This is a genomic window from Chitinilyticum aquatile DSM 21506, assembly GCF_000430805.1.
Taxonomy (GTDB): Bacteria; Pseudomonadota; Gammaproteobacteria; order Burkholderiales; family Chitinibacteraceae; genus Chitinilyticum; species Chitinilyticum aquatile.
On record NZ_AUMS01000008.1, the window covers coordinates 227,460 to 282,046 of the forward strand.

54 protein-coding genes are annotated in these 54,587 nt (G+C 58.0%); 27 read left to right on the forward strand and 27 right to left on the reverse strand.

Translation table 11 applies throughout. The annotated features are described in order from the left end of the window. Positions 1-25: 25 nt before the first annotated feature. The 14 genes from H559_RS0107765 to H559_RS0107830 form a co-directional block, all read right to left on the reverse strand. Positions 26-358 carry a YkvA family protein gene (locus tag H559_RS0107765; RefSeq protein ID WP_034640174.1) on the reverse strand — a complete coding sequence of 111 codons (333 nt, stop codon included), beginning with the start codon at positions 356-358 and terminating at the stop codon, positions 26-28. Between the two features lie 71 nt (positions 359-429). After that, positions 430-1,032, reverse strand: coding sequence for a UbiX family flavin prenyltransferase (locus tag H559_RS0107770; RefSeq protein ID WP_028452239.1), 603 nt, complete (start codon positions 1,030-1,032; stop codon positions 430-432). Then, positions 1,029-1,586 carry a Gx transporter family protein gene (locus tag H559_RS0107775; protein ID WP_051279090.1) on the reverse strand — a complete coding sequence of 186 codons (558 nt, stop codon included), beginning with the start codon at positions 1,584-1,586 and terminating at the stop codon, positions 1,029-1,031. Before H559_RS0107775 ends, H559_RS0107770 begins: the two co-directional genes overlap by 4 nt. Then, a complete protein-coding gene (locus H559_RS0107780; protein ID WP_051279093.1) occupies positions 1,567-1,968 on the reverse strand; it encodes a NusG domain II-containing protein in 402 nt (133 codons plus the stop codon). Before H559_RS0107780 ends, H559_RS0107775 begins: the two co-directional genes overlap by 20 nt. Then, the gene (gene rapZ / locus H559_RS0107785; RefSeq protein ID WP_028452242.1) at positions 1,949-2,803 is read right to left on the reverse strand and encodes an RNase adapter RapZ; all 855 of its coding nucleotides are present in this window, start codon (positions 2,801-2,803) and stop codon (positions 1,949-1,951) included. The genes H559_RS0107780 and rapZ overlap by 20 nt, the downstream gene beginning before the upstream one ends. Then, positions 2,800-3,744, reverse strand: coding sequence for an HPr(Ser) kinase/phosphatase (hprK, locus tag H559_RS0107790; RefSeq protein WP_028452243.1), 945 nt, complete (start codon positions 3,742-3,744; stop codon positions 2,800-2,802). The genes rapZ and hprK overlap by 4 nt, the downstream gene beginning before the upstream one ends. Before the next feature lie 32 nt (positions 3,745-3,776). Next, positions 3,777-4,250, reverse strand: coding sequence for a PTS IIA-like nitrogen regulatory protein PtsN (gene ptsN, locus H559_RS0107795; protein WP_028452244.1), 474 nt, complete (start codon positions 4,248-4,250; stop codon positions 3,777-3,779). Between the two features lie 104 nt (positions 4,251-4,354). After that, complete coding sequence (gene hpf, locus H559_RS0107800; RefSeq protein ID WP_028452245.1) at positions 4,355-4,678, reverse strand: ribosome hibernation-promoting factor, HPF/YfiA family; 324 nt, start codon at positions 4,676-4,678, stop codon at positions 4,355-4,357. A 28-nt stretch (positions 4,679-4,706) separates the two neighbouring features. Next, positions 4,707-6,119, reverse strand: coding sequence for an RNA polymerase factor sigma-54 (locus H559_RS0107805; RefSeq protein WP_028452246.1), 1,413 nt, complete (start codon positions 6,117-6,119; stop codon positions 4,707-4,709). A 9-nt stretch (positions 6,120-6,128) separates the two neighbouring features. After that, on the reverse strand, positions 6,129-6,854 hold the full coding sequence (gene lptB, locus H559_RS0107810) for an LPS export ABC transporter ATP-binding protein (protein WP_028452247.1): 726 nt from the start codon (positions 6,852-6,854) through the stop codon (positions 6,129-6,131). Next, a complete protein-coding gene (gene lptA, locus H559_RS19450; RefSeq protein ID WP_051279095.1) occupies positions 6,851-7,354 on the reverse strand; it encodes a lipopolysaccharide transport periplasmic protein LptA in 504 nt (167 codons plus the stop codon). Before lptA ends, lptB begins: the two co-directional genes overlap by 4 nt. Continuing rightward, the gene (gene lptC, locus H559_RS0107820) at positions 7,308-7,910 is read right to left on the reverse strand and encodes an LPS export ABC transporter periplasmic protein LptC (RefSeq protein ID WP_028452248.1); all 603 of its coding nucleotides are present in this window, start codon (positions 7,908-7,910) and stop codon (positions 7,308-7,310) included. The genes lptA and lptC overlap by 47 nt, the downstream gene beginning before the upstream one ends. 9 nt (positions 7,911-7,919) lie before the next feature. After that, a complete protein-coding gene (locus tag H559_RS0107825; protein ID WP_245579347.1) occupies positions 7,920-8,450 on the reverse strand; it encodes a KdsC family phosphatase in 531 nt (176 codons plus the stop codon). A gap of 34 nt (positions 8,451-8,484) precedes the next feature. Further along, the gene (locus tag H559_RS0107830) at positions 8,485-9,459 is read right to left on the reverse strand and encodes a KpsF/GutQ family sugar-phosphate isomerase (RefSeq protein WP_028452250.1); all 975 of its coding nucleotides are present in this window, start codon (positions 9,457-9,459) and stop codon (positions 8,485-8,487) included. A gap of 116 nt (positions 9,460-9,575) precedes the next feature. Here H559_RS0107830 and H559_RS0107835 point away from each other — a divergent pair, with 116 nt between their 5' ends. Further along, positions 9,576-11,558, forward strand: coding sequence for a monovalent cation:proton antiporter family protein (locus H559_RS0107835; RefSeq protein ID WP_028452251.1), 1,983 nt, complete (start codon positions 9,576-9,578; stop codon positions 11,556-11,558). 53 nt (positions 11,559-11,611) lie between these two features. Here H559_RS0107835 and H559_RS0107840 read toward each other — a convergent pair whose 3' ends face one another. Beyond that, positions 11,612-12,748: a Do family serine endopeptidase gene (locus H559_RS0107840; protein ID WP_028452252.1), complete on the reverse strand. Its 1,137-nt coding sequence runs from the start codon at positions 12,746-12,748 to the stop codon at positions 11,612-11,614. An 11-nt stretch (positions 12,749-12,759) separates the two neighbouring features. Between H559_RS0107840 and H559_RS0107845 the strand changes: the two genes are divergently transcribed. The 7 genes from H559_RS0107845 (at position 12,760) to H559_RS0107875 (ending at position 18,136) form a co-directional block, all read left to right on the forward strand. After that, positions 12,760-13,509, forward strand: a complete 750-nt coding sequence (locus H559_RS0107845; RefSeq protein ID WP_281171356.1) for a Nif3-like dinuclear metal center hexameric protein — start codon at positions 12,760-12,762, stop codon at positions 13,507-13,509. After that, on the forward strand, positions 13,487-13,987 hold the full coding sequence (locus H559_RS0107850; RefSeq protein WP_028452254.1) for a hypothetical protein: 501 nt from the start codon (positions 13,487-13,489) through the stop codon (positions 13,985-13,987). The genes H559_RS0107845 and H559_RS0107850 overlap by 23 nt, the downstream gene beginning before the upstream one ends. A gap of 141 nt (positions 13,988-14,128) precedes the next feature. Beyond that, entirely contained in the window at positions 14,129-14,713 is a 585-nt protein-coding gene (gene petA / locus H559_RS0107855; RefSeq protein WP_028452255.1) for a ubiquinol-cytochrome c reductase iron-sulfur subunit, read from the forward strand. A 16-nt stretch (positions 14,714-14,729) separates the two neighbouring features. Further along, complete coding sequence (locus H559_RS0107860) at positions 14,730-16,097, forward strand: cytochrome b (RefSeq protein WP_028452256.1); 1,368 nt, start codon at positions 14,730-14,732, stop codon at positions 16,095-16,097. A gap of 13 nt (positions 16,098-16,110) precedes the next feature. Beyond that, positions 16,111-16,890 carry a cytochrome c1 gene (locus H559_RS0107865; RefSeq protein ID WP_028452257.1) on the forward strand — a complete coding sequence of 260 codons (780 nt, stop codon included), beginning with the start codon at positions 16,111-16,113 and terminating at the stop codon, positions 16,888-16,890. Positions 16,891-17,042: 152 nt separating this feature from the next. Beyond that, the gene (locus tag H559_RS0107870; protein WP_028452258.1) at positions 17,043-17,648 is read left to right on the forward strand and encodes a glutathione S-transferase N-terminal domain-containing protein; all 606 of its coding nucleotides are present in this window, start codon (positions 17,043-17,045) and stop codon (positions 17,646-17,648) included. 65 nt (positions 17,649-17,713) lie between these two features. After that, the gene (locus tag H559_RS0107875) at positions 17,714-18,136 is read left to right on the forward strand and encodes a ClpXP protease specificity-enhancing factor (protein ID WP_034640178.1); all 423 of its coding nucleotides are present in this window, start codon (positions 17,714-17,716) and stop codon (positions 18,134-18,136) included. Between the two features lie 145 nt (positions 18,137-18,281). On the opposite strand, the gene H559_RS0107880 is transcribed toward H559_RS0107875, so the two are convergent. The 5 genes from H559_RS0107880 to purM form a co-directional block, all read right to left on the reverse strand. After that, a complete protein-coding gene (locus tag H559_RS0107880; RefSeq protein WP_034640180.1) occupies positions 18,282-19,541 on the reverse strand; it encodes an RsmB/NOP family class I SAM-dependent RNA methyltransferase in 1,260 nt (419 codons plus the stop codon). Between the two features lie 61 nt (positions 19,542-19,602). Continuing rightward, on the reverse strand, positions 19,603-20,322 hold the full coding sequence (locus tag H559_RS0107885; protein WP_028452261.1) for a DUF3108 domain-containing protein: 720 nt from the start codon (positions 20,320-20,322) through the stop codon (positions 19,603-19,605). Beyond that, a complete protein-coding gene (locus H559_RS0107890) occupies positions 20,322-21,488 on the reverse strand; it encodes a DUF3108 domain-containing protein (RefSeq protein WP_034640183.1) in 1,167 nt (388 codons plus the stop codon). Before H559_RS0107890 ends, H559_RS0107885 begins: the two co-directional genes overlap by 1 nt. Position 21,489: 1 nt before the next feature. After that, a complete protein-coding gene (gene purN, locus H559_RS19455; RefSeq protein WP_051279097.1) occupies positions 21,490-22,122 on the reverse strand; it encodes a phosphoribosylglycinamide formyltransferase in 633 nt (210 codons plus the stop codon). Between the two features lie 63 nt (positions 22,123-22,185). After that, the gene (purM, locus tag H559_RS0107900; protein ID WP_028452263.1) at positions 22,186-23,226 is read right to left on the reverse strand and encodes a phosphoribosylformylglycinamidine cyclo-ligase; all 1,041 of its coding nucleotides are present in this window, start codon (positions 23,224-23,226) and stop codon (positions 22,186-22,188) included. Positions 23,227-23,392: 166 nt separating this feature from the next. On the opposite strand from purM, the gene H559_RS0107905 reads away from it, so the two are divergent. Continuing rightward, complete coding sequence (locus tag H559_RS0107905) at positions 23,393-24,073, forward strand: HdaA/DnaA family protein (RefSeq protein WP_034640185.1); 681 nt, start codon at positions 23,393-23,395, stop codon at positions 24,071-24,073. 60 nt (positions 24,074-24,133) lie between these two features. On the opposite strand, the gene H559_RS21600 is transcribed toward H559_RS0107905, so the two are convergent. Then, the gene (locus tag H559_RS21600) at positions 24,134-24,751 is read right to left on the reverse strand and encodes a type II secretion system protein (RefSeq protein ID WP_051279099.1); all 618 of its coding nucleotides are present in this window, start codon (positions 24,749-24,751) and stop codon (positions 24,134-24,136) included. A 79-nt stretch (positions 24,752-24,830) separates the two neighbouring features. After that, positions 24,831-25,451, reverse strand: coding sequence for a type II secretion system protein (locus H559_RS21605; RefSeq protein ID WP_162143308.1), 621 nt, complete (start codon positions 25,449-25,451; stop codon positions 24,831-24,833). Between the two features lie 203 nt (positions 25,452-25,654). Here H559_RS21605 and leuS point away from each other — a divergent pair, with 203 nt between their 5' ends. From leuS to H559_RS21610, 5 genes are all read left to right on the forward strand, one after another. Beyond that, a complete protein-coding gene (gene leuS / locus H559_RS0107925) occupies positions 25,655-28,288 on the forward strand; it encodes a leucine--tRNA ligase (protein ID WP_028452265.1) in 2,634 nt (877 codons plus the stop codon). Positions 28,289-28,356: 68 nt separating this feature from the next. Then, positions 28,357-28,917 (forward strand): LPS-assembly lipoprotein LptE, encoded by a 561-nt coding sequence (locus H559_RS0107930; RefSeq protein ID WP_028452266.1) that lies wholly within the window; start codon positions 28,357-28,359, stop codon positions 28,915-28,917. Then, positions 28,907-29,917: a DNA polymerase III subunit delta gene (gene holA, locus H559_RS19470; protein ID WP_034640189.1), complete on the forward strand. Its 1,011-nt coding sequence runs from the start codon at positions 28,907-28,909 to the stop codon at positions 29,915-29,917. Before H559_RS0107930 ends, holA begins: the two co-directional genes overlap by 11 nt. Positions 29,918-30,074: 157 nt before the next feature. Beyond that, entirely contained in the window at positions 30,075-31,526 is a 1,452-nt protein-coding gene (gene rng, locus H559_RS0107940) for a ribonuclease G (RefSeq protein WP_028452267.1), read from the forward strand. Between the two features lie 194 nt (positions 31,527-31,720). Continuing rightward, positions 31,721-33,658: a reprolysin-like metallopeptidase gene (locus tag H559_RS21610; RefSeq protein WP_081412935.1), complete on the forward strand. Its 1,938-nt coding sequence runs from the start codon at positions 31,721-31,723 to the stop codon at positions 33,656-33,658. A gap of 72 nt (positions 33,659-33,730) precedes the next feature. Here the strand turns inward: H559_RS21610 and H559_RS19480 are convergent, their stop codons facing one another. Genes H559_RS19480 through H559_RS22165 form a run of 5 tightly spaced genes read right to left on the reverse strand, consistent with a single transcriptional unit; the run spans position 33,731 to position 40,762 of the window. Continuing rightward, a complete protein-coding gene (locus H559_RS19480) occupies positions 33,731-34,678 on the reverse strand; it encodes a glycosyltransferase family 2 protein (protein ID WP_081412936.1) in 948 nt (315 codons plus the stop codon). 3 nt (positions 34,679-34,681) lie between these two features. Next, on the reverse strand, positions 34,682-37,849 hold the full coding sequence (locus tag H559_RS19485; RefSeq protein WP_081412937.1) for a glycoside hydrolase family 99-like domain-containing protein: 3,168 nt from the start codon (positions 37,847-37,849) through the stop codon (positions 34,682-34,684). A gap of 48 nt (positions 37,850-37,897) precedes the next feature. Then, complete coding sequence (locus H559_RS0107965; RefSeq protein WP_081412938.1) at positions 37,898-39,253, reverse strand: ABC transporter ATP-binding protein; 1,356 nt, start codon at positions 39,251-39,253, stop codon at positions 37,898-37,900. Beyond that, a complete protein-coding gene (locus H559_RS0107970) occupies positions 39,243-40,043 on the reverse strand; it encodes an ABC transporter permease (protein WP_051279108.1) in 801 nt (266 codons plus the stop codon). Before H559_RS0107970 ends, H559_RS0107965 begins: the two co-directional genes overlap by 11 nt. Next, positions 40,037-40,762 (reverse strand): methyltransferase domain-containing protein, encoded by a 726-nt coding sequence (locus tag H559_RS22165; protein WP_211230908.1) that lies wholly within the window; start codon positions 40,760-40,762, stop codon positions 40,037-40,039. The genes H559_RS0107970 and H559_RS22165 overlap by 7 nt, the downstream gene beginning before the upstream one ends. Positions 40,763-40,775: 13 nt before the next feature. Between H559_RS22165 and H559_RS0107985 the strand changes: the two genes are divergently transcribed. From H559_RS0107985 to H559_RS0108040, 13 genes are all read left to right on the forward strand, one after another. Further along, a complete protein-coding gene (locus H559_RS0107985) occupies positions 40,776-41,972 on the forward strand; it encodes a PilN family protein (RefSeq protein WP_155845334.1) in 1,197 nt (398 codons plus the stop codon). Positions 41,973-42,078: 106 nt separating this feature from the next. After that, complete coding sequence (locus tag H559_RS0107990) at positions 42,079-42,798, forward strand: hypothetical protein (protein WP_155845335.1); 720 nt, start codon at positions 42,079-42,081, stop codon at positions 42,796-42,798. Then, on the forward strand, positions 42,792-43,235 hold the full coding sequence (locus H559_RS21615) for a hypothetical protein (RefSeq protein ID WP_028452274.1): 444 nt from the start codon (positions 42,792-42,794) through the stop codon (positions 43,233-43,235). Before H559_RS0107990 ends, H559_RS21615 begins: the two co-directional genes overlap by 7 nt. Positions 43,236-43,305: 70 nt before the next feature. Further along, positions 43,306-45,717, forward strand: a complete 2,412-nt coding sequence (locus H559_RS0108000; RefSeq protein ID WP_028452275.1) for a secretin GspD/PilQ domain-containing protein — start codon at positions 43,306-43,308, stop codon at positions 45,715-45,717. A 639-nt stretch (positions 45,718-46,356) separates the two neighbouring features. Continuing rightward, positions 46,357-48,141, forward strand: coding sequence for a hypothetical protein (locus H559_RS0108005; protein WP_028452276.1), 1,785 nt, complete (start codon positions 46,357-46,359; stop codon positions 48,139-48,141). A gap of 163 nt (positions 48,142-48,304) precedes the next feature. Next, complete coding sequence (locus tag H559_RS19495; RefSeq protein ID WP_211230909.1) at positions 48,305-50,008, forward strand: GspE/PulE family protein; 1,704 nt, start codon at positions 48,305-48,307, stop codon at positions 50,006-50,008. Between the two features lie 2 nt (positions 50,009-50,010). After that, positions 50,011-51,219, forward strand: coding sequence for a type II secretion system F family protein (locus H559_RS0108015; protein ID WP_028452277.1), 1,209 nt, complete (start codon positions 50,011-50,013; stop codon positions 51,217-51,219). Next, positions 51,219-51,686, forward strand: coding sequence for a type II secretion system major pseudopilin GspG (gspG, locus tag H559_RS0108020; protein ID WP_028452278.1), 468 nt, complete (start codon positions 51,219-51,221; stop codon positions 51,684-51,686). Before H559_RS0108015 ends, gspG begins: the two co-directional genes overlap by 1 nt. A gap of 6 nt (positions 51,687-51,692) precedes the next feature. Then, positions 51,693-52,121 carry a prepilin-type N-terminal cleavage/methylation domain-containing protein gene (locus H559_RS19500; RefSeq protein ID WP_081412939.1) on the forward strand — a complete coding sequence of 143 codons (429 nt, stop codon included), beginning with the start codon at positions 51,693-51,695 and terminating at the stop codon, positions 52,119-52,121. Then, positions 52,118-52,558 (forward strand): hypothetical protein, encoded by a 441-nt coding sequence (locus tag H559_RS22625; RefSeq protein WP_155845336.1) that lies wholly within the window; start codon positions 52,118-52,120, stop codon positions 52,556-52,558. The genes H559_RS19500 and H559_RS22625 overlap by 4 nt, the downstream gene beginning before the upstream one ends. Beyond that, positions 52,558-53,184: a PulJ/GspJ family protein gene (locus tag H559_RS0108030; RefSeq protein ID WP_081412940.1), complete on the forward strand. Its 627-nt coding sequence runs from the start codon at positions 52,558-52,560 to the stop codon at positions 53,182-53,184. Before H559_RS22625 ends, H559_RS0108030 begins: the two co-directional genes overlap by 1 nt. Further along, complete coding sequence (locus H559_RS0108035; protein ID WP_081412941.1) at positions 53,133-54,254, forward strand: type II secretion system protein GspK; 1,122 nt, start codon at positions 53,133-53,135, stop codon at positions 54,252-54,254. The genes H559_RS0108030 and H559_RS0108035 overlap by 52 nt, the downstream gene beginning before the upstream one ends. A gap of 137 nt (positions 54,255-54,391) precedes the next feature. Then, a complete protein-coding gene (locus H559_RS0108040) occupies positions 54,392-54,586 on the forward strand; it encodes a hypothetical protein (RefSeq protein ID WP_028452281.1) in 195 nt (64 codons plus the stop codon). Position 54,587 lies beyond the last annotated feature (1 nt).

The following is a 54,587-nucleotide window of genomic DNA, read 5'->3' on the forward strand; positions in this document are numbered from 1 at the left end:
AGAACACTGATTACCGTATGCCGGGTCAATGGGAACGACCGAACCAGCTTTCCAGCTTGCTGGCGGCCTGCGCTTTCACATCGTCGTTCACATAGATCGCGACCAGCCCCAGCGCCGCTGCCAGCGAAGTCAGGTCATCCGAGAAACCGGCCGCCGGTATGAAATCAGGGATCGCGTCAAACGGCAGGATGAAATAGGCCAGCGCACCATAGATCACCGTCTTCGCCCAGCGCGGGGTGTCGGGGCGTTGCGCGGCGTAGAACAGCCACAGCGCCTTTTCAACCAGCTCACGCCCTGCCCTGCCGGCAAAACGGGTGAGCTTCTGCCAGAAACTGCGTTCATTGAAAGTCTGTTCCATCGCGTGCCTCCAGGCCAAAACGTGACAACTGTTTATGACCATAGCACGCGGTGAAAGTGCGGGATGAGTGATTATTCACCCCAGCGCTGCATCAGCTGGTGCGGAATGCGCAACTGGTCCAGGATGCGGGCGACGACAAAATCGACCATATCATCAATCGTTTTCGGGTGATGATAGAACGCCGGGTTGGGCGGCAGGATCACCGCGCCCATGCGCGAGAGCTTGAGCATGTTTTCCAGATGCAGCGTCGAAAATGGCGCTTCGCGCGGCACCAGAATCAGATCGCGACGTTCTTTCAGCATCACGTCGGCAGCACGTTCGAGCAGGTTTTCGCTCATGCCGTTGGCAATCGCCGCCAGCGCCCCCATCGTGCACGGCACCACTACCATGCCATCTCCGGGGTTGGAGCCGGAAGCCATCGGCGCAAACCATTCCTGCATACCCCACACAGTAAGCTGCTCAGGCCTTTCTAACTTGAAACGCTCACGAAAATACCCACCTAATGCCTCAGCACGCGACGGCCAGGTTTCGCCCAGCTCCTGCGAGGCGACGATCTGCGCGGCCTGGGTGACCACGACATTGACGGTGCAACCTGCCGCAAGCAGGCATTCCAGTGTGCGCAGGCCATACGGCAAGCCGGAAGCACCGGTAAAGGCTACGGTGAGGGTTTTCATTGTTCCTGCTCCATGCGCTGCGACTGCTCCATATACTTCAATAGCCAGGCCACCAGCAGGCCGTTGACCAGACCGAACAGCAAGGCTGCACCGGCAAAGACCGGCACCAGATAGATGATACCGTTATGCGGGATCAGCCACAGCCGAGCCAGCAGCAATTGTCCAGCCATGTGCGCCAGCGCAGCCAGAATCGACAGGCTGACCGGCCCGAACAGCCGGCGCGGCAGATATTGCACGACAGCCAGCATGCCGAGGCTGCAGACTGCGCCCGCCACGCTCATGGCAAAGCCCGGCGAGAAAAAACCGCCGAGCACGAGACTGGCGGCAAGCACCCGCAAGACCGACACCCAGGCGGCGGCCTGCCAGCCGGCACGGTAAAGCACCAGCAGGGTAACGATATTGGCAAGGCCGGGCTTGATTCCGGGAATCGGTGACGGCAAGCCGGCCTCTGCGACAGCCAGCGCAATGGCAACCGCGGCCCAGCGGGAGATCAGAATATCCTCGCCCGTCACCGCAAAACGCCGGCCTTGCCGCTCAGTAGTTGAGGCTGTCAAAAACCGGCCCTCCCTGACCGACCAGCTCGATGCTGGTGCGATTTGGCAGACAGATGGCGCTCTGCCCCGCCTGATCCAGCCAGCCTGCCCGCACGCAATACTGGCGCGGGCTCGGATCGGACGCTATGCGCGCCTGCCCGCCACGGACTTCCACAATCGTCATGCCCAGCGGGCCGGGTATTTCGATCCGGCGCTGCGCCAGCAGATCCAGCTCGGCAAAGAGCTTGCCATCCTGATAGATGCGCACGCGCGCGGCCTGCTGCTGCGACCAGCTCCACTGGGCAAGAAGGGGAAGCATGGCCAGTCCCGCCAGCAGCAACAGCCAGTCCCCAGGTCGAAACAGGCTGCGCCAGACGGTCCAGTCAGGTATGCGGCTGCTCACGGTGCCGGATCAGAACCGGATAAGTGCTGGCAAAGCTGGCGGCAAGCTGTTCGATGCAATATACCGAGCGGTGCTGCCCCCCGGTGCAGCCGACCGCAATGGTCAGGCTGCCGCGCTGATCACGGGCAAATTCCGGCAACCACTGCATGAGCATGCCGCGCGCCTGGGCGATGAACAGCGCCACATTCGGGTCGGCCTCAAGAAAATCGGCGACTGGCTTGTCCTTGCCCGTCAGCGGTCGCAAGGCCGGATCGTAGAAGGGGTTGGGCAGGCAGCGGGCATCAAACACGAAATCCGAATCGCTAGGCAAGCCGCGCTTGAAGCCGAAGGACTGAAAGATCAGCGTCATCTGCCTGCCTGCGACCGCAACCAGATCGCGCAGCCAGGCACGCAGATGATTGGCCGACAGGCCGGTGGTATCGATCACATGCGCCTGTTCGCGCACCGCACTGAGCATTTCGCGCTCAAGCGTGATGCACTCCGAAATTGTCAACTGACCATTGCTGAGCGGATGCGAGCGACGTGATTCGGAATAGCGCCGGATCAGCACCATGTCCTGCGCTTCCAAGAACAGCACCTGGACTTCCATTCCCAGCTCGACCAGCGCGGCGAGGTGCTCGGAAAAGCTGGCAAAGCTGTGCGCACTGCGCGCATCGACGCTGATGGCGAGACGCGGATAACCGTCCTCTTCCAGCAAGGCCACCGCCTGCGGCAGCAGCGGCGCCGGAAGGTTGTCGATGCAGTAAAAGCCGAGATCTTCCAGTGCACGCAGCGCAATCGACTTGCCCGCGCCGGACAGGCCGGAAAGCAGGATCACGCGAGTAGGCGTGTTCATTCGCCGACTTCCATGAATTTCTGATGCCGCTCGATGAATTCGCGCGTCGAATCAATGCCGCGCAATTGCAGAATGTAGTTGCGCACGGCGGCCTCGACCAGTACCGAGAGGTTGCGACCTGCCGCCACCGGAATCACCAGCTTGCGGATCGCAACGCCGAGAATTTCCTGCGTGGCGGCCTGCATCTGCAGGCGATCAACGGGTGACAGTGTCTCGCCGCTGGCCTTGGCCAGATGGATGATGAGCTTGAGATTTTTCTTCGGCCGGACCGCGGTTTCACCGAAAATCGAGCGGATGTTCAGCACGCCGATCCCGCGCACTTCCAGAAAATCCCGCAGCATCGGCGGGCAGCGCCCTTCCAGTGTTTCCGGGTTGGTCCTGTAGACCTCGACCACATCATCGGCCACAAGGCCATGGCCGCGCGAGACAAGCTCCAGCGCCAGCTCGCTCTTGCCCATCGACGATTCGCCGGTCAGCAGTACGCCAACTTCGAGTACATCCAGGAATACCCCATGGAGGTGTGTCGATACAGCCAGCGATTTGGAAAGGTAATAGCGCAATACCTCCATGAGGTACGGCGATTGTTCGGGGCTGGTCAGGAGCGGTACATGATGGCGCTCCGCACCTTCGCGCAGCGCATCGGGAACCGGCTGATCGTTGGCGACGATCATCGCCGCCATTTCCTTGCTGAACAGCTGAGCGAGCAAGGGCGGCAGCATTTCGGCCGAAAGATCGTTGATGTAAGCGACTTCTGCCGTACCCAGCACCTGGATGCGGTTGGGGTGGACGAAGTTCAGGTGGCCAACCAGCGAAAGCGAGGGCTTTTGCTCGGAAGCATCGTTGGACAGCAGATTGTTTGCACCCGACTGCCCGGCCAGCCAGGTCAGGCGCAATTTCTCCGCATTGTCGATGAACAGTTGCCGGACCGTGATCTGGGGCATGCGCTATACCTTTTCCGGAAATGGAAACACGGTCAGACCGCCTCGCCGCTGTAGGGCTCCCACAGGGAAATCAGCTTCCAGGCTTCTGCTGGCTCGCTGGCTGCAGCCAGCTCTTCACGCAGGCGCTTGTCGGAAAAGAGCTGCGCCAACTCGGAGAGAATCTGCAGATGCAGATCGGTGGCATTGGCCGGCACCAGCAGCACGAAGATGAGATTGACCGGCTTGCCATCCGGCGCATCATAAGGAATGGGCTCTCGGAGACGGACAAACGCGCCGGTCGCATCCTTCAGCCCCTTGATGCGGCCATGCGGAATCGCCACGCCCTGACCAAGACCGGTCGAGCCCAGCTTTTCGCGCGCGAACAGGCTGTCGAAAATCACGCTACGCGCGATGCCGTGGCTATTTTCGAACACGATACCGATCTGTTCGAAAACACGTTTTTTGCTGCCGACATCCATATCGAGAAAGATATTGGCCGGCGGAAGAATCTGGGTAAGCAAGCTCATGGAACTCACATCGAGCAGGAAGTGGCAGCCATTTTAGCCTTGGCCGCACGGAAAAGAAAAACGGGAACGACTCGCGGCGTTCCCGTTGCAACAGCTTCTGTCGTTTATTCGGCGACAGCCTGGTGCTTGATCGCTTCATTGCGGTGATCGGACAACTTTTCCTTGTGTTTCACCACCTGACGATCCAGCTTGTCAGCCAGTGCATCGATCGCTGCATACATGTCTGCTTCGATCGATTCCACATGAATATCCTTGCCGCGTACGTGTACCGTTGCCTCAACTTTGTGTTGCAGCTTGTCCACAGACATGATTACTGCGACATCAATCACGTTATCGAAATGACGCGTGATGCGTTCGATCTTGCTGGTGACATAGTCACGGATTGCCGGTGTTACTTCGAGATGATGGCCGCTGATGTTGAGGTTCATGGTCTTTCTCCTTACGGTCTTTACCTGTTTACAGGCACTTGCGCTGATTCACGGGCGGAATTTGCAAAACCTCCCGGTATTTGGCAACGGTTCGTCGCGCAACCACGACCCCCTGCCTTGCGAGTTCGTCAACCAGAGCGCTATCGGACAGCGGCTTCTGCTTGTTTTCATTCTGGATCATCTGCCGGATCAAAGCCTTGATCGCCGTCGCAGAACACTCCCCTCCGGCATCCGTATCCACATGACTGCCAAAGAAATACTTGAATTCCAGCACACCCTTAGGCGTCAGCATGAATTTCTGGGTGGTAACCCTCGACACCGTCGATTCATGCAGATCCAGCTCGGTTGCAATATCCCGCAACACCAGCGGGCGCATGGCCACTTCACCCAGCTCAAAAAACGCTTTCTGCCTTGCCACGATGGCTTCGGCCACCCGCAGGATCGTAATCCCGCGCTGCTCGATGCTTTTGATCAGCCAGCGCGCTTCCTGCAGCTGCGTGGCCATCGACTGGCCATCGCCCCCCTGCAAAACCCGGGCGTAGTATTCGTTCACCCGCAACCTGGGCTGCGCCGCGCCATTAAGGCGCACCACCCACTGACCCCGTTGCTTGCTGACAACGACATCCGGGATGATGTAATTCGAATCGGTATTCCCCCATTGACTACCCGGCCGCGGATTCAGTGTCCCGATCAGGGCGATGGCGTCGCGAAGCTCGGCCTCATTACAATGTAACTGTCTTTTAAGCTTAGTGTAGTCGCGTGCAGCCAATAAATCGAGTGAATCCTGCACTAGCCGGTCTGCCAATACCCGTGCCGCAGTATCTGGCTGCAATTGCAGCTGCAAATGCAGGCTTTCTGCCAGATTGCGGGCGCCGACCCCAGCCGGATCGAATTGCTGCACATAACGCAGCGCCACCTGCCAGTCATCCAGCTCGATTTCAAACTCGGCCAGCTCGTCGCCGGCAAACTGCGCATGCAGCTCCTCCAGCGATGCAGTCAGAAACCCGTCATCATCCAGCGCATCGATCAGCAGAAGCAGCAACCCGCGATCCCGGGCGGACAGATTCAGCATTCGCGCCTGCTCCTGCAGGTGTTCATGCAGCGTCAGACGCTTCGGCACATTCAGGGCTGGATCATAATCCTCGTCGTCATCACCCTGTCCGCGATTGCCGCGCACCTCATCCCAGCGCAGCTCTCCGCTGTCTGCTGGCGGCTCCTCACGCTCACGTTCGCGCTCATTTGCTTCAGCCTGACCAGGTTCATCACCAGCATCTCCGGACTCCTGGCCATCCATGCGCTCCAGCAAGGGATTGTCTGCCAGAAACGTTTCCAGCTCTTGCTGGAATTCAAGTGTGGAAAGCTGAAGCAGGCGGATGGACTGGGCCAGCTGGGGAGTCAGATTCAGCTGCTGCGACATGCGCAGCTGCAGGCTTGCCTTCATGAGTTGGCCTTACATCCGGAAATGCTCACCCAGATAAACACGACGTACGTGTTCGTCCTGGATGATGGCGTCCGGCTTGCCTGCTGCCAGAACCCGCCCTTCAGAAATGATATAGGCGCGATCACAGATACCGAGTGTCTCGCGCACATTGTGATCGGTAATCAGCACTCCGATCTGGCGCTCTTTCAGGAACCCGATGATGCGCTGAATATCCATCACCGCGATCGGATCGACCCCCGCAAATGGTTCATCAAGCAGGATGAAGCGCGGGTTACTTGCCAGGGCACGGGCAATTTCAGCGCGGCGGCGCTCCCCACCCGAAAGGCTCAGAGCCGTCGAATTGCGCAGATGCGCGATATGCAGATCGTGCAGAAGGCCGTCGAGACGGTAGGCGATTTCCTCTTCATCGCGGCAATGCAACTCCAGTACGGCGCGCACATTCTCGGCAACGGTCATCTTGCGGAAAATCGACGCCTCCTGCGGCAGATAACCCACACCCAGCCGGGCACGCTTGTGAATGGGCATGCTGCTGATGTCATGCCCATCCAGCTCGATACGTCCACCGTTCGCGCCAACCAGGCCAACAATCATGTAGAAGCTGGTAGTTTTGCCCGCGCCATTAGGCCCCAGCAGGCCGACCACTTCGCCGCTGGCGATTTCCAGCGAGACATCATGCACGACGGTACGCTTGCCATAGATTTTCTGCAGATTATCTGCCTTGAGCATGCTCGTCATTGTGCCGCGCTCGCCGTTTTCTTCTTTGGAGTAATCGTGATGTTGACACGCCCCCCTTGCGCACTTTCTGCCTGGTATTGCTCGGTATTCATGTCATAAGTGATCACATCACCGATAACTACGTCCTGCCCGCGCCGTACCCAAGCCTTATCCATCAGCTTGATTACTCCCGTGGCACCGTTGTAGTCAAATCGCAAACCTTCGGCCTCCAGCCAGTCGGGGCTGTTATCCAGCTTGGTCTTGAACTTGGCTGGCTTGCCCCAACCCTGGCCAAACTGGTTACCCTTGGGGTCTTCGCTGGTCACCAGCTTGTCGCCGGTCACGGTCATGGTTCCCTGCACTACGACGACATTGCCAGTACATGTACTAACCTGGGTCTTCTGCTCCATCACGCAACGATCCGCCGTGATGTGCATCGGTTTTTCACGGTCAGCCTTCTCGGCAAACGCGGTATTAACGAGGAACAGAGCCGCCAAGGGCAGTGCGAGCAGTCGGTACATAAGTCATTTTCACTTTAGAAAGAAGTTCCAGCGTCTGCTGGCGATGGTCAGCGATGAAGCCTACGGCCTCAACATGATGCGGCCCCTGATCTGCAGTAATGAACTGGGCAGAGCCAGCTGTTTCCTTCTGGCGATCCAGCCAGATTTCCGAACCGCGCACTAGCAGCTCGGCTCCGCCATCGGCAGTTGCATCCCGGGTCAGTACAACCGCCCCATAAAACCAAGCCTGATCTCCGCGATGGATCGTTCTGGCCCGCTCACCCACCACGGTGATGCGCGGCTTGCCCGGCTCGGTCTGCAGCAAGACCGGGGACTCGAACAGCATGACATCATCCTGCGGAACGTGCTGCACGCTACTGGCCGTCAGGCGCGAAACCGCCTGCCCTTTTTCATTAAGGCGTACCAGCATTGCCGACGAGGCAACAAGATCAGCTTCCTGAGCAGCAGCATGCCGCTGGTTGAACGGCACCACACTGAACTGGTTCAGCAGATAGACGAGCACTCCCAGCACGCTGGCCAGCAACAAGGGCAAGAAGGTGACAATTCTGTCCTGCACCGCGACTCCCTAGCGCAAATAGGGAGCCATCACGCGCTCCCAGTTGCCCTGCGCCTGCAACAAATATTCGCACAACTCGCGCACCGCGCCGCAACCACCGCCACGGCCTGTTACATAGTGCGAGGCCTGCAGCACCAGCTCCGGCGATTCCGGCACGGCAACAGCAAAACCGACGCGGCGCATGACAGGAAGGTCAACGACATCATCGCCCATATAACCACACTCTGCCGCCGACACTCCGGCCTCCTGCAGCAACTGCTCGAACACGGCCAGCTTGTCGTGCGCGCCCTGATGCAGGTAATCAATACCCAGATGAGCCGCACGGTTGGCAACCAGCGCGGATGTCCGCCCGGTAATGATGGCCAGCCGGACCCCTGAGGCACGCAGCATTTTCAAGCCATGGCCATCAAGCGAATTGAATGCCTTGACTTCCTCACCAGTGTCGGTGTAGTAGAGGCTGCCGTCGGTCATGACGCCATCCACATCAAAGATCATCAGCCGAACCGACTTCGCGCTTTCCACCATTTTTACCAGCCCCATTCAATTATCGAAACCTGCCCTTGTCCGCCGCGACTCATACCACTCGGGCGCGCAGCAGGTCATGCATGTTCAGTGCGCCGCACAGCACGCCGCTCGCATCAACGACCAGCAAACCATTGATCCGGCGCGCCTCCATCAGCTGAACAGCCTCGACCGCCAGCGCAGCCGGCGCAATCGTCGCCGGACTCTTCGTCATGATGCTGGCGATGCCCATCGTCCGCACATCCGCCCCCTGATCCAGCGCCCTGCGCAAATCGCCATCGGTAAACACCCCGACCAGCGCTCCGGCAGCATCGGCAACCGCAGTCATTCCCAGTCCCTTGCGGCTGATTTCCAGCAGCGCATCGCGCAACAGCGCAGTCGCCGGCACCACGGGAATTGCGTCACCGCTCCTCATCACATCTTGCACATGCACCAGCAAACGGCGCCCCAGACTCCCCCCCGGATGCGACAGGGCAAAGTCCTCCGGACGGAAACCGCGCGCTTCCAGCAAGGCCACAGCCAATGCATCACCAAGCGCCATCGCTGCCGTCGTACTGGAAGTGGGTGCCAGATTCAGCGGACACGCCTCCTGCCCGACCGCCGCATCCAGAACAACAGCCGCAGCCTCACCCAACGTCGAGCCGGGATTGCCGGTCATGGCCACAATCGGCACGGCCAGACGCTTCAGGCTTGGCAACAGCGCCAGCACTTCATCACTTTCGCCGGAGTGCGACAAGGCAAGAACCACATCCTGCCGCGTGATCATTCCGAGATCACCATGTACGGCCTCGGCCGGGTGCACAAAAAAGGCCGGCGTTCCCGTGCTGGCCAGGGTTGCCGCGATTTTGCGCGCGACATGCCCCGACTTGCCCATGCCGATCACGACCACACGTCCGGCGCACGCCAGCACCAGTTGGCAAGCCCGGGTAAACGAGTCATCCAGCCGCTGCTCCAGAGCCGCCACGGCGCTGGCTTCCTCCAGAAGCACACGGCGGGCGCTCGCAATAAACGATTCGGTATTCTGCATAATCGCCGCAGTATAAAGGAGCCCCCCCCCCTCTGCCAGCACAGACAAGCACAAAGGATGCCAAACGGGGTCGGCACTAGCTCGGCTATAATCGGAAGACTTGCCCAGGAGAGAGAATGTCCTCTGCATCCGTCATCCCGCTCGCCCCGATTCTGACCCTGCTGACTGCGTCGGTGCTCACGGTTGTACTTTGCCGCCGCCTCAAATGGCCACCGATGCTGGGTTACCTGCTGGTCGGACTGGCAGTCGGCCCGCACGCTCTGGCTCTGATTCCCAGTAGCGAGGATACTGTCCATCTCGCCGAGTTCGGCATCGTTTTCCTGATGTTCACACTGGGGCTCGAGTTCAATCTGGCGCGCCTGAACGCCATGAAACGCATCGTGTTCGGGCTAGGTTCGACGCAGGTTTTTGCGACGGCAGCCGTCATTGCCAGCATCCTGCTGCTGACCGGGCTGAGTTTCAGTGCCGGGCTGGCACTGGGCGCCGCCATGGCCATGTCGTCGACGGCGATGGTGTCCAAGCTGCTGACCGATCGCAATGAAATCAACACGCCGCACGGGCGCAATGCCTTTGGCATCCTGCTGTTCCAGGATCTGGCCGTTGTTCCGTTCCTGATCATCATCCCCGTGCTCGGCCAGCCGCCCGAGGTGCTCTGGACCGAGCTGGGCATCGCGGCACTGACCATCGCCGGCGTACTGCTGGTGCTGCTGAAGCTCGGCCAGAAACTGATGCGCCCCTGGTTCAATCTGGTCGCCCGCCAGCATTCCAGCGAACTCTTCATGCTGAACGTGTTTCTGGTCACGCTCGGTATCGCCTGGATTACCGAGCTTGCCGGCCTGTCACTGGCACTGGGAGCCTTCCTCGCCGGCATGCTGATTTCCGAAACCGAATACCGCTATCAGGTGGAAGACGACATCCGCCCGTTTCGCGACCTGCTGCTGGGGCTGTTCTTCATTACCGTCGGCATGGATCTGAACTTCCACATCCTGCTGGCCGAATGGTGGCGGGTAATGCTGCTGGTGCTGTTCCTAGTCCCCGGCAAGATCGCGCTGATTGCCGGACTGGCCCGCCTGTTCGGCAATACGCCGGGAACGGCATTGCGTACCGGCTTCGCACTCGGCCAGGGCGGCGAGTTTGCCTTCGTACTGCTGGCGCTCGCCGCCGGGCAGAATCTGATCCCCCCCGCCTACCTGCAGAGCACACTGGCCGCCGTCATTGTCTCGATGCTGATCACACCCGTGCTGCTGCAGCACTCGGACAAGATCGTGCTGCGGCTGGCAAGTTCGGAATGGATGAATCTCGCAGCCAACCTGCACCAGATAGCAGTTCGTTCAATGGCCGCGCAGGGGCACGTCATCCTGTGCGGCTTCGGCCGCAGTGGTCAATCACTGGGGCGGATTCTGGCGCGTGAGAACATCCCGATCTTCGCGCTGGATCTCGACCCGGAAAAAGTTCGCGAAGCCAGCGCTGCCGGCGAATCCGTGGTATTCGGCAATGCGGCCAAGCGCGAAGTACTGATGGCCGCCGGGCTGATGCGCGCCAAGGCGGTCGTCGTCACCTACTCGGATACGCATTCGGCGATGCAGATCATCGAAGTCGTGCACCAGTTGCGCCCCGGCCTCCCCATCATCGTGCGCACGACCGACGATGCGGATATCGAAAAACTGCGCGAAGCCGGCGCCGCCGAAGTGGTTGCCGAAATCATGGAAGGCAGCCTGATGCTCGCCTCGCACGCACTGATGCTGCTGGGCGTGCCACTGAACAAGGTCGTCAAGCGCATCCGCGAGGTGCGCGAATCGCGTTACCAGCTGATCCGCGGCTTTTACCGCGGCATCAATGAAGATTTCGACGATGACAGTAGCGCGCGCCAAGCCAGGCTGCACAGCCTGATCCTCAGTGAGGGCGATCACGCCATCGGCAAATCACTGGGCGAACTGGAGTTGGCCGGACTGGACGTTGAAGTACGCAGTGTACGCCGCCGCAACATGGCCCCCTCCGAGCCGCAGCCCGACTTCACGCTACAGGCTGGCGACGTGCTGGTGCTGCTGGGCGAGCCGGATGGCCTGCTGGCTGCCGAAAACTGCATCCACCAGGGATAAAAGGGTATCCAACTGCAGCCCTTTAAAGAAAAGGGCTTAAAGGCAATACCCCGCTACCTACCAATTCTCGGTCGCTTACCGACCCGGACATCCAGCACCAGCGGCTGGCCATTGCGCATGTATTCCATTTTCACCGCCTCGTCCGGTTTCAGCGCCGCGGTCAGATTCAGCATGTCGCTGGCGTTTTTCACGCGCTGCCCGCCAATCACCAGCAGCACATCACCGGGGCGCACCCCCGCCCGGTCGGCCGGCCCGCCGCGCACCACCCCCGCGATCAGCGCGCCACCGCTTTCCGGCAGACGGAAAGATGCTGCCAGCTCCGGCGTCACATCCTGCACCTCGACTCCAAGCCAGCCCCGTGTCACGCTGCCATCGCGAATGATGGCATCCATCACCTGTCGTACCGTCGTGGCCGGAATCGCGAAACCGATCCCCAGCGACCCGCCGCTACTGGAAAAAATCGCCGTATTGATACCGACCAGACGCCCGTGCGTATCCACCAGGCCGCCACCAGAATTGCCGGGGTTGATGGGGGCATCGGTCTGGATGAAGTTTTCGAAGGTATTGATGCCCAGCTCGGAACGTCCCAGCGCGGACACGATGCCCATCGTCACCGTCTGGCCGACACCGAAGGGGTTGCCGATCGCCAGTACCACATCACCAACCTGCAATTGCTCCGAATTGCCGAACGTCACCACCGGCAGGTCGGCCACCTCGATGCGGATCACCGCGAGGTCGGTTTCCGGATCGGTGCCGATCAGCGTAGCTTCTGCGGTACGACCATCCGCCAGCGCCACCTCGATCTGCTCGGCCCCCTCGACCACATGGTTGTTGGTCACTATATAACCATCGGCGGAGACAATCACGCCAGAACCCAGGCTCGAAGCACGCGGTGACTCGGGGCGCTCGCCGAAAAAGCGGCGGAACAGAGGATCGTTCAGCTGCTTGCGCTGCTTGCGCACGGTTTGTGCGGTATAGATGTTGACGACCGCCGGCAGGGCGGCTTTGGCCGCCTCGCTATAGCTCTGCACGGGCGGCACGGCACTGGCCGGGCGCACGACTGCAGGAGGAGTGGAAACAGGTGCCGCAGGCGGTGCCTGTACGGCGGGCCGGTACAGGGTGACGAAGACCACCCAGACACCCAGCGCAACCGTCACGGTTTGTGCGAAAATCAGCCACAGTTTTTTCATATCTGCACGCAATGCCAATCAATAGACAGCAACTCGAAAAGTATATCGGACAACTGCTGGACGTGGACCGATTCCGTGACTACTGCCCGAACGGCCTGCAAGTAGAAGGACGCGACACCATCGCCTGCATCGCCACTGCGGTCACGGCATCGCAGGCCGCCATCGATGCCGCCATCGCCTGCGGTGCCGACGCACTGCTGGTTCATCACGGTTTTTTCTGGAAAAACGAAACCTCGCCCATCGTCCGGCACAAGAAACAGCGGATTGCCGCATTGCTGCGCAATGACCTGAGCCTGTTCGCCTACCACCTGCCGCTTGATTCGCACCCGGAATTGGGCAACAACGCGCGGCTGGGCGAATTGCTCGGGCTAAGCGTAACCGGCCGCACCAGTGAGCAGGACATGGTCTGGCTGGGCGAGCTTGCCGCACCGTGCTCCTGGCCTGACTGGCAGGCTCGGGTGAGCCGGGCGCTTGGCCGCGATGTGCTGGCCATCCCGGGCGCGACACCGGTGCAGCGCGTCGCCTGGTGCAGCGGCGGAGCCCAGTCGTATTTCCACGATGTGGCCACGCTGGATGTCGACTGTTTCCTGACCGGCGAAGCCTCCGAATTCGTCACCCACCTCGCCCGCGAAAGTGGCGTCGGCTTCGTGGCGGCCGGCCACCACGCCACCGAGCGTCATGGCATCCGTGCGCTTGGCGAGCATCTGGCCAACCAATTCCAACTGGAGCTCCATCATCTTGACATCGACAACCCGGTATAATGCGTTCCTGATCCTGACCGGCAGCCTGCTGCTCGCCGCCTGCGCCACCACCCAGCCCCCCGGCACCACAGGCCGCAGCGAGACGGCCAGCACACCGGCCAGCACGGCCTCCTCGACTGCCAGTGCTCCGCTGAGCGACGGCACGCCCAGCGTGCTGATACGTGGACGCAGCAGCAAGGCCGTGCTTGACGACATCGTGCAATACCGCACGCAGCAGAAAGGCATGAAGCTGAAAAGTCGCAGCGCCTCGCGGCTCGAATTCACACTCCCAATCCAGCGCACAGCAACGCCAACCGAAGCCCGCATGAGCTACCTGCTGGTCAAGGAGGGGGATGGCCTGCGTCTGTCGGCCCGGGTTTTCCAGTTCAGCTACCCGGGAACAACGCGCGAAACCGGGCAGGACGTTACCCAGAGCATGAGCGACAAACTGCAGGAAGAACTGCAGCGCTACCTCCAGCCGGCCGGCGCCAAGAAGTAGGCGGAACGCGGCAAGCGCAGCCTGTTGTCGCTTTCGCATCCAGAAAATCCCTACTCGCGAAGGAAGTATTAAGTTCCCCGGCCGTTTAAGGTAGAATTTTGTAGTTTTTCGCTTTGAGTTCCGTCAATCAGGGATTGGGTTATGAGTGACCAGCAAGTAAATAATAGCAAGCGGCGGTTTCTGACGATCGCCACGGGTGCGGCAGGCGCGGCCTTCGGCGGCCTGGCGGCGACCCCGTTCATCGCCAGCTTCCTGCCTTCCGAGCGCGCCAAGGCCGCAGGAGCGCCGGTCGAGGTCGACACCAGCAAACTCGAAATGGGCCAGAAGATCAACGTGGAATGGCAAGGCAAGCCGGTGTGGGTCGTCAAGCGCACTCCGGAAATGCTGGCAGGTCTGCCCAAGCTGGATGGCAAGCTGGCTGACCCCAAATCCGAGGTCAACCATCAGCCGGACTACTGCAAGAACGCCAGCCGTTCGATCAAGCCGGAAATCTGGGTGGCGGTTGGTGTCTGTACACACCTGGGCTGTTCACCGACCTTCCGCCCCGACCTGGCTCCCGCCGATCTGGGCCCGGAATGGCTAGGTGGCTTTTACTGTCCCTGTCACGGCTCGAAGTTCGATCTGGCGGGTCGCGTCTACGCCAATGTTCCGGCGCCGACCAACCTCGTCATCCCCCCGCACAAATACCTCAGCGACACGCGTCTGCTGGTCGGTGAAGACAAATAAGCGAGGCTGAGAGAACATGAGCAAACTTGCACAAATCGGACAGAATGTCCTGAACTGGGTGGATGACCGCTTCCCGCTGACATCAACCTGGAAGGCCCACGTATCCGAATACTACGCACCGAAGAACTTCAACTTCTGGTACTTCTTCGGCTCGCTGGCCATGCTGGTTCTGGTCATCCAGATCGTCACCGGCATTTTCCTGACCATGAACTACAAGCCGGATGGCAACCTGATTCCGGGCACCAACATTTCGGTGGCCTTTGCCTCGGTTGAATACATCATGCGCGACGTCGCGGGCGGCAGCATCATACGCTACATGCACTCGACTGGCGCATCGATGTTCTTCGTCGTTGTCTATCTGCACATGTTCCGCGGACTGATCTACGGCTCGTACAAGCAGCCGCGCGAGCTGGTATGGATCTTCGGCATGCTGATCTTCCTGTGCCTGATGGCCGAAGCCTTCCTCGGCTACCTGCTGCCCTGGGGCCAGATGTCCTTCTGGGGCGCACAGGTAATCGTGAACCTGTTCGCATCGATCCCGGTAATCGGCCCGGATCTTTCCACCTTCATCCGTGGCGACTTTGTGGTATCCGATGCCACGCTGAACCGCTTCTTCGCGCTGCACGTGATTGCCGTCCCGCTGGTACTGCTGGGCCTGGTGGTTGCCCACCTCGTTGCGCTGCACGAAGTCGGCTCCAACAACCCGGACGGCGTGGAAATCAAGAAGAACAAGGATCCGAAGACTGGCATTCCGCTCGACGGCATCCCCTTCCACCCCTACTACACCGTGAAGGACATCCTCGGCGTTGCCGTATTCCTGGCCGTGTTCTCCGCCATCGTGTTCAGCGTGGCAGGCTTCTCGGCAGAAATGGGCGGTTTCTTCCTCGAGCATCCGAACTTTGACCCAGCCGATCCGCTGAAAACACCAGCACACATCGCACCGGTCTGGTATTTCACCCCCTACTACGCCATCCTGCGCGCCATCCCGTCCTTCCTGGGTACTCAGGTATGGGGTGTACTGGGCATGGGCGCTGCCGTGATGATTCTCGCCGCGCTGCCATGGCTGGACCGCTCGCCGATCAAATCCGTGCGCTACCGCAGCACCACCTTCAAGGTGGCGCTGGTGTTGTTCCTGATCGCCTTCATTGGTCTTGGTATCCTCGGCGCCATGCCGTCGACCAACACCCGCACGGTCATCGCCCAGATCTTCTCGGTCATCTACTTCGGCTTCTTCCTGGGTATGCCGTTCTACACCAAGAACGAAAAGCCCTCTGCGCCAGTACCTGACAGGGTAACTTTCAGCACCACACGTCAGAAGATCCTCTTCTTCGTGTATGTGGCACTGGCCGTTGGCGGCGCCTATGCGTTTGCCCATGTGGTGTAATCGGGAGACAACAATGAGAAACATGACTAGCAAACTGCTGCTCGCCCTGTGCACCCTGCTGGCTGTCCCAGCTTTTGCTGCCACAGCGGGCCCGCACCTCGACCCGGTCAAGGTCGACCTGCGCAATACCGAGAGCCTGCAGCGCGGCGCGCAAACCTTCGTAAACTACTGCCTGTCCTGCCACGGTGCCGTGGCCATGCGCTACAACCGCCTGCAGGACATCGGCTTGAACGAAGAGCAGATCAAGGCCAACCTGATGTTCACCACCGACAAGGTGGGCGACCCGATGAAGGTTGCCATGGCGGCACAGGATGGCAAGCAGTGGTTCGGCGCAACCCCGCCCGACCTGTCGACGATCGCCCGTTCGCGCGGAGCCGATTACCTGTACAACTACCTGCGTGGTTTCTACCGCGATGACTCCCGCCCGACCGGCTGGAACAACCGCGTATTCGACAAGGTCGGCATGCCCAACGTCCTGTGGGAAATGCAGGGTGAGCAGGTTGCGGTTTACGAGAAAGTGAAGAACCACACGACAGGGAAGGAAGAAGAAGTACTGACTGGCCTGAAACTCGTCAAGCCCGGGATGCTGTCGACCACCAACGACAAGGGCGAACTGGTCAACACCGAGTTCGATGAACGCATCACCGATCTGGTCAACTACATGGTCTTCATGAGTGAACCAGTGAAAGTGAAAAACGAGCAGATCGGCTACTTCGTACTGCTGTTCCTGCTGTTCGTTCTGGTTCCAATCAGCTACCTGCTGAAGAAGGAATACTGGAAAGACGTGCACTGATACGGTTCACCGTAGCAAAAGCGGACGCCCCGGCGTCCGCTTTTGTTTTCCCATTTCAAAACAGCAAGTTGGCGCTTATTTTTTGATATCCGCTATCAATACCCGCTAAAATCGCTTTTTATCTGCACCATCCTTTTGCGGAGTCTTCTTTCATGATGAAGCTGTATTCGGGCACTGCCTGCCCCTTTAGCCACCGTTGCCGGATTGTCCTGTTTGAAAAAGGCATGGATTTCGAAATCCTCGATGTGGACATTCACAGCAAGCCGGAAGATCTGGCGGTCATGAACCCCTACAACGAAGTACCGGTACTGGTCGAGCGCGAACTGCAACTGTATGAGTCGAACATCATCAACGAATACATCGACGAACGTTTCCCGCATCCGCAACTCATGCCGGCCGACCCGATGGTGCGCGCCCGCGCCCGCCTGATGCTCTTCAACTTCGAGCGCGAACTGTTCATCCACGTGAAAACACTGGAAGATGGCGCAGCCACCAAGAAGACACAGGATGCCGCCCGCATCGCCATCCGCGACAGCCTGACCCAGATCGCACCGCTGTTCACCAAGCAGAAGTTCATTCTCGGTGAAGAGTTCTCGATGCTGGACGTGGCCATCGGCCCGCTGCTGTGGCGTCTGGAGCACTATGGCATCGAAATCACCAAGGCCATGGCCCCGGTCCTGAAATATGGCGAGCGTCTCTTCAGCCGCCAGGCCTTCATCGACTCGCTGACCGCCAACGAAAAGGCCATGCGCAAATAAGCGCAGAACTCGTCAAGTAGCAAGGCAGGGCCGCACTCCGCGGCCTTGCCAACCGGAGAATCCGCATGCAGACCACCGTGTCGACCAAACCGTATCTGATCCGCGCGCTGCACGAATGGTGCTCCGACCAGGGCTTCACGCCCTATCTGGTCGTGGCAGTCCGGCAGAAAATGCAGGTGCCGCAGGAATTCGTCAAGAATGGCGAAATCGTGCTGAACATCAGCTATAACGCTACCCGCAACCTGACCATCGGCAACGATTACATCAGCTTCTCGGCACGTTTCAACGGCGTGTCGCGCGACATCACCATTCCGGTCGGCGCCGTCGTTTCGATTTTCTCGCGCGAAAATGGCGAAGGGATGGGCTTTGAATACGAAGGCGTCCCGGAACACACCGGCCCCGACGATGCCCCGGAAAGCCGAGAACCCGGCGACGATGAACCGCCACCTCGCCCGACTGGTCGCCCACAATTGCGGGTGGTGAAGTAAGCAATCTGGACAATGAAACATGCTGGCATAAAGCCAGCATGTTTCATTGTGCTATCCGGTAGCCAAACCCTTGGACTTGCCAAATACAAACCAAGGTATCTTGCTCCAGCCGTTTAATTAAAAGGGCTATAGCCACATACCAAAATCAAGACTTGCGCTGCAGAACAGCAGCAAAGAACGCGTCGGTCTGGTGGGTTTGCGGCCAGAGCTGCAGATAGGGGCCTTCCAGCTCGAGAGAAACCTTGGCGTCAGCCAGCACCTGCCCGGCATCCAGCACCTCGAAATCCGGGTGCTCAGCCAGAAAGGCGGCCACGATGCCGTCATTCTCGGCCGGCAGGAAGCTGCAGGTGGCATAGACCAGACGCCCGCCGGTTTTCACCAGCCGGGCGGCAGACGCCAGAATGCTGCCCTGTTTGGCATTCAGTTCAGCCACACTGCCCGGCGACTGGCGTGCTTTCAGGTCTGGATTGCGGCGCGCGGTACCCATGCCCGAGCATGGTGCATCAACGAGAACGGCATCGAATTTGCCGGCCAGACGCTTGATTTTCTGGTCGTGCTCGGAGGCGATCAGCTGCGGATGCACGTTTGAGAGGCCGCTGCGTTTCAGGCGCGGCTTGAGGTTGTTGAGGCGTTTTTCCGACACGTCAAACGCATACAGGCGCCCGGTTGAATTCATCATCGCGCCCAGCGCCAGCGTCTTGCCACCTGCGCCGGCGCAGAAATCGGCCACCATCTGGCCACGCTTGGCGCCAGTCAGCAATGCCAGCAACTGGCTTCCCTCGTCCTGCACCTCGAAGACGCCTTCCTTGAAGAAGGTCAGGCGATTGACGGCCGGCTTGCCTTCGAGGCGCAGCCCCCAGGGCGAATAGGGTGTCGGCGCATGCGGCATATTGTGGCGGGCCAGTTCGGCCGATACGCTTTCGCGCTTCATCTTCAGTGTGTTCACGCGAATGTCGAGCGCAGCCGATTGCAGCAGTGACTGGCCCAGCGCGAGGATGAAGGCCTCGTCGCGGCCCGCAGCCAGCAAGGCGTCGCCCACCCATTCCGGCAGTGCGGCGCGAATGGCCAGCGGTGCATCCTTGATGACACGAGCCTTCATCGCTCCGGCACGTTCCTTGTCCTTGTCGTGAAAAGCGGCCGGCAATTCACGCAGGTTCATGCGCTTCACGCCGACAAACCAGGCCAGCATCAGCTCGCGCGTGCTGGCATTGCCTTCGGTAATCCACTCCAGCTGCGGCAGATGACGCAGGATGCCGAACACCGTTTCGGCAATCACGTTGCGGTCGTTGGCGCCCAACTCGGGGTGATCGCGGAAATGGCGCGAGACGATGCCGTCAACCGGCGCGGTAAAGCCCAGCGCACTGCTGAGAATGTCGAGCGTGGCAGAAAACTGCACTGAATTCATTGTCTTTCTCCGGCCCGCCAATGCGGGCATATTCGTTATCGCACCGGAAACCGCTGCGATGTCATGGCTGTCCTGCTGCTGCAGGCTGTAATACCGTTCTGCCATCGAGACGGATCTCGCTGGCCCATAAATCAAAACTGCCGTCGCCGGGCAGGTTGACTGTCATGCGCACCGGCAGGTTGTGCCATTGCGGCGCCAGCCAGTAATCAACCGTACGGTCGGCCAGCTCGCCATGCAGCAACAGCACCTCGACGTCCTTGCTCCCCAGACGCAACGTGGATTTTTCCTGCGCGACAAACACCGCACCAGGATAGCGTTTGCGGCCGGTCAGCAGCGTCATCGTCTGTGCCCGCCCACCATTGAGCGCCAGCTGGAAGGCCGCGGAAAAGAGATCCTGATCGCCCGCCTCCAGCGGAGCCGGCTGCTGCTCGCCCGGTTTGCCGAGCAGCACCACGCCGTCCTGCCAGTTGAAGTCAGCCTGGTAGCGCGGTTCCGGCTTGCGGTCACGGTATTCACCAAAGCGCAGCGGAATCACTGCCTTCCCTTCCAGACGGCCCTCGGAGCGGTAGGCAATGGTCTTGTGCAGTATCTGCAAGACCACATCAAGCTGATAGGCATCCCTGCCGGTCTGCCACTGCATGTTGACCGGCATTGCCCCGTAACGATAGACAATCTCCACCCGGGCAGGAAATGCCTGCACCGGCTTTTTGCCTGCCGCACTCGCCCCTATGCCTGACAGGACAAGCAGGACGAACAACAGACAAGTCTGGCACTTGCTCATCATGGCCTCCGCTGCATGCTGTCGGGCTGGCCGGGCTTCGGCCCCTCCAGCACCAGCTGGCCATCCAGCATGATGACATTGGCCCAGATGTCGAAGCTGCCTTCCTTAGGGATATTGACGGTCATGCGCACCGGCAGGTTGTTCCACTGCGGCGCCAGCCAGAAATCAACCTTGCGATCCTCCCACTGACCACGCACCAGCACGGCATCGACCTGCTGGCGACCGATGGTGAGCGTGGCTTCACCAGCCGGCTCGAAGCGGATGTCGGCATAGCGCTTACGGCCAGTGTAGAGCGACATGGTCTGCGGCTTGCCACCAACCAGCGCCAGATGGAACGCAGCGGAGAACAGATCCTGGTCACCCTCGTGCAGCTCTTCTTCCTTGCGCTGCCCCGGCTCGCCCACCTGCACCTTCATCGCATCCCAGTCGAAATCGACTTGGTATTTCGGCTGCGGATTCTTGTCGCGGAATTCGCGGAACTGCTGCGGCACAATGCCTTCGGGCGTTACCCGGCCGTGAGAATGAAAGGTGCGCGACTTGAAGCCGAAGGCGCCTACCACGTCGAGCTGGTACGCATCCTGGCCAATCTGCCAGTGCATGTACGCCGGGACCGAGCCCCACACATAAGTGATTTTTACATCACGCGGGAAACGCTTGACGCTCTCCTCCTGCGCACGGGCAACCGTGCTCGCCCGCACACGGCTGGCGGCCAGTTTCTGCGGCAGAGATGCGGCATGAACGACAGAAGCCACCTGCACCGCGCTGGCCTGCCCCCCCGAGGCTGTGCTTGCAACCGGAGCACTGGCGACCGCCACCGCACTGGCAGCCAGCGGAATAGTGGCACTGGCCCGAACGGCAACAGGCCGGCTGGCCTCCGCCCTGACCTTTTTGGCCGCAGGCGACAGCGCAGTGGTAGTCACCGGCACCTGGCGCATGAAGCCCACCACCAGTTGCTCGGCCGGCTTCACACCGCGCAGAGCCTCCGGCCGGTCATCCTCCTCGACAGCCTGGGCCTGCAGTTGCTTGCTGACCTTGCGCAACTCTGTTTCGGCAAACTCGGGGCGCGTCAGCCACGCATACACCGGCTCGGCCAGCACCGCCCCCAGATGCAGGATCAGGGAGAGGCCCAGCGCGAACCAGAAGGCATGACGCAGCCAGCGGGTCATGTCAGCCCGGCACCCGCAGGCAGGCTGCGCCATCCAGTGGCAGCACGCGCTTTACCTTGCCATCGGCAAGCAGCAGCTCGCCATTGACAAAGGCACGCACGGCGGCAGGGTAAATCTGGTGTTCCTGCTTGAGCACGCGGGCAGCCAGCGTCGCCTCAGTATCGTCGTCCAGCACCGGCACCGCGGCCTGAGCCACGATGGGGCCGTGATCCAGCTGAGCGGTGACGAAATGCACGGTGCAGCCGGCAATCTTCAGGCCGTCATCAATCGCACGCTGATGCGTATGCAGCCCGGGATAGGACGGCAGCAGCGAGGGGTGGATGTTGAGCATGCGCCCTTCAAAGCGCGCCACAAATACATCGGTCAGTATGCGCATATAGCCCGCCAGAATGATAAGGTCAGGCTGCATACCCTCGATTTTTTTGGCCAGGACCGCATCGAACTCGTCACGCGAGGCAAACTGCTTGTGATCCAGCGCAATGGTTTTGATACCGCGTTCGGCCGCCCAGGCCAGGCCGGCCGCATCGGGGCGATTGCTGATGACGGCGGCAATTTCGGCACCGGGAATCTTCGCGTCAACAATGGCCTGCATATTGGAACCACGGCCGGAAATCAGGATGACAATCTTTTTCATAAGTCTCGGTAAAGCAAAAAGGCGAGGTCTGCACCTCGCCTTGATTCAGCCCACTGCGAAGTATCAGGCCACCTGGGTCTGATGCTCGTCGCCCACGCGTTCGCGGATGCTGCCGATGCGATAGACGGTTTCGCCTTCCGCGCTCAGGAAAGCCGCAGCACGCTCGGCGTCTTCGGCGGCAACCACGACAACCATGCCGATGCCACAGTTGAAGGTGCGGTACATTTCCTGCGCGTCGACGTTACCCTCGGCTTGCAGCCACTGGAAGAGCTTGGGCATGGTCCAGCTCTTGGCGTCGATCTGCGCCACGACGTTTTCCGGCAGCACGCGCGGAGTGTTTTCCGTGATACCACCACCGGTGATGTGCGCCATACCCTTGACCGGCATTTCGGCCATGAGTTTCAGCAGCGGCTTCACATAAATGCGCGTCGGCGCCATCACCACGTCGGCCAGCGACTTGCCGTTCTCGAACGGCATGTTGTAGTCGGCGTTGGTGAGGTGCAGGATCTTGCGGATCAGCGAGTAGCCGTTGGAGTGAGCACCATTGGACGCGAGGCCCAGCACCACGTCGCCGGCCTTGATCACGGCCTGCCCGTTGATGACCTTGCTCTTTTCGACCACGCCGACAGCAAAGCCGGCCAGATCGTATTCGCCCACCGGATACATGCCCGGCATTTCAGCGGTTTCGCCACCGATCAACGCGCAACCGGCCTGCTCGCAGCCCTCGGCAATACCCTTGATCACTTCGGTTGCCGCCGGCACGTCCAGCTTGCCGCAGGCAAAGTAATCCAGGAAAAACAGCGGCTCGGCACCCTGCACCAGAATGTCGTTCACGCTCATGCCGACCAGATCGATGCCAACCGTGTCGTGACGGTTCAGCTCGAAAGCCAGTTTCAGCTTGGTACCCACGCCGTCGGTGCCGGACACCAGCACCGGCTCCTTGTACTTCTTGCTGATTTCGACCATGGCGCCGAAGCCGCCCAGACCACCGAGCACTTCGGGGCGCATCGTGCGCTTGGCGAACGGTTTGATGTTCTCGACGAGCTGATCGCCGGCGTCGATATCGACACCCGCGTCGCGGTAACTCAGGCTTTGCTTGGTCATGAAATAATGGCCTCAAAAGGGATTGCTGCGGCTAGCCGCGCTTTTGCACTAGCTTTTACGCTAAAATGGGCGCCTGCTTGCAGCTTTGAAAACGCAGCATTTTACCGTAAGTCGTGATGAAACGTGCGCCCAACCATCGGCATTTTGCAGGATTTCTGATTACACCATGAAGCAACTGGTCCTCGACCTGCTCCTGCCAGCGCCCACCAATTTCGCCGACTTCGTGGCGGGCGACAATGCCGAGCCGCTCTACCAGATCGGCCAGTGGCTAATTCGCGACCCGCACGCACGCAGCATCTATCTGTGGGGCGAGGCCGGCACAGGCAAAAGCCATCTGCTGCATTCGGCCGCACGCCAGCTGGGCACCACCGCAAATCTGATCGATTGCCGCCACGACAGCTTGCCGAACGAACTGCCTGCGGATGGCAACCTGCTGGCCGACCATGTCGATGCACTGGACGAGGCCGGCCAGATCCGGCTTTTCGACCTCTACAACACGCTCAAGGAAGGCTCGGGGCGTTTTCTGGCAGCCGGGCCACTGCCACCGATGCTGCTGCCGCTGCGCATCGACCTGACCACGCGCCTCGGCTGGGGGCTGGTCTACCAGATTCACCCGCTCTCGGATGCCGACAAGGGAAAAGCACTGAAACAGCGCGCAAACCTGCTGGGCTTCGAGCTGGGTGATGACCTCGTGGATTACCTGCTGCTGCACGCCAGCCGTGACCTGCCCAGCCTCTACCGCCACCTGGAGGCCGTCAACACAGTGGCACTCAGCCGCAAGAAACCGGTAACACTGAGCCTGCTGCGCAGCGTCATGCAGCAGGATCAGCTGGCCATGGATTTCTGAATAAGGGTATTACCCCACAGCCCTTGCAAAGAAAGGGCCGCAAAGATATACCCATAGCCATCAAGGCAAAAGCAGCATGTGAAAATTGCTCTGCCCGTTCAGCGACCAGCAATCGGTCGCCGCCGTGTAATTCAGCGCAACCGGATCGCCATTGGTACGCATGCGACCGGTATTCCACACACCGTCATCCATCTGCCGGTCGAGTGCACAAACCAGCCGCGGATCGGATTGCGGCACACCCGGCAGATCAAGCCAGGAGCCATTGAGCCCCGCCGCACCGCCAGCCTGCAGCGTACCATTCCAGATATTCCAGTCCTGCCCGAAGACACTACGGCGATCCGATGCCTGCAGGATATTGGTGCGGTCAACCAGAAATACCCAGAAGGCCGCCTGCTCGGCCGCGGTATCGATCAGACCGTTGCGGGTACCGCCCGCACACGTCGCAGCGGGTGCCGCAGGCGTGGCCGTGCAACCATCGCCCGGATAAACGCCGTATTTCTCGTAATAAATATTCACCGCTGCGACGATCTTGTTGTACTGCGCCTGCAGATTCTTCACCTTGGCACCATCAATCAGATCCTTGCCCTTGAACGCCATGCCAAGAATCAGGCCAATGATCACCAGTACGATCGCCAGCTCGACCAGGGTAAAACCCTGTTGTTCTTTTCCACCCCGCATCACTCATCTCCCCTATAAGCAAAAGGGCCAAGCCTGCCCGGCATGACCCCTGATTTGAAATTATCGAGCACGGAGGCAATTACGGCAGAAGGCGGATACCCAGAGAACCCTGCCCGCTTTGCGCCCAGCAATCGGTTGCCGCCGTATAGGCCGCGCCGCTGCGCATCACGCCGGAACTGTTAATGCCATCATCCATCAGGCGATCCAGCGCACAAATGAAACGCACATCGCCGGCGGCCTGCGGTGCGCCTGCCGCGTCGACCAGCGACAGGTAATTGGTACCCGCACTCGTGCCCGGCAGCGAAGTATTGCCCGAAACCGTCACCCCCCAGGGCTGACCGAAAACACTCTGGATATCCGCCGAAGTCAGAATATTGGCATTCTGCAGAATATTCATTGCCGATTGGGTTTCATTGGCATTATCCAGTACGCCATTGCGGTTGCCAGCCGGACACACCGTAACTGGTGCCGCACCGCCAAGAGCAACAACTGCACCAGTACACCCATCCCCCGGATACGCGCCATATTTCTCGTAATAGATATTGAAACCGGCAACCACCTTGTTGTATTGCGCCTGCATGTTCTTGACCTTGGCGCCGTCAATCAGATCCTTGCCCTTGAATGCCATTCCGAGAATCAGGCCGATAATGACCAGAACAATTGCCAGCTCAACGAGGGTAAAACCATTCTGCTTTTTCATCGCCATCTCTCTGCTCTCGGTTTTCAAAGGTTTTTGCCGAATTTTCAATTTATCAGAGATTACGTATAAATCAGCTTTTCTTGAGCAGTGCGTCGTTCGCCAACAACACCTGCACTACCGGCAAAACAGGCCGGTTTGCGTGCCGGCGCCAGCACAGCAAGGTATAATCGCCGTCTTCGTACATTTGCTCCTGGCGCACTCCCATGCAAGAACAGTATTCACCGCTTTCCGTCGAAGCCGCAGCGCAAGCCCACTGGGAAGAAACGCGCGCTTTCGAAGTCACTGAAGACCAGAACAAGCCCAAGTACTACGCCTGCTCCATGCTACCCTACCCGTCGGGCAAGCTGCACATGGGCCACGTGCGCAACTACACCATCAACGACATGCTGGCGCGCCACCTGCGCATGAAGGGCTTCAATGTGCTGATGCCGATGGGCTGGGATGCCTTCGGCCTGCCGGCGGAAAACGCCGCGATCGCCTACAAGAAGTCGCCGGCGGAATGGACCTACGCCAATATCGCCGACATGAAGTCGCAGATGAAGCCGCTGGGCCTGGCGTTTGACTGGTCGCGCGAAATCGCCACCTGCGATCCGGATTACTACAAGTGGAACCAGTGGTTTTTCCTGAAGATGCTCGAAAAGGGTGTCGCCTACAAGAAAACCCAGATCGTGAACTGGGATCCGGTTGACCAGACCGTGCTCGCCAACGAGCAGGTGGTGGACGGCCGCGGCTGGCGCTCGGGCGCGATTGTCGAAAAGCGCGAAATCCCCGGCTACTACTTCGGCATTACACAATACGCCGACGAACTGCTGAACGACATCGACACGCTGGATGGCTGGCCGGACATGGTGCGCGCCATGCAGCGCAACTGGATCGGCAAGTCGGAAGGCGTGCGCTTTGCCTTCGAGCACGACATCAAGGACGCCGATGGCAAACTGATTGCGGATGGCAAGCTGTGGGTGTTCACCACCCGCGCCGACACCATCATGGGCGTCACCTTCTGTGCCGTGGCGGCCGAGCATCCGCTCGCCACCCGTGCGGCCGAGCTAAAGCCGGAACTGAGCGCCTTCATCAAGGAATGCGAAAAGGGCGGCGTCTCGGAAGCGGAAATCGCCACCCAGGAAAAGGTCGGTGTGCCGACCGGGCTGTTTGTCACCCACCCGCTGACCGGAGAGCAGGTCGAAGTGTGGATCGGCAACTATGTACTGATGGGCTACGGCGACGGCGCGGTCATGGCTGTGCCGGCGCATGATGAGCGCGACTTTGCCTTTGCCAAGAAATACAGCCTGCCAATCAAGCAGGTGATTGCTGTCGAGGGCGAAACCTTCAGCACGGACGCCTGGGCCGAGTGGTACGGCGACAAGACGCGCGGCGTGATCATCAATTCCGGCAAGTATGACGGCCTGGATTACAAGGCAGCAGTTGACGCTGTCGCAGCCGATCTGGCTGCCAAACAGGCCGGCGAGAAGAAAACCACCTGGCGCCTGCGCGACTGGGGCATTTCACGCCAGCGCTACTGGGGCACGCCGATCCCGATCATCCATTGCGAATGCTGCGGCGATGTTCCGGTTCCCTACGAGGACCTGCCAGTTAAGTTGCCAATCGACTGCATTCCGGATGGCTCGGGCAATCCGCTGAACCACCGTGCCGACTTCCTGAACGTCGATTGCCCGAAATGCGGCAAGCCGGCCAAGCGCGAAACTGACACCATGGATACCTTCGTCGATTCGAGCTGGTATTTCATGCGCTATTGCGACCCGAAGAACGCGGAGGCGATGGTCGGCGACGGCACAGCTTACTGGATGGGCGCCAACCAGGGTACGGCCGGCGGCATGGACCAGTACATCGGCGGGATTGAGCACGCCGTACTGCACTTGCTGTACGCCCGCTTCTGGACCAAGGCCATGCGCGATGCCGGCCTGATCAACTTTGGCGAGCCGTTCAAGAACCTGTTCACGCAAGGCATGCTGCTGCGCGACTGCTACTACCGTGAAGACGCCAGCGGCAAGAAACGCTGGTTCTATCCGGCAGAAGTCGAAGTCCAGCACGATGACAAGGGCCGCCCGATTTCCGCCATTGCGAAGGAAGACGGCCAGCCGGTGATCATGGGCGGCATCGAAAAGATGTCCAAGTCCAAGAACAACGTCGTCGAGCCCAAGGACATTATCGAGAAGTTTGGCGCCGACACCGCGCGACTCTTCACCATGTTCGCAGGTCCCCCCGACCAGAGCGCGGCCTGGAGCGACTCTGGCGTCGAAGGCGCCTACCGCTACCTGCGTCGCCTATGGGGGTATGGCTTCAAGCATGCCGACCTGATTAAGCCAGTAGGCAATAGCCTGGCAGGTATCGAGCTTGCCAAGGACGACAAGGCCCTGCGCTTCGAGGTACACAGCACCCTCAAGCAGATCAACGCCGACTTCGACCGCCTGCAGTACAACACCGTCGTCTCCGGCGTGATGAAACTGCTGAATGCGCTGGAAGGCTACAGGGGCGGCAACGCAGCGGTCATCCGTGAAGGCTTCGGCATCCTGCTGCGCGCGATCTACCCGGCGGCGCCGCACATCGCCCACACGCTGTGGCTGGAGCTGAACTACGGCGGCCAGATTGCCACCGCAGCCTGGCCGGAACCGGCGGCGGATGCGCTGACGCAGGACGAGATCAAGCTGATGGTGCAGGTGAACGGCAAACTGCGCGGCGAAATCCATGTACCCGCCGGCGCAGACAAAGCCGCGATCGAAGCGGCGGCGCTCGCCGACGAAAACGTCCAGAAACACCTGAACGGTGCGCCGAAGAAGGTGATTATCGTCCCGGGCAAGCTCGTCAACATCGTCGCCTGACCCCCGCGGGAAGCATGGTGACACCATGCTTCCCGCGTTTTTCGATTTCAAAGTAACAGGAAAGCCTCATGCCCGGATTTGCGAAACTGACCTTCGTGCTGATTGCCACCTTCATCCTCGCGGCATGCGGCTTCCATCTGCGTGGACAGGCTGGCAACACCTCAATTCCTTTTAAAGAAATTTCGATTGTCGGCAACAGTGAAACGGCAGCAGCACTCCGCGAGTACATCAAACGCCAACCGAACTATCAACTCACTCCTGAGCTGACTCCGGACGGGTTGCAGATTACCGTCGGTACGGACATCCGCGACCGTCAGATTTCCGCGATCAACAACAGCGGCCAAGTCTCCGAATACCGCCTGACCATGCGTATCCCCGTCAGCGCCCGCACACAGAACGATATTCTGGCTGAGAACACAAGCATATCGCTCTACCGTGACCTGACCTGGGATGACAACACCTTGCTTTCCAAGGAACAGGAAGAGCAGCAACTCTGGCACAGCATGTCCCAGGACGCCGTTCAGCCGCTGCTGTACCGTGTGAATGCCGCCGTTCGCAAGCAACTGCGCGAACGTGCCGCCAGCGGCGCCGCCACTGCCTCTTCTGCTGCGGCCGGCAATGCGCCCTGATGAGCTGCCGCCGGCACTGCAACGCGGCCTGCAGCCGCTTTACGTCATTCATGGCGATGAAGCGCTGCTGGCGCTTGAAGCTGCCCAGCTGATCCGTGATGCGGTCAAAGCGGCCGGCTACCTCGAACGCGAGGTGCTGGTTGTCGAGCGCAGCTTCAACTGGGCATCGTTGCAGGAAATCGGCAATAGTTTCTCGCTGTTCTCCAACCTGAAACTGATCGACCTGCGCATCCCGTCCGGCAAGCCCGGCATCGAAGGCGGCAAGGCGCTCGAAGCCTATGCCGCGCGCCTGCCGGACGACACCATCACACTGATCACGCTACCCCGCCTGGAAAAAACGGCACAGAACAGCAAATGGTTCCAGGCACTCGCCAAGGCGGGAACACTGGTCGAGGCGCGCACCATCGAGCGTCAGCAACTACCGGACTGGATTGCGCGCCGACTGGCAGCCCAGCAGCAACAGGCCAGCGCGGAGGCGCTGCAATTCATGGTCGACCGCCTCGAGGGCAACCTGCTCGCCGCGCACCAGGAAATACAGAAACTGGGGCTACTCTACCCGCCGGGCCCGCTTGATCTCGCCCAGATCCAGGCTGCGGTTGCCAACGTTGCCCGCTTTGACGTCTTTCAGCTTGGCGAAGCGCTGCTGGCCGGCGATGCGGCCCGCTTCCTGCGCATGCTCGACGGCCTGCAGGCCGAGGGCGAGGCGCCGCACCTGATTCTCTGGTCGCTCAACGAAGAGCTGCGCACGCTCTACCAGGTCGGCATGGGGCGCAAGCGTGGTACCCCGATGCCGCAACTGCTGAAGGAAAACCGCGTCTGGGGCAACAAGCAGCAACTGCTGCCACGTGCGCTGGATCGCATGGGCGCAGTGCAATTGCGCACCGCATTGCGACAGGCCACCCGCATCGACCGGATCAACAAAGGCCTGGAGCAGGGCAACGCCTGGGATGCCATCCGTCTGATGTGCCTCCCCCTGCTGGACACACCAAACAATAAATAAAAGGTATACAGCTACAGCCCTTTATCTTGAAAGGCCATAGCCATATACCCATAAAGAAATACAGAAATCGTACAAATTGTCTCGCCCTGGCTGACATTTTGCCGACATCCGGCTAAGCTCGGCAGCCAGTTCATGCCACCTACTTTCGCGAGTCCGCATGCAAGACCAGATTCTCGTCAACATCACCCCGCAGGAAACCCGCGTAGCCACCATGGAAGACGGCGTCGTGCAGGATCTGCACATTGAGCGGACGGCGCATCGCGGCCTCGTTGGCAATATCTGCCTTGGCATCGTCAAGCGCGTGCTGCCGGGAATGCAATCTGCGTTTATTGAAATCGGCCTGGAGCGCGCCGCCTTCCTGCACATTGCCGATGTCATCGAGCAACGCCAGCACCCGAACGAGCCACAGCGCATCGAAAAACTGCTGCACGAAGGCCAGCCAGTGATGGTGCAGGTCATCAAGGACCCGATCGGCACCAAGGGCGCGCGACTATCGACGCAGATCAGCATCGCCGGTCGCTTCCTCGTCTTCCTGCCGCAGGAACATCATATCGGGGTGAGCCAGCGCATTGAAAGCGACGAAGAGCGCGAAGCACTGCGCGCCCGCCTGGAAAAGCTGCTGCCAGCCGACCATGTCGGCTACATCATCCGCACCAGCGCCGACCATGCCAGCGATGACGAGCTGCGCGCCGACATCGATTATCTGAACCTGATCTGGGCCGACATCCGCCAGAAGGCACAGACACTGCCGGCCGGCTCGCTACTGTTCCAGGATCTGTCGCTGCAACTGCGCGTACTGCGCGACATGGTGAATGAAGAAACCGGCGAGGTGCTGGTCGACTCGCGCGAAAATCACCAGAAAATGCTCGAGTTCGCCCAGCAGTTCGTCCCCGATGGCGCGTTGCGCCTGCGGCATTATGCCGGCGAGCGGCCACTATTCGAGCTGTACGGCGTGGAGCCGGAAATCGAACGCGCCCTTTCGCGCCGCGTGAACCTGAAATTCGGCGGCTACCTGATCATCGATCAGACCGAGGCGATGACCACCGTCGACGTCAACACTGGCGGCTTTGTCGGCACGCGCTCGTTTGACGACACCATCTTCAAGACCAATCTGGAAGCCACACAGGTTATCGCCCGCCAGCTGCGCATGCGCAATCTCGGTGGCATCATCATTGTCGATTTCATCGACATGGATAATGAAGAGCACAAGAACGCGGTACTGGAAGAGCTGAAAAAAGCACTGAGCCGCGACCGCACCAAAATCACCGTCTCCGGCTTCACCAGCCTCGGACTCGTTGAAATCACCCGCAAGCGCACCCGTGAATCACTGGCCCATGTACTGTGCGAGACCTGCCCAACCTGCCAGGGCCGAGGTGAAATCAAGACCGCCGAAACCGTCTGCCATGAAATCCTGCGTGAAATCCTGCGCGAAGCCCGCCAGTTCAACGCGCGCCAGTACCGCATCCTCGCCGCCCAGGCCGTCATCGACATGTTCCTGGATGAAGAATCTGCCAGCCTGGCACAACTTGCGGACTTCATCGGCAAACCGATCTACCTGCAGGTGGAAACGGCGTACTCGCAGGAGCAGTTTGATGTGGTGCTGGTTTGACAGCAAGCTCACTTCTATTTGGATTCACTACAGACCTTTCACCTTACCTGCGCGGCGTAACACCGGGATGCCGGTAAAAATTGCGCCATCGCATGCCAAGCGCAAAGATGCACACCACAAGTCATACGCGTATTGACCGCGCATTCTTACTTCTGTAGAAATACAAACCAAGTCCACTTTTAAACATCTTCGCCATGAAACTCACTTTAGCGTGCTCCGCTTTGCTGCTATTGCCTTTGTGCGCAACTGCAACCGATCTGTTTACTCCTGTAGCAGCAAATCGCTCCTCGGCCAGTTCCCCGGAAAAAGGCTACTCGGTTGCCTTCAACCGCATACAGGCCATGGCCATCAAACCGGGCACCGAATTCAAACTGAACATTCCGAATGGAAAAAGTTATACGGTTGTTTTTGAGCGCGAAGAAATCAGCAGCAGCGGCAACCACACCTTCATCGGCTACCTTGCCGAGCAAGGAAAAACGGCTCGCTGCATCATCACTCATAGCAGCGATGCCATTACCGGTCGTTGCCAGACCCCCGAGGGTGAAGTGCTACTCGATACCAAAAATAGCCAGCAGCTAATGATCCCGACCTGGCAATACGGGATTCGCCCAGCAGTCCCGGCTGAATCCGACATCATGTTGCCGGAACAAATGCACCCCAAAAGTGGAATGAGCCCGCAGGCAGCACCGGTCGCGGCCGGCAGTGATAGCGTTATCGACCTGATGGTGTATTACACCCCGGGCTTCAGTGCCGCGCAAGGTGGCAACCCCTGGCGCCGGATTGACTATCTGGTTGCCTTGACGAATCAGGCCTATCAGGACAGCGGCATAGCGGCCCGCCTGCGCCTTGTTCACACCCAAGCGATTAATTACACGGATAATTCTGACCTCTATGCCCCATTGGAAGCAATCTCATCTTCCACCACCCCGTTTCAAGATCTGGAAGGACTGCGTAGCTACAAGGGTGCAGATCTAGTTACCCTGATACGCCCCTTCACCGCAGCCAATGGTGGGGTGTGTGGTCTTGCTTGGATGCCGAATTTGAGCCAGTTCCGCAAAGAAATGGGGTTTTCGGTCGTCAGTGATGGAACCCGACCCGATGGCTACTATTGTGATGACACCACACTGGCTCATGAACTTGGTCATAATCTCGGCCAGAATCATGACCATGAACATGCGAGCAATGGAGGGGCCCATTCCTATTCCTACGGCTATGGATTGAATAACATATTCGGCGACATCATGAGCTACTACTGGCCAAAAGTAGCCAAATTTTCCAGCCCCAACCTGCAGTGCAATGGTTATGTCTGCGGTTTATCGGGCTACGCCGATACGGCCCTCTCCATCAACCAGACTTGGCGGACCGTGGCGAACTACTTGCCTTCAGCTCAGGGCCAGAATACCTTCACCCCGGAGTCAGGCTGGTACTGGGATGCAAGCCAGCCAGGAACAGGATATGCGATCGAAATTAAAGATGGCAAGGCATTCATCGGGCTCTTCATGTACAACAATACTGGAAAACCCATTTGGTACATTTCCAGTGGTGCAATGTCATCAAGCACTGAATTTAATGGCAGTCTGCTATATTTTCGCAATGGCCAGCCACTTAAAGGCAGTTACAAGGCTCCAGAATCTCCGACAGTCATTGGCAATGCCAGCGTCAAATTTTCCGATGCTCGCCATGCCACGCTGACCCTGCCAAGTGGTTTCACGGCAAACCTTGAAAGATTTAATATCGTAGCCGGTGGAGTGGAAAATCCAGCCAGTACAATCTCCAATATAAATGGCTGGTACTGGAATGCTTCCGAGTCCGGTAGCGGATACTTCTTCGAATCTCAAAAAGATAATGTATATAGCGTCGCCTTTATGTATGACTCGCTCGGAGATCCGGTCTGGTATGTCAGTACAGATACATGGGCTGCATACAACGGCTGCACAGCCGCGATGACCGATGGTTACTGGCTCAAGTTCGGCAATGGCACTTACCTTGGCAGCTCCTATCGCCCCGCCTCACTTGTTGATAATGCCGTCATCCCCAACAACACTTGGCTGGACAGGTGCAATAATACAGGGTCCATCTTTGTTCCTGGACGTGTACCGGAAACAATACCCCTAAGCAAATTCACCTTCTAATTATTACCCAAAGAAAAATGCCGGCACATTACAACATGAGTGCCGGCATTCTATATCTGATCAACAGTCAGATTAATTACGAACACAGCCAAGAGCCATAAGCATCAAAGCAAAACGCGTGGCGTATTGGCGCACAACGCCTCTCTTTTGCACACGCAATGCAACATTTACAGCTTGCCGGCAATCTAGCTCAGCAAAGCGGGCAAGCGTTGAGGCCTTTTTGAATCTGCCCGATAAATCCGGCCACCTTCGAAACAGTGCGGCAAGCTGTTCTAGGGCCCGCCGCAAGTTCTCAAGCAAAAGACCGAAACGGTAGCGGTTCCAGAATGTCCGCCCCCCATGCAAGCCAACTGTATTCGTCCCATGGATACGATAAGCTTGGCAAGGTTCCGATAAAAAAGCCGTTGACCCATGAGCTGCAGCCACAAGTAGAAGCCACCAATCATGCATGACTGTCTCGAAAGGGAAAGGCAGAGCCAGATCCCGAAGCGCACGATTGAAGAGCATTGAGCATCCGGGGACTACATTCTGCAGAGCGACATTTTCGAGACACTCAGGCCAACGGGGATCCAGGTTCTGCAAGGCCCAGAATGAGGGGGATATTTCATGGCCCGACTCGTCCACAACCTGCAAATCTGAATATACTAGAGCTGCGCCACCACCAACTGCCACCTCAGCACGACGAATCAACGCAAGTAAACTAGCAAGTTTACCCGGTAGCCAGTAATCATCCTGATCAGCAAGAATGTAGTAATCAGCCTCGACAGATTGCAACAACAATTCAAAGCTGCCAATGACCCCCAAATTTCCTAGCTGATCATGCAAAAGCACCAGACAGGGGTGTGAGCTATATGCAGACAATAATGCCTCGGTACCATCTGTCGAGCCATCATCACGGACATAGAGAAGCCCTCCCTCCAACTGTAACTGGGGGAGAACACTGTCAAGCATGGTAGCAAGCCAGCGCTCCCCGTTATAGGTTGAAAGGCAGACGGCAATATTGTTATTTACTTCCGTCATTGACTACCCGATAAAAACAGGAGGATGGGTCTGGCTGATCTCAACTGACAACTCCGCAGTTCGATATCCCTGCTTATTCGCCAATAGAACCATCAGCCGCTCCAAAGCATGAGGCAGAGTGCCATCAATCTGCCCAAGTTCGGCTTCAAAATCAGCATCCTGCAAATTCAGGTTCGACAAACCTGAGAGGGCAAGGGGCCGGAACCAAAACATTGAACCTGCGATGAAGTCAAAATCATATCGTCCAATTTGATCAGAATAGCCGAGTCGTAACAGTAATACATCAAGCCATTTCCGGTTCAGCACATTCCGATCCGGCGCAGCCAATGACACCATGGTTCCTGGTGCAGCAAGAACCCCAAGCCGTTCATCTTCTTGAAGTCTGCGCACCACTTCTGCCAAGGCATCAGGAGAGAGCAAGGACTGGAAAAAATACTGTCGGTCAGCCGAACCGTGAGCAAGATGCAGAGACTTCTTACCATGTATCTTGCAGACAGCCTGATAATTGCCCCGATTCAGCACATTCAGCGCCTTAATGAAGGGCAACATATCCCGCCCGCGATTTTGAACAAGATATATATAAGCAGCAGGAAATGCTGAACGCACTTTCTGAACAGTAGCCAAATCAGCATCAGCACGAAGGCTGATGATCATATCAACGCTTGCCTCAGCAACTGCAGCCTGCAACTCTTCAAGAAGATCCGTGTAATACAGATGCATCACAACTGCGTATGGATAGCGCGGCTCAAAAGATTTCTGGGATGCTGCCACTTCAGCATCTACAGCTGGGTCCGCTTTTACAAATTCACGCAGAACGTTTGCTGTTGCATGCAGATAGGCATAGCCATATCGACGATCAGGTTCAAGATGAGCCCCTTCTGCCCACTCGTTCCAGGCATTGACGAATACCAGACGCTGGTCTGCAGGATAACGTCTGATGGTCTGCCGGCATACAATCGCGAGCCATTGCGCATATTCAGCAGGGTTTGCATGAAAATAAGTGTGGCCACGACCCGGTTTACGGGCTTCGTTATCCCAACTTGGGACTACCGTTTTATGCACAACATAAGGCGTATCCGGCTTATTGCAGAATGTCTTCGCCAATTCGCGATAGTCGTATACCTTACCCTCATAAGCAGGATTCAGAATCGCAAGCTCATCGTTAATTGCCCCTTGAGCAGACTGGTGCGGAGGAAACTCGACTGCCGCATCAAACCCGTATTCACGCGGATCGGTTACTTCAAAAGATTGTGCGCACACCAGATAGACATCTCCGATACCTGCATCGCGACAATATGCGCGCCACCGTAAAGCCGTAGCCTTTGGATCAGGCAGCAAGGAGATTCGGTACACGATCAGCAACGGCTTGCCCATGACACGGATATAGCGGGGGTCTCTGAACATGTCTACTACATCACGAATAAAGGCCTCATCAGTTTCCGGGTTATGCACCTGCGCCATCAGAATGGAAGCTTCTGAGCCATCCCAACGCCGTGACCAGTTTTCGTTAGCCCAGCAAATGCAGAATGGAAGATCCAGATCCGTATTAGCTATATATTGGTTCAGTGGCAATTCCAGCAGGCGCCGACCGGCAAACCAGTAGTAATGAAAGCAAAAGCCGGCCAAACCATACTGCTTAGCAAGCTCGACCTGTCGCCGCATGACATCGACCAGTCGCAAATCATAAAACCCCAATTCTGCTGGGAGATGCGGCTGATAATGGCCTTCAAACTGAGGAACCGCTTTGGATACATTGGTCCACTCGGTAAATCCACGCCCCCACCACTCATCGTTTTCGGGAATCGGATGAAACTGTGGCAAATAAAACGCAATCAGGCGCAAATCGAGATCGCTCTCAGCCATTGTATCCGCAGCCAAGGGGACATAATCCTGATTCAACCCCTTTACGCCAGCGGCCTGCCGGTAGAGGGATGCATAGAGCCTCTCATGACTATTGTCACTACCCGCCAGCACCTCAATAGCGGCGACACCGAGGGAGTCTTCGGAGACATTTGCACCCGCATCACCTCCCCGGCGAAACGACTGCCAGTTTCTGTAAGCGCCGGTATTGCGAAGGACTGGTGCACCCAAGGTGAAAATCAGGGACTTGAGTGCATGCCGCGCCGAAGCATTTATCGGCAGGTGCCAATAAATCCAGCGCACGACTTTCATCAAGCGGCTACGCCAACGAGGAAGATTCAGCAGACGACTTGCCAGACGCAAGGGCTTTGTCAGTCGCCAGCTACTAGAGCGGTAGATTTCGGCGATGGTTGTTTCGCGGGCAAGCAGTAGCGACTGCATCGCGGCGATTTCCTGCTCAAGTCTTGCGACATGCTGTTCCGACACCATCAGCTGTTCAACGCGCCCCCAGCTCAACTTCAGCTCGGCCTGTTGCTCTTCCGTTTTACCCTTGTAATAGGCGGCATTCCCCTGCTCAATCATGATCTGCAAGCGTGCGTCGGCAAGTTCTGCCTCACGCAAGGTAACCTGCAAAGGTGCAGCCAAATGCTCAAAGAGTCGGAGTAATTGCGCGGGAGGAACTCCAAATAACTCCTTAACTCCCGCGGGCATCGGGTCTCTACCCACGTAAACGACACCAAGGCCATGAGAATGGCGAAAATCAATCAGCGGATAGCGTTCAGCTAATTCTTCCATCAACTGCCAAACACCAAAATCGCGTTCATGCACCTGCGTATCATGAAACAGGATCAAACCCGTACGGCTCATTTTTGGCAGCCAGGTTTCAAAGTCGTGTCGAACAGCATCGTAGGTATGCAAGCCATCAATATGCAGCAAATCGATGCTTTCTGGCTCAAACAGGGGCAACGCATCATCAAACCAGCGCTGTACCAATGTCGAGAAATGCGAATAATGAGGATCATGGTAGGCACGCAAATTGTCCAATACCGAGGTGTCATACCCTCCAGCATGCTCATCACCCTCCCATGAATCAACGGCAAAACAACGCGTATCAAGGTGCAGCCGGGCAACAGCTTGGCAAAAGGCCAGATAGGAATTGCCGGAGTGAGACCCCAACTCGACAAATACTCGCGGCTTCAGTAGCGACATGATGGCAAAAGCAAAAGGGATATGCCCAACCCAACTGTAGGGAGCTACCACGCGCGCAGGCGTATCCAGACAGACATCATGTGACAAAGGATTAAACGACATCTTCAGACTCTTAAATGTAAATTTGGAACATGGCTTTGCAAGATGGAATCAAGCCGGATCGAGTTGCAGCAACTCGACCCGCTGCATTGGCAAACCAACCAGCCCGGTGCCCACCGAACTGGCGTGCGACCGCAAAAACAATGCATCATGAATCCAGTCATGCTGGACATGATCGTCAGGTGTGCCATCAGCCACGGCCACAGCCAGGGAGTAATCTCCTACTGGCAAATAAGGCAAACGGAAGACGAAACGAGCCAGAATGGAGCTCCCCCCCATCAGAGGGCCGGGGCGCGCGAACAGATAGGTATTTTCACCAAAAAGGGTTTGTCCAAGCCGATCCTTGATATAAAAACCCACAATCGGTGCTCGTAACATGCCGTGACACTGCAAGCGGATTTCCAGAGATACCTGTTCGCCCCCCACCATCCAAGATAATGCTCGCCCGGCATCATCAAGTAATGACACATTCTGGATACGGGCGGCACCAGCACCAAAACGCAGCGCATCAGTTCGAAACCGAAAGACCTCAACATCATTCCGCAGTGGTGTAGTATTTAGCCATGGCTCACGCTGATCGTGCCACGGCAGTTCGGGCAAAGGCTCATGCAACTGGGCGGCCGGATCATCGCTGCGCTCCTCGCTGGCAAATAATGCAGCCAGATAGCTTTCGCACACCCCCTTTGCCGGCCCTTGCTCTCGCACCTTGCCAGCCTCCAGCCATACCGCGTACGAGCAAAGGGCCATCACAGCAGTTGTGTCATGACTGACAAAAAGCAAGGTGCCGTGCTCGCGAAACTGATGCAGAAAGCGCATGCATTTCTGGGTGAAATAGGCGTCCCCTACCGCCAACGCCTCATCGATGATCAGCACATCGGCATCAACATGCGCAAGCACAGCAAAGGCAAGGCGAACGAACATGCCACTGGAGTAGGTCTTGACGGGCTGATCAATAAACTCGCCAATCTCTGCGAACGCCTCAATACTTGCCATACGCCCATCCACCTCACGGCGGGTCAAGCCATAGAGGCTGGCATTCAGATACACATTCTCCCGTCCGGTGAAATCGGGATTAAATCCTGCACCAAGTTCAAGCAAAGCCGCCACGCGGCCTTCCACATGCAGCGAGCCAGAAGTCGGCTGCAAAGTACCACAAAGCATTTGCAGCAAAGTCGACTTACCTGCGCCATTGCGGCCAATAATACCCACCGTAGTACCACGCCGCACCTCAAATGAAACAGAAGCTAACGCAGTATACCCCTCATCCTCACCACCGACCGGGCTTCCACGCAAGGCATGCCAGATCAATTGCCACGGATGCCGCCCGCGCGGATAACGCTTGCCTACCGCATCAACCCGGATGACAACATCCTGCAGCAGCTCATCCTGCTGAATCTCAGAGGACATCAGCAAACCCCTTTTGCACGCGACGGAAGAACCAGAACCCGAAAAATGCCAATAAAGTCGACAACGATAGCATCAACAGCCACTGCCCCAGGTCAGGCCACTGACCAAGCAGCAGCACGGCACGGGTTGACTCGATCAGCCAGGTGAGCGGATTGAGATGCATCCATGGGCGCAGGAAGGCGGGAACCGCGCTAGCTGGGTACAAAACTGGACTGGCAAACAAAAGGGCTGTCGCAGCAAAGCCGGTCAGTTGGGCTATATCACGCAGATAGGTACCAAGCGCAGTAAGTAGCCAGGCCAGCCCAAGCCCGAGCAACAGCAGCGGCAACCACACCAACGGCAAAGCGATTGCAGACCAATGCAGGCCGCTACCAAGAATGGCATTAAGAACCAGCAGCAAGCTGAGACCGATCAGCGCATTGACTCCTGCCGCCAGTACACCAACCACTGGCAGCAACGGAAGAGGAAACACCACCTTTTTGACATAATTGCTCTGTCTGATCAACGCTTGAGGGCTAAGAACCAGAATCTCGGCCATCCAGCCGTGTACCAGCATCCCGCAATACACCATCAGCGCAAAACCTGTCCGCCCTCCCTGCTCGGAGATGCCCGGCCAGCGAGCCCTCATCACCTCGGTAAATACCAGCGTATAGAGCAGCAGCATCAGCATCGGCCCCAGCAAGGACCAGCCCAAGCCGAGCCAGGAGCCTTTGTAACGCCCCTGCACTTCGCGCTGGGTCAGCGCAACAAGCAGACTGGCCCGCGTAGACCCTTCAAGCAATTTCAGCATCCGGGCACCAGACGCTGCGCCAGACGGCAAATCAGACCCGCGCGACAACGTGTCCAGAGGCTCTGCTCGGGCACCTGGAATACACCAACCGTATCGCCCCACAAGGCACTATCCGCATCATGATGAGGCGTCCAGTCAGTATGGATGGACAAGGCATGCACCCTACCCCATGCCGCTAGCGCCTGAAAACCATCCGGATAAAAACGCCAGCAATCCTCAGGATAGCGATGCTCCGGCCCCCTTGATGGCGCGATCAGGAAAATATGACCACCGGGCTTCACCACACGCACCATCTCGAGCCAGGACAACCAGAAAAAAGGTACATGTTCAAATGCCTGCCCCGACACGACCACATCGACACTGCGACTAGCCAGAGGCAAGCGGTAGGGCGACTCCAGCACCAGATCAACATTGGGCCCCGCAGCAAGATCAACGCCGCGGTATTGCCAGCCAGGACGGTCAAAGACAGGACGGTAGCTGCCATTTACATCATAACTGCCGATATCAAGGATACTCAGAGGCTTGTTGCCATCAAGAAACTGTCCGGCACACGCCGCCATGTGTTCATAAGAACTTTTGTGCATGAAGAATGCCTCAAGCTGCGAACGAGCAGCTTCGAAATCGTGCCCGAAGAACACGCCTGACAACAAGTACAAGCGGGACGGGAGCACCTGAAAGGAAAAGGGAGCATTATCGGCAACACCCCAAAGGGAACGCAAGGACAGAATACCGATGCGAGCCTCCCAGCGGAAAATAATGCACACGACAACAGCAACAGCCTATAAAATTGCCGGCTGGCAGCCAGGCCAGCATTTTCAATGCCCTACCTCGCACAGCACGAGAAAGATCAACGTGACAAGCACTCGACTACAAATTCAACTGGGCGCAGCAACTGAACAGCTGCGCCAGCTTCTGCTGGCCCTCCCGCGCTGGCTTGGCTTTTTGCCCGGCCTGCAATTGATGCCTCGCAAGTATTGCCATTACACCCGCATCCCGCTCAAAGGTATTCCTGAAAAGCACCAGGCACCAGCCATTCGTCTTAGATTGCAGCAACTTGCCATTTTTCCGCAGACAGGCTTTTGCTTTCAGGTGCAAAACGAAGAAGCCCACATCTGGTACTGGGATGATGAACAGGCCAAGCTGATGTTTGCCGGCCAGCGCATTCAACCCTGGCCCGAACCGCTCTGGCGCGCGCCTCTAGAACAAGGAGTTCGCAGCCTGCGCTGCAGCGAGGGCTTTGAACTGGAAGGAATCAACGACCAGCAAATTTACCGCACCCGCTGGCTGCAGAACCCACCCACACCCCAGGAACAACAGGATTTCCTGCGCGACCTCGGTCAAAACCAGGGGGGGGATCTCAACACACCGGTTCTGCTGCCCAGAATGCGCAGGCCAGTAGCAGGCTGGCGCGGGCAATCGGCGCTTGCTCCAACCGTCCCGGGCTGGCTCATGCTGTTCACTGCCGCCCTGCTCATTCTCATACTGGCCGGCACGCTGGAAGGCGTAAAAATCCAACGCCTCAAAACAGAGCTGGCCAATCAGAAACAGGAAAAGCACAAGCTGCAACAAGCTACCGAGGCTCTTGCAAAACTTGAAGCGACCCTACAAGAGCAGACCCCGGAGATTGAAAGAATCAACCAGCTCAGCGAACAACCCAGGCAAAGCGTTTTGCTCGCAGAGCTGGCTCGCAAAGGCATACTGGGCTCAGCATCAGACGTCTATCTGAGCGAGTGGCTGTATCGCAGCAACAGCGTAAGCGCCACATTCCGTCTTGGCGGCAAGGCCAACGCATCCGAGCTGATCACCGCCCTGGAAAAAACAGGCCTATTCAGCGACATTGGCCTGATTCCCGACCCGCCACGCGGCATGATCAAGCTGCAGCTCCAGCTGCCCCAGCCTGACGATGCCGAGCCAGACACCGAAAAGTGAATATTCACAAAATTCCAGACATGAACCCCGCACACCGCAGTCCGGCAGGAACGGCATGAACGCAAGCACATCAGACACAACATCACGCAAGCGACCCCCAAGCGCATTGCAACATCAACTCGCGCGGCTTCTGCAGGAAATCCGCAGCAACCCGCGACTGCAAATGGCGCTCGCGGCCATCATCACGATCGCGGCAAGCAGCAGCGTACTGTCAATGATGGATGCGCGACAAACACTCGAACAACAGGTACTGAAGGGGGCCGAGCGCAATACCGCACTCTTGCGCAAACTCAATGGCCCGAACAATCAGGCAAGCCTGCAGGCAAGCATCGAGCGCAATACCCAGCAGATTGATGCAGCCCTTTGGCAGGCACCATCTCCTGCCATCCTGCAAACCAGCTACTCAAGCTGGCTCGCTGGCGAACTTGCTGATGCAGGCATCGCCAATGTCCAGCCAAGCCAGCCCGTCCTGCAAAGCACCGACGAAGCAAGCGACCAGCAAAACCTGGCATGCAGTAGCGCCCCCTGCCCTTTGCTTGAGGTGCGCAGCACGATTCGCGCCCCCTTCACGCCAGCCAGCATTGGCAAGATCTTCCAGCTCACGGAAGGCGGTGAACGCATTACCCGCATCGAACAATTGAGCCTCAACACAACCACCAAACAGCTAGAAATAGCACTGCTCAGCCTCGGGCGCATCGCACCCGACGCCAGCGAGCCAGCGGAAGCAAGCACCAGCAGCATCCAACCAGCGCCAATTGCACAAACTGGCAGCGCCAGCGCACCGGAAACCCAGCAACCCGCAAAGATAGTGGAAATCAAATGGTAAATTTCAGCAGACTGGTCAGCGTCACGCTCGGACTTTGCCTTCTGGTCGGCATCCTGAGCTGGTACGGATATAGCGCCCCGAAGCCCGGCAAGATCGTTGGCACGGCAGCCCGCAATGCCACCCCTGCGCTTGTCATCAGCCCACCTCTGAAAAATGACCTGAAAACGCTCGGCGAAGCCGCCCCATGGGATATACAGGCACAGCAAGCCAACACGGCCAGCGCCGTCACCACGGAAACCTGGCGCCGTGTCGCCATTGTCACGGAAAACAAGACCACCAGCGCATTACTGCAATCGCCTGCCGGGGAAATCAAAACCTACAAAGCTGGCGATTTGCTTCCCGACGGCAGCAAGCTCATCGCGGTCAACAGCCGCGAAGTCATCATCCGCCCGGCAGGCAACAACCAGAAAAACATGACCATGCGCTTCGGAGACTGACGACGCACAACGGCGTCAGCACAGGCCAGACAAGGGCCACTTTTCACACGAATACAGCCAGGCAACACCCATGACCGCAAGCATTACCCCTCACTTCCGTTTCAAGCCACTGGCACTCGCACTAGCCGCACTACTGACGGCCTGCGCCCAGCCCGCCCCATGGCCGGAAGCCACCCCGCTGAACCCGACCCAGACCCGCGACAATAACACCGAGGGCAAGGGTACCGTCATCGGCGGCACCGATGACAAACCCGCCCAGACAGCCATCTATAAAATTCCGGCTGCGCCGGTCAGCAAGCAGCCACCGGTCGCCACGCAAACCCCGCCCAAATTCGAGGACGAAAAGGGCAAGGAAGCCACCGTGGCCTTCGATGCGATGCCACTGCCGCAATTCATCCAGTCGGTATATGGTGTCATCCTCAAGCGCACGATCAATATCGACCCGCAAATTCTGTCGCGCCGCGATCTGGTCAGCATGCGCTCGGGCAAACCCATGACGCCCAGCCAGCTCTACACCGCCGCCAATACCGTGCTGCAATCCTATGGCATTGCCGTGCAGGATTTGCCCGGCGTAACCCGCTTTGTCCCCGAAGCCGGCGATGCTGGCACACTGCCGGAAATTCGCCGCGGACGCGCCATGCCGGAAGTACCGCAGAGCGTGCGCCCCCAGTTTTATCTGGTTGAACTGCAGAATACCCAGACCGCCCAGGCCATGACCTGGCTGACCAGCATTTTTGGCACTCGCATCACCGTGCGTGATGATGCGACCCGAAATGCATTAATGATTAGTGGATCACCGCAGAACATCAGCGCCGCCATGCAGGCACTGAACTCGCTCGACCAGCCACTGATGCGCGGCCGCGTGGGCGCCCGCATCAACCCGGTGTACTGGTCCGCCGACGAAATGGCCAAGCGTCTCAACGAAATACTGATGGCTGAAGGCTATTACAGTTCCAACAGCCCTTCAGCAAACACTCCAGCCCTGCTTGTGCCCGTTTCCGGGCTCAATTCGGTACTCGTCTTCGTCAACAACCAGCCCCTGCTCGACCACATCCTGCACTGGGCCGAAGAGCTCGACCAACCCAGCCAGGCGCGCAATGGCAACTACTTCATTTACCCAGTACGCAATGCTGACGCCTCAGAGATCGCCAACACACTATCCCAGGTTCTTGGGGGTGGCGGCGCCTCAACCGGTGGCGACGGCAAAACAACAGCACCTGCCAATGCAGGCGGCCGTGCCGTTGTCGACAAAGCCACCAACAGCCTGATCATCAAGGCCACGCCAGCCGAATACCAACAGTGGTACACGCTGATCCGCGAACTCGACAAGCCGGCCCGCAGCGCACTCATCAACGTCACCGTTGCCGAAGTCAAGACCAGTGCCACGAATGAGCTTGGGTTTGAATGGATGGTTCGCAATATTGACCTCGGCAAACTTGGCATCGGCACTCTCACCCTGGGCAAGGGCGGGCTTCTACTGGACTCAACCAAAGGCATCCAGCCACGTGCCGGTAGCTCTAATGCCACCGTAGTTCTTAATGCCCTGGCATCACAGAATCTGGCGCGCACACTATCCAACCCTAGCCTGCTCACGCGCAGCGGCGAACAGGCCTCGATCACCATCGGCGAAGAAGTCCCCATCATCACCTCGACGCAAAGCAACGCCAACAGCGGAGCAACCGACAAAGTCCTCTCCACGGTCCAGTACCGTCAGACCGGCACAACACTGAACGTCAAACCAGTCGTGCATAACGGTGGGCGCATTGAGCTCACGATCACCCAGGAAGTCAGTACAGCAAACCAGACCACGGTCTCCGGCATTGACAGTCCGACCATCGGAACCAAAAAAATTGACACCAAGTTGACCGTTCGCGACGGCAACACAGTGATTCTCGGCGGCATCATTTCCGATACATCCAGCAATGCCAATGGCGGCGTTCCGTATGCCATGGATGTGCCAGTAGTTGGCAGTCTGTTCAAGAACGAAAAAAACAGCGGCAACCGCACTGAGCTGGTCATGCTGATCACCGCCTATGCGGTGGAAGACGACTTCGATCTAGAATCGATTGCGGACGCCTTCCGCCAGCGCCTGCCGTGGAGTGAACCACTCTGGCGGAAAACCCCACAACCCGAAATCAATTCATCAACAATTACAAACGCAAACAGCGCAAGCAGTTCAGCGGCACAGCCTGCCAGCATTACCGGACGTGCAATATCTCAACCTTATGGCAAACCATCGCCGCAGACCGCTCCAAACGCAGCCGCCACGTCGCCAGTCAGCGCGGCAGAAACTGTAGTTGAAACACGGCCGGTCAGTGGCGACGAGGTCCCAGTCGCATCCAGCACACCCGCACCGGCAACGCAACCCACCACAACAGGTAGCGCACCGGCAGCTCCCGCAACCGGAAATACACCGGTCACTGACGAGCAACTGAAAAAAGAGCTGATGGATGCACTGAAGAAAGGCGGTTATGTGAAATAAATACTGTAACTTATGTCACAGACAGCAAGAGGGCCGGCATGCCGGCCCTCTTGCATGACAGGCGCCGTTTCACAAGCCACCACCCCCAGCATTGTTGCAAAATCACAACATCACCACACCACTCAAAACGCCATACCCTACAACCTATGCAACCATAGCCATTGCAAATAAATGGTCATGGAAGCATACCCAAATATAACCCTGTGTTACATTCAAATGACGCAAGAGTAAATTCCCCCTCTGAATCGCCACTTTTGCGCACTGCAACACCCGCACTGCCCACAGCAACGGCACAAGTCTATTAGCATACCCTTGTTTTTATTTGGCTTTTTCTGCAGAAAAGAGCCGACAGACCGCAGTAGCACGCACGCAACAGCGCTTGCCGCTCGAATAATCTATCGCACCCCCCCACTTGTAACATTGCAGGCAACACGCTATCGTTCAACGCAATGCGGTTTGACGCAGAGCTTTATCACCCGTGGATTTTGCAACGCATTAATACCAAGCATTGCCTCGCGGCACCGGGACGCGGTATGATTCACCGACCTAGCACTTACAGGGTCGAGTGGAAGGGCTTTCTGGCTCTTTACACCGCACGCCAAGGTATTCAAATTAGTTAGTTCAAGGAACTTGAAGACTATGAAACAAACTCTGATTTCCCGCCTCATCGTAGGCGCTCTGGCCACCGTGGCTGCGGGCTCCGCATTTGCCGGCCAAATCCAGTCGTCCTCCGTTTCGATCGCTCGCGAAGTAATCACTTCCAACGATCAGAAAGTGGTATCCCCCGCTATTTCCTATCGCTTCTTCGGTGACGTTGACGCGCGCAACCAGGATCAAACCTTCCAGGTTCAATTCAAGCTGCCGGCTGGCGTTGAATGGAAAACTACCGGTCTGGCTATCGCTGCTGGCGTTGCTCCGCAAATCCGCGTTACCGACGGTGTCGCCGGCGGTGCAGCGGTTGCTCAAGGCACTGCCGCAGGTCAAATCGAAGTAGTAGCTCTGAACATCGACAGCACCGACAAGAGCATCATCTACGCAACACTGACTCTGCACCAAGGCGCGGCCGCTCTGGTTAAGCAACCGCTGATCACCCTGTCTTCGTCCGGCACCGCATCTGACAACCCGACTATCGTCGGCTTGAAGAACATCGTTGGTACCGTTGGTGAGTGCGACACCGAAGTGAAGAAGCTGCCGGTCAACTTCAAGCACTTCGTATCGCTGTCCACTCCGACTACTCTCGCCACCGAAGCCAACGCTCAGGCTGACGAACACGTTCGTAGCGGCTCGACCAACGACACCACCCTGATCACCTTCCCGGTGAACATCAAGGTTGCCGTTACTGCTCCGACCCGTCAGGCACAACTGGATCCGGCTCTGAACCAGACCGTATTCAAGAACAACGGTGTTGCTACCGCTACACCTCCGGGCTTCGGCAGCTGGGTCAGCAACACCCTGGCCAACCTGGGTAGCATCAACCTGACCCAAAATGCTTTCGGTTACGATGCTGACGGCAAGGTTCAATACCTGCTGGCCAACATGTCCGCCATCGCAGCTGCAACCGCTCCGTACACCACCCCGGCTGATTCCGGTGATGTTGAAGCCAAGCAACTGGAAGTGACCGTCAATGCCAGCGCTGGTTTTGTCGTTAACACCGGTTCGCAACTGTTCCTGTCTAACGCAGCTAACTGCGGTGCTGCAATTGCAGGCACTGCTGTTGCCATCACCAGCAGCAACGCGGCCGGCCCGATCAAGCTGACCCTGCCGACCGCCGGCTTGGATGCAGCTGCCAAGTACGTGTGCTATGACACCGGCACTACTGCTGGCGTGATTCCGGCCAGCTCGTTCGACGCTACCGCCGTTCTGGTCAAGGCTGACAACAATGCCGCCTTCGACGGCGAACAAAACAACTCTTGCAAGGGCCCGCTGACTTCCCTGGGCGGCCAGATCAAGATTGACGTTCGCAACTATGCTGCCAACGCACGCCAAGACGGCTGGCTGTCGGTTCTGCGCCTGATCAACAACAGCGAAAGCCGCACCATCGACGTATACGGTCAGTACATCCACGCTGACGGCATGTACGGCAAGTGGGGCAAGGTTGCAACCCTGAAGCCGCGCGCTGTTGTGAACATGCTGCCGGCCGATGTTGACGGCAAGCTGACTTCTGCTCCGGCTCACAGCACTTCCGCCAACAACGCAACTGCAGCCCTGCCGACTTCCGGTGATGCTCCGCGCCTGCGTCTGACTACCGACAACGGCAACACCCTGCGCGTACAGAACTACCTGTACAACCCGGCTTCCGGCAACTTCATCGAAGCTTCCAGCAGCCAAGGCGTTGACCTGAGCGGCAACGTTAACGATCGTGCACAAGGTGTTGACACCCTGAACGATCAAGACGCACAAGTTGGTCTGAACGGCCAAAACTAAGCCAAGAATCATCTGATTCTTAGCTGATAAAACCGGAGGGTTCGCCCTCCGGTTTTTTTTGCTCTATCTCCTCACAAGCCGGCAATCTACCCTCGGCTTGCGCTGGCAAAGCCCTCCCCCGGTGGTACAATCTGCCCAGTCTCACTACCTTGCAGAATACGCCGTGCCTGATGACACCCCCTTGCGCCTGGGCGAACTTCTCATCGCCCGCGGGGCCATTGATGATGATGGCCTGACCCGCGCGCTTGAACTGCAGCGCAGCAGCCAGGGCGACCGCCTCGGCGCGATTCTGATCCGCCTGGGCCTGATCTCGGAATTCACGCTGCTGGAATGCCTGTCTGCCCAGCTCGGCTTTGCCGTCTTTGCCGGCGATGACTTGGCCGACGCAGCGCCACTGATCAAGCAGGAGCACCTGCAGCGCCAGATCAGCCGGGCACTCGCCCAGCGCTTCAGCTTTGCACTGCTGCCGCGCAAGGATTCCCGGCCGCTGCTGATCTGCCGTGACCCGCTGGACTCCGGCCTGCGCGAGTACCTGACAACCCGCCAGCAGTTCGAATCCGTACCGGAGTGCTGCCTGATTGCCCAGCGCGATTTCGAGCGCCTGCTTGCCGAGGTCTACCGCGAAAGCACCCAGGGTAGCGGCAATCAGGATTTGCGTCGCATGGCCGAGGATGCGCCGGTCGTCGAGCTGGTGAACGGGGTGCTCGCTCGCGCCAACGACAAGGGCGCATCGGATGTGCATATCGAGCCACTGGAATTCGGCTTTACCGTACGCTATCGCGTTGATGGCCAGTTGCAGGCAACCGAGCATTATCCTCGCGAGCGTTTTGATGCCGTGGTCAGCCGCATCAAGCTGATTTCGGGGCTGGACATTTCCGAGCGCCGCATGACGCAGGATGGCCGTTTTTCCAGCCGGGCTGCCGGCATCGAAACTGACGTACGGGTTTCGGTCATTCCTGCCATATTTGGTGAATCCATCGTCATGCGACTATTGCCAATGTCGCAGAACAAGCGCTTCTCACTCGATGGCCTCGGCTTCGAACCCGACCATCTTGCGCTGTTCCAGAGCTGGATGGACCTTCCGGATGGCATCATTCTGGTGACCGGCCCGACCGGCTCGGGTAAAAGCACAACCTTGTATGCAGCCCTGTCGGCATGCGACCGGGAACGCGAACGCATCCTGACCGTCGAAGACCCGGTCGAATACAAAATCGACGGGGTTACCCAGTTTCAGGTCAACAGTGACATCGGCTTCACCTTTACCGCCGCATTGCGCTCCATCCTCCGGCACGACCCGGATACGATCATGATCGGTGAAATCCGGGACGTGGATACCGCACGCATTGCCGTGCAGGCCTCACTGACCGGCCACCGCGTCCTGTCAACCCTGCACACCAACGACAGTGCAACGGCTTTTCTGCGCCTCGTCGATCTGGGTGTCGAGCAGTTCCTCGTCGGCGCAACGCTGCGCGGCGTGATCGCACAGCGTCTGGTGCGCAAGCTCTGCACTCACTGCAGCACTCCGCTGGATGTTCGTATGCTCTTGCCCGCTCACGCACGAGCATCCCTGCAAAGGCTCGGCATTCCCGAAGAACAATGGCACTTCCGCCAGGCAGTTGGCTGCAGCCATTGCAGTGATACCGGCTACCGGGGGCGCATGGCCATTTATGAAATGCTGTCAGCGACAGAACGCGTGCGGGCTGCGCTCAGCAAGCCATCACCTTCGCACATGGATTTGCTCGCGGCAATCGATGCGGATTTCCGCTATCTGCATGAAGACGGTCTGCTCAAGGCCGTTCGCGGTCAAACCAGTCTGGAAGAAGTCTTTGCCGTTGGCGGCTCTGCCATCTCGGCACAAGGTCATTGAGCATGCCTGAATTTCACTTTCTCGCTGCGACAGAAGATGGCCGCCAGGAATCGGGGTTGGTTGAGGCCGAATCCGCTGAGGAGGCCATGCGCCAGCTTGCGGAACGGCAGCTGAGTGTCTTCCAGCTGGAAGTTCACACGGCAGGCAGCAGCGCCGCAGGTGGTTGGCGACGCAAGAAAATCCGTCAGGATGAGCTGGTGGTACTTGTCCGCGAGCTGGCAACTCTCGCGAATGCCGGCATCAGCCTTGCGCAGGCATTGGACACCCTGCGTGATGCCAATCGCGATACTGCGCTCTTCCCCCCGCTGGATCGCATGGTCAACGCCATCCGGGGCGGCGAAGGTTTTTCAAGTGCACTGCAGCAGACAGGGCTGTCCTTGCCGGAATATGTGTTTGCCATGGTTCGCGCTGGCGAAGCCACCAGCAATCTGGGCATGGCACTGAACCGTGCCGCCGACCAGATGGAATTCGATGCTAAAATGCGCTCGCAAACCCGCGAAGCTCTGGTGTACCCGACCATTCTGATCAGTACGGGAACACTCGCGATTCTGTTCATTTTTTCATTTGTAGTGCCCCGGTTCGCCGGCCTGCTGAAAGGCCGCATTGACTCGCTTCCCTGGATTTCAGAAGTGGTACTGCGAGCAGGCATGTTCTTCAACCAGCACTTCATTGCTACGCTGGTTGCTCTGGCTGCCGGCACGGCTCTTGCAATTACTGCCAGCAGCAACCCGCAACTGCGACTGAAATGGCTTGGCCTTGCCGCCAATCTACCGATTCTTGGCGAGTGGATACGCAGTGGTGAAACTGCGCGCTGGACCACTGCCCTAGCGATGCTGCTGCAAAGTCGGGTAGCGATTCTGCCATCGCTGGAGCTGGCTTCCGTCTCTGTCCGTCTCGCCGTCACAGCATCACGGCTTGAAGCGGTACGCAATGATGTAAACCGCGGCAAGCCGCTATCACAGGCAGTTGAACACCAGAATCTGCTCGAACCGACTTCGCTATCGATGATCAAGGTTGGCGAGCAATCGGGTGAACTGGCCCCCATGCTGCAGCACGTTGCGCATTACTGGGGCGAGAAGAACCAGTCACTGCAACGGCGGGTGGTCTCCCTGATCGAACCGGCCAGTATTCTGGTATTGGGTATTGTTATCGGCTTTGTCATGGTCGGTGTTGTAATGGCTATGGCTAGCCTTACTGAGGTGAAATTCTAATGCGTAATCGCTTTCAGCCCTTGCGATACAGTCAGGGCTTTACATTGCTTGAAATGCTGGTGGTGCTGGTTATTATCGGGATGCTGGTCAGTCTAGTCGGCCCCAAATTGTTTTCCCATGTTGACTCTTCAAAAGTCCAGACGGCTGAAACACAGGTCAAACTGCTGCGCGGCGCACTGGAAACCATGCGCCTGGATATCGGCGTTTATCCGACAGAAGCTCAGGGGCTGGACTTGCTGGTCACAAAACCCAGTGAATCGAAGCTTGCCAAGAAATGGCGCGGCCCTTATCTGGAAGACGAACTGCCAGTGGATCCCTGGGGTAATCCCTACAAATACGTCGTTCCCGGCCCTGATGGTCGCCCCTTTGGCATAACGTCGCTCGGCTCGGATGGCGAGCCAGGTGGAGAAGGCTCCGCTGCGGACATTGGCATGCTCCCTAAGAAAAAAGCGGCTGCGGAAGAATAAGAAGGCATGCAAAGCAGGCATTGCGTCCCGCTGCGTCTGCGAGCGGGGTTTACGCTTCTGGAAATGCTGGTGGTACTCACCTTGATGGGGCTGCTCATCGGTATGGTAGCCCCCTCATACATCAATCGCCTTGATGCCACGGAACAGCAGTTCCGTGTGGATGAATACCGTGCAAGCCTGACACAACTCCCCCGCTGGGCCATGGTTCGTAATGAAGCAATCAGGCTGGATGCACAATCTGAATCGCTAATCCTTGGGGACCAAGTTGTACTGGATTTGCCGGAGGGGTGGAGGGCCGTATTCGATCCACCACTGCGCATATCGACCACTCAGATTTGTTCATCCAGCGCAGTGAAGCTATGGAATGCCAGCGGAGAATTGGCTGGTAGCTATTCAGTCATTGCACCTGACTGCCGTGTCGAGATTGCTGAATGACCCACCGCTCACATCATACCGGCTTTGCCATGCTTGAAGTGCTTGTGGCTCTTGTTCTAGTGACCTCTGTCGGTATCGCCGTCGTGCTGTGGGCTCAAAGTGGCTTGAGCACTGTAAGTCGTGTGCGTGCAGAGTATGAACGGCTTGAAGCAACGCGTCAGATCAATGACTGGGTGCGCACCTTGCCACAAAGTGGCCCTGCTTCGGGTGAAAACCGTGTCGGCCCCTGGAAAGTGCGCTGGACGCGAAAAATCCAGCAATCAAGCCCACAAACCGGTTATCCGCGGGGGGTCAGCACATTTGATGCTGTGATGTATCGCTATCAATACGATGTATTCACAGAGACATCAAATGACACTCCCTATCTATCCGATGAGGCGGTAATTCTGCTCTCACGCCAGGTTCGCGCTGCATCATCAGCAGAGGTTCCTTTCTGATGAGAAAAAATCCTCAATCACAACACGGGTTTACCTTGATGGAAATGCTGGTTGCGCTGGCAATTACCACACTGGTGATGACCTTGCTGATGGGTACTCTTTATTACGCCTTCCGGATTCGTGTAAAAATCACTGACGAGATCGGCAGCAGCGAAAGTACGGCCCGCAGCCAGGTGTGGTTGCGGCAGGTCATCAGTGGCGTCTTTCCTCTCCCCGCCGACGATGCCGATGCCTTTACTGGGGATGCCAAAGGCTTCAGCGCTCTGAGTAGCCTGCCATTAGCACCGGAAGCACCACTACCTCCACTGCGGGTAAATTTGGGCCTGAAGCCAAATGATCGTGCGGGTTTCGATCTGTTGTATCAATCCGGAGAGACTGAATTTGTTATTGCCAGCTGGCCTGATTGCACTGTTGCATTCACTTATGTGGATAACACAGGCAATGAGGTCAAGGAATGGCAGGCGCTGCATCAGCCTTCTGAACGAATTCCGCGTGCAGTGCGCTTAACCATCACACCCAATTGGGCTGGCGACGAAAGCAAATTGCTGTGGACCTTCTTTATCCCCTCTGACCCATGGATCAAGAAAAAACCGCCAAATTTCTTCGAATCAGGACAATCTTCCTGATGCCCCGTTCAGCTGTCATGCCAGTTTGGACCAATGATCGCCCCCGGAAAATCCGAAATGAAGGCGGATATGTGCTTGTACTGACGATTGCAGCATTGGCAATCCTGATGCTCGCCGGTGCTTTCATCGGGCAGCGCGTATCAGGCACGCTGCAACTGGCCATCGCAGAAAAAGATCGGGCAGAGGAACTGGCTGCAACTCAGAATGCACTGAATCAGATGGTTTTTCTGCTGGCAACCACGCAGCGCTTCGCCTTGGGAATGGGCGCTCCTGGACAATCAGTCCGATTTGATGGCGAATGGTACGACGCAGGTAATGGCATTGCCGTTGCCTTTGTTGATTCCAGGGCTCAGTTGAGTGTTGCAACACCTTCAAGATTATGGCTGGGAAGGCTGCTTGCCTCATACGGTCTTAGTGCAAATGATCAGGATGCCTTGCTGGACACACTGGAAGATTACAGTGACACGGATTCATTGAAGCGACTGCAAGGTGCGGAAGCTGCTGATTATGCAAGAGTCGCATTACCTGCGCCACGCAATCAGCCACTTGTCGCCGAGGAAGAACTATTGCGGATTTATGGCTGGCGCCAGCATGCTGCCCTATGGGCCAATGACGATGACAATCTGCTTCAGCAACTCAACGTATCATCGGATACCGGGGTAAATCCTGCAACAGCATCATGGCGGGTTCTGGTAGCGGCCTTCAGCCTTGACCCCAAAGCTGCAGCAAGCTTTGTCAAACAGCGGAATGCCGCTGATGACCTTACCGTCCAGAATCTGGCAAACAGCCTTGCTCCACCATTGACAGGCGACAACTTCATGAGCTTCCAGCGTGGCGTAGTTTTCCCCGGCGCCACCACTCTGGTCAAACTGGCTCCGATAGGAAAATCTTACGGCTGGGAGGTTAGCTTTACCCTTACGCCGGAATCCAAGGAAGGTGGCTGGCAACTGAGAAACTTTCGCTCCATACGTCTGAGCGCCGCCATTGCGGCAGATAAACTCCGGCCTATGCCAGACTTGAAGCCTTTTTCTGCCGAACTGCAAAACCTGACCACCCAGATGCCTTTCTAGAGAAAAAAAACGGGGTCTACCGAGGAACTGCATAACCGTCTGGTCTCGGATCATAATTTACCTCTCCGCAGTTGGCGACTCTATCTGGCACGTTCGGTTTTGGGTACGCTCAGCACGTCGATTTCCAGGTCAGGCCAATGAATCTCCGTCTGCACGGGCGCGCCCGTACCACTCCGGCTGTTCGTGCCGAAATCCAGGCCGCGCCGGCCGCCATCACCGATGCCGAACTGGCACGCCGCTATGGTGTCAGCAAGCCCACCATTGCCAATGACGCCGGCGCAGCTCGGTGCACGATGAATCACACACCGCGCATCATCTGCAAACCACACTGAC

Excerpts from the sequence above, each read along its gene's own strand:
- H559_RS0107765 (WP_034640174.1), bottom strand. The coding sequence starts at position 358 with ATGGAACAGACTTTCAATGAACGCAGTTTCTGGCAGAAGCTCACCCGT.
- H559_RS0107770 (WP_028452239.1), bottom strand. The coding sequence starts at position 1,032 with ATGAAAACCCTCACCGTAGCCTTTACCGGTGCTTCCGGCTTGCCGTAT.
- rapZ (WP_028452242.1), bottom strand. The coding sequence starts at position 2,803 with ATGAACACGCCTACTCGCGTGATCCTGCTTTCCGGCCTGTCCGGCGCG.
- hprK (WP_028452243.1), bottom strand. The coding sequence starts at position 3,744 with ATGCCCCAGATCACGGTCCGGCAACTGTTCATCGACAATGCGGAGAAA.
- ptsN (WP_028452244.1), bottom strand. The coding sequence starts at position 4,250 with ATGAGCTTGCTTACCCAGATTCTTCCGCCGGCCAATATCTTTCTCGAT.
- hpf (WP_028452245.1), bottom strand. The coding sequence starts at position 4,678 with ATGAACCTCAACATCAGCGGCCATCATCTCGAAGTAACACCGGCAATC.
- H559_RS0107805 (WP_028452246.1), bottom strand. The coding sequence starts at position 6,119 with ATGAAGGCAAGCCTGCAGCTGCGCATGTCGCAGCAGCTGAATCTGACT.
- lptB (WP_028452247.1), bottom strand. The coding sequence starts at position 6,854 with ATGACGAGCATGCTCAAGGCAGATAATCTGCAGAAAATCTATGGCAAG.
- lptA (WP_051279095.1), bottom strand. The coding sequence starts at position 7,354 with ATGTACCGACTGCTCGCACTGCCCTTGGCGGCTCTGTTCCTCGTTAAT.
- H559_RS0107825 (WP_245579347.1), bottom strand. The coding sequence starts at position 8,450 with ATGGGGCTGGTAAAAATGGTGGAAAGCGCGAAGTCGGTTCGGCTGATG.
- H559_RS0107830 (WP_028452250.1), bottom strand. The coding sequence starts at position 9,459 with ATGCAGAATACCGAATCGTTTATTGCGAGCGCCCGCCGTGTGCTTCTG.
- H559_RS0107835 (WP_028452251.1), top strand. The coding sequence starts at position 9,576 with ATGTCCTCTGCATCCGTCATCCCGCTCGCCCCGATTCTGACCCTGCTG.
- H559_RS0107840 (WP_028452252.1), bottom strand. The coding sequence starts at position 12,748 with ATGAAAAAACTGTGGCTGATTTTCGCACAAACCGTGACGGTTGCGCTG.
- H559_RS0107845 (WP_281171356.1), top strand. The coding sequence starts at position 12,760 with ATGCCAATCAATAGACAGCAACTCGAAAAGTATATCGGACAACTGCTG.
- petA (WP_028452255.1), top strand. The coding sequence starts at position 14,129 with ATGAGTGACCAGCAAGTAAATAATAGCAAGCGGCGGTTTCTGACGATC.
- H559_RS0107860 (WP_028452256.1), top strand. The coding sequence starts at position 14,730 with ATGAGCAAACTTGCACAAATCGGACAGAATGTCCTGAACTGGGTGGAT.
- H559_RS0107865 (WP_028452257.1), top strand. The coding sequence starts at position 16,111 with ATGAGAAACATGACTAGCAAACTGCTGCTCGCCCTGTGCACCCTGCTG.
- H559_RS0107870 (WP_028452258.1), top strand. The coding sequence starts at position 17,043 with ATGATGAAGCTGTATTCGGGCACTGCCTGCCCCTTTAGCCACCGTTGC.
- H559_RS0107875 (WP_034640178.1), top strand. The coding sequence starts at position 17,714 with ATGCAGACCACCGTGTCGACCAAACCGTATCTGATCCGCGCGCTGCAC.
- H559_RS0107880 (WP_034640180.1), bottom strand. The coding sequence starts at position 19,541 with ATGAATTCAGTGCAGTTTTCTGCCACGCTCGACATTCTCAGCAGTGCG.
- H559_RS0107885 (WP_028452261.1), bottom strand. The coding sequence starts at position 20,322 with ATGAGCAAGTGCCAGACTTGTCTGTTGTTCGTCCTGCTTGTCCTGTCA.
- H559_RS0107890 (WP_034640183.1), bottom strand. The coding sequence starts at position 21,488 with ATGACCCGCTGGCTGCGTCATGCCTTCTGGTTCGCGCTGGGCCTCTCC.
- purN (WP_051279097.1), bottom strand. The coding sequence starts at position 22,122 with ATGAAAAAGATTGTCATCCTGATTTCCGGCCGTGGTTCCAATATGCAG.
- purM (WP_028452263.1), bottom strand. The coding sequence starts at position 23,226 with ATGACCAAGCAAAGCCTGAGTTACCGCGACGCGGGTGTCGATATCGAC.
- H559_RS0107905 (WP_034640185.1), top strand. The coding sequence starts at position 23,393 with ATGAAGCAACTGGTCCTCGACCTGCTCCTGCCAGCGCCCACCAATTTC.
- H559_RS21600 (WP_051279099.1), bottom strand. The coding sequence starts at position 24,751 with ATGCGGGGTGGAAAAGAACAACAGGGTTTTACCCTGGTCGAGCTGGCG.
- H559_RS21605 (WP_162143308.1), bottom strand. The coding sequence starts at position 25,451 with ATGAAAAAGCAGAATGGTTTTACCCTCGTTGAGCTGGCAATTGTTCTG.
- leuS (WP_028452265.1), top strand. The coding sequence starts at position 25,655 with ATGCAAGAACAGTATTCACCGCTTTCCGTCGAAGCCGCAGCGCAAGCC.
- H559_RS0107930 (WP_028452266.1), top strand. The coding sequence starts at position 28,357 with ATGCCCGGATTTGCGAAACTGACCTTCGTGCTGATTGCCACCTTCATC.
- holA (WP_034640189.1), top strand. The coding sequence starts at position 28,907 with ATGCGCCCTGATGAGCTGCCGCCGGCACTGCAACGCGGCCTGCAGCCG.
- rng (WP_028452267.1), top strand. The coding sequence starts at position 30,075 with ATGCAAGACCAGATTCTCGTCAACATCACCCCGCAGGAAACCCGCGTA.
- H559_RS21610 (WP_081412935.1), top strand. The coding sequence starts at position 31,721 with ATGAAACTCACTTTAGCGTGCTCCGCTTTGCTGCTATTGCCTTTGTGC.
- H559_RS19480 (WP_081412936.1), bottom strand. The coding sequence starts at position 34,678 with ATGACGGAAGTAAATAACAATATTGCCGTCTGCCTTTCAACCTATAAC.
- H559_RS19485 (WP_081412937.1), bottom strand. The coding sequence starts at position 37,849 with ATGTCGTTTAATCCTTTGTCACATGATGTCTGTCTGGATACGCCTGCG.
- H559_RS0107965 (WP_081412938.1), bottom strand. The coding sequence starts at position 39,253 with ATGTCCTCTGAGATTCAGCAGGATGAGCTGCTGCAGGATGTTGTCATC.
- H559_RS0107970 (WP_051279108.1), bottom strand. The coding sequence starts at position 40,043 with ATGCTGAAATTGCTTGAAGGGTCTACGCGGGCCAGTCTGCTTGTTGCG.
- H559_RS0107985 (WP_155845334.1), top strand. The coding sequence starts at position 40,776 with ATGCGAGCCTCCCAGCGGAAAATAATGCACACGACAACAGCAACAGCC.
- H559_RS21615 (WP_028452274.1), top strand. The coding sequence starts at position 42,792 with ATGGTAAATTTCAGCAGACTGGTCAGCGTCACGCTCGGACTTTGCCTT.
- H559_RS0108000 (WP_028452275.1), top strand. The coding sequence starts at position 43,306 with ATGACCGCAAGCATTACCCCTCACTTCCGTTTCAAGCCACTGGCACTC.
- H559_RS0108005 (WP_028452276.1), top strand. The coding sequence starts at position 46,357 with ATGAAACAAACTCTGATTTCCCGCCTCATCGTAGGCGCTCTGGCCACC.
- H559_RS0108015 (WP_028452277.1), top strand. The coding sequence starts at position 50,011 with ATGCCTGAATTTCACTTTCTCGCTGCGACAGAAGATGGCCGCCAGGAA.
- gspG (WP_028452278.1), top strand. The coding sequence starts at position 51,219 with ATGCGTAATCGCTTTCAGCCCTTGCGATACAGTCAGGGCTTTACATTG.
- H559_RS19500 (WP_081412939.1), top strand. The coding sequence starts at position 51,693 with ATGCAAAGCAGGCATTGCGTCCCGCTGCGTCTGCGAGCGGGGTTTACG.
- H559_RS22625 (WP_155845336.1), top strand. The coding sequence starts at position 52,118 with ATGACCCACCGCTCACATCATACCGGCTTTGCCATGCTTGAAGTGCTT.
- H559_RS0108030 (WP_081412940.1), top strand. The coding sequence starts at position 52,558 with ATGAGAAAAAATCCTCAATCACAACACGGGTTTACCTTGATGGAAATG.
- H559_RS0108035 (WP_081412941.1), top strand. The coding sequence starts at position 53,133 with ATGGATCAAGAAAAAACCGCCAAATTTCTTCGAATCAGGACAATCTTC.
- H559_RS0108040 (WP_028452281.1), top strand. The coding sequence starts at position 54,392 with ATGAATCTCCGTCTGCACGGGCGCGCCCGTACCACTCCGGCTGTTCGT.